The sequence below is a fragment of the Psychrobacter sp. UBA3962 genome (assembly GCF_002385225.1).
In the GTDB taxonomy this organism is placed as follows: Bacteria; Pseudomonadota; Gammaproteobacteria; order Pseudomonadales; family Moraxellaceae; genus Psychrobacter.
Genome location: NZ_DGDC01000011.1, coordinates 1 through 50,782, shown reverse-complemented (window position 1 = coordinate 50,782; position 50,782 = coordinate 1). Strand labels below are relative to the sequence as shown.

41 protein-coding genes and 4 tRNA genes are annotated in these 50,782 nt (G+C 43.2%); 27 read left to right on the top strand and 18 right to left on the bottom strand.

Going from position 1 to position 50,782, the window contains the following annotated elements:
- Nucleotides 1–119: 119 nt before the first annotated feature.
- Complete coding sequence (locus tag B3S92_RS03315) at nucleotides 120–2,435, bottom strand: cation:proton antiporter (RefSeq protein WP_296202718.1); 2,316 nt, start codon at nucleotides 2,433–2,435, stop codon at nucleotides 120–122.
- Between the two features lie 603 nt (nucleotides 2,436–3,038).
- On the opposite strand from B3S92_RS03315, the gene B3S92_RS03310 reads away from it, so the two are divergent.
- Nucleotides 3,039–4,613 carry a Do family serine endopeptidase gene (locus B3S92_RS03310; protein WP_077451097.1) on the top strand — a complete coding sequence of 525 codons (1,575 nt, stop codon included), beginning with the start codon at nucleotides 3,039–3,041 and terminating at the stop codon, nucleotides 4,611–4,613.
- A 240-nt stretch (nucleotides 4,614–4,853) separates the two neighbouring features.
- On the opposite strand, the gene B3S92_RS03305 is transcribed toward B3S92_RS03310, so the two are convergent.
- From B3S92_RS03305 to B3S92_RS03295, 3 genes are all read right to left on the bottom strand, one after another.
- Nucleotides 4,854–4,929 (bottom strand) — tRNA-Glu (locus B3S92_RS03305).
- Nucleotides 4,930–5,059: 130 nt separating this feature from the next.
- A tRNA-Ala gene (locus tag B3S92_RS03300) sits at nucleotides 5,060–5,135 on the bottom strand.
- Nucleotides 5,136–5,524: 389 nt separating this feature from the next.
- Nucleotides 5,525–6,409: a pirin family protein gene (locus tag B3S92_RS03295; RefSeq protein ID WP_077451096.1), complete on the bottom strand. Its 885-nt coding sequence runs from the start codon at nucleotides 6,407–6,409 to the stop codon at nucleotides 5,525–5,527.
- Nucleotides 6,410–6,598: 189 nt separating this feature from the next.
- Here B3S92_RS03295 and B3S92_RS03290 point away from each other — a divergent pair, with 189 nt between their 5' ends.
- Complete coding sequence (locus B3S92_RS03290) at nucleotides 6,599–7,096, top strand: M48 family metallopeptidase (RefSeq protein WP_341864625.1); 498 nt, start codon at nucleotides 6,599–6,601, stop codon at nucleotides 7,094–7,096.
- 78 nt (nucleotides 7,097–7,174) lie between these two features.
- On the opposite strand, the gene B3S92_RS03285 is transcribed toward B3S92_RS03290, so the two are convergent.
- The 3 genes from B3S92_RS03285 to B3S92_RS03275 form a co-directional block, all read right to left on the bottom strand.
- A complete protein-coding gene (locus B3S92_RS03285; protein WP_077451094.1) occupies nucleotides 7,175–7,549 on the bottom strand; it encodes a DsrE family protein in 375 nt (124 codons plus the stop codon).
- Between the two features lie 281 nt (nucleotides 7,550–7,830).
- Nucleotides 7,831–8,343 (bottom strand): hypothetical protein, encoded by a 513-nt coding sequence (locus B3S92_RS03280; RefSeq protein WP_296202710.1) that lies wholly within the window; start codon nucleotides 8,341–8,343, stop codon nucleotides 7,831–7,833.
- Nucleotides 8,344–8,542: 199 nt separating this feature from the next.
- Entirely contained in the window at nucleotides 8,543–10,372 is a 1,830-nt protein-coding gene (locus B3S92_RS03275) for a PhoX family protein (RefSeq protein WP_296202708.1), read from the bottom strand.
- A gap of 735 nt (nucleotides 10,373–11,107) precedes the next feature.
- Between B3S92_RS03275 and drt2 the strand changes: the two genes are divergently transcribed.
- Nucleotides 11,108–12,562 (top strand): antiviral reverse transcriptase Drt2, encoded by a 1,455-nt coding sequence (gene drt2 / locus B3S92_RS03270; RefSeq protein ID WP_296202706.1) that lies wholly within the window; start codon nucleotides 11,108–11,110, stop codon nucleotides 12,560–12,562.
- A gap of 72 nt (nucleotides 12,563–12,634) precedes the next feature.
- Here the strand turns inward: drt2 and gltX are convergent, their stop codons facing one another.
- Nucleotides 12,635–14,152, bottom strand: a complete 1,518-nt coding sequence (gene gltX, locus B3S92_RS03265; protein WP_077450226.1) for a glutamate--tRNA ligase — start codon at nucleotides 14,150–14,152, stop codon at nucleotides 12,635–12,637.
- Nucleotides 14,153–14,604: 452 nt separating this feature from the next.
- On the opposite strand from gltX, the gene rsmH reads away from it, so the two are divergent.
- From rsmH to B3S92_RS03225, 8 genes are all read left to right on the top strand, one after another.
- Entirely contained in the window at nucleotides 14,605–15,651 is a 1,047-nt protein-coding gene (gene rsmH, locus B3S92_RS03260; RefSeq protein ID WP_077450227.1) for a 16S rRNA (cytosine(1402)-N(4))-methyltransferase RsmH, read from the top strand.
- A gap of 106 nt (nucleotides 15,652–15,757) precedes the next feature.
- The gene (gene ftsL / locus B3S92_RS03255; RefSeq protein WP_077450228.1) at nucleotides 15,758–16,210 is read left to right on the top strand and encodes a cell division protein FtsL; all 453 of its coding nucleotides are present in this window, start codon (nucleotides 15,758–15,760) and stop codon (nucleotides 16,208–16,210) included.
- 169 nt (nucleotides 16,211–16,379) lie between these two features.
- Complete coding sequence (locus B3S92_RS03250) at nucleotides 16,380–18,317, top strand: peptidoglycan D,D-transpeptidase FtsI family protein (protein ID WP_414706987.1); 1,938 nt, start codon at nucleotides 16,380–16,382, stop codon at nucleotides 18,315–18,317.
- A 58-nt stretch (nucleotides 18,318–18,375) separates the two neighbouring features.
- On the top strand, nucleotides 18,376–20,097 hold the full coding sequence (locus B3S92_RS03245) for a UDP-N-acetylmuramoyl-L-alanyl-D-glutamate--2,6-diaminopimelate ligase (RefSeq protein ID WP_296202700.1): 1,722 nt from the start codon (nucleotides 18,376–18,378) through the stop codon (nucleotides 20,095–20,097).
- Between the two features lie 71 nt (nucleotides 20,098–20,168).
- Complete coding sequence (locus B3S92_RS03240) at nucleotides 20,169–21,668, top strand: UDP-N-acetylmuramoyl-tripeptide--D-alanyl-D-alanine ligase (protein ID WP_296202697.1); 1,500 nt, start codon at nucleotides 20,169–20,171, stop codon at nucleotides 21,666–21,668.
- A gap of 338 nt (nucleotides 21,669–22,006) precedes the next feature.
- Nucleotides 22,007–23,128 (top strand): phospho-N-acetylmuramoyl-pentapeptide-transferase, encoded by a 1,122-nt coding sequence (gene mraY / locus B3S92_RS03235; RefSeq protein WP_296202695.1) that lies wholly within the window; start codon nucleotides 22,007–22,009, stop codon nucleotides 23,126–23,128.
- Nucleotides 23,129–23,266: 138 nt separating this feature from the next.
- Complete coding sequence (locus tag B3S92_RS03230) at nucleotides 23,267–24,256, top strand: putative RNA methyltransferase (protein WP_296202693.1); 990 nt, start codon at nucleotides 23,267–23,269, stop codon at nucleotides 24,254–24,256.
- Complete coding sequence (locus B3S92_RS03225; protein ID WP_296202691.1) at nucleotides 24,257–25,216, top strand: hypothetical protein; 960 nt, start codon at nucleotides 24,257–24,259, stop codon at nucleotides 25,214–25,216. It begins immediately after the preceding gene.
- A 1-nt stretch (nucleotide 25,217) separates the two neighbouring features.
- Here the strand turns inward: B3S92_RS03225 and xerD are convergent, their stop codons facing one another.
- From xerD to recN, 6 genes are all read right to left on the bottom strand, one after another.
- On the bottom strand, nucleotides 25,218–26,156 hold the full coding sequence (gene xerD / locus B3S92_RS03220; protein ID WP_296202688.1) for a site-specific tyrosine recombinase XerD: 939 nt from the start codon (nucleotides 26,154–26,156) through the stop codon (nucleotides 25,218–25,220).
- A gap of 193 nt (nucleotides 26,157–26,349) precedes the next feature.
- Nucleotides 26,350–26,643 carry a sulfurtransferase TusA gene (gene tusA / locus B3S92_RS03215; protein WP_077450136.1) on the bottom strand — a complete coding sequence of 98 codons (294 nt, stop codon included), beginning with the start codon at nucleotides 26,641–26,643 and terminating at the stop codon, nucleotides 26,350–26,352.
- Between the two features lie 68 nt (nucleotides 26,644–26,711).
- On the bottom strand, nucleotides 26,712–27,200 hold the full coding sequence (locus B3S92_RS03210; RefSeq protein WP_296202683.1) for a hypothetical protein: 489 nt from the start codon (nucleotides 27,198–27,200) through the stop codon (nucleotides 26,712–26,714).
- Between the two features lie 75 nt (nucleotides 27,201–27,275).
- The gene (gene ruvX / locus B3S92_RS03205) at nucleotides 27,276–27,797 is read right to left on the bottom strand and encodes a Holliday junction resolvase RuvX (protein ID WP_296202681.1); all 522 of its coding nucleotides are present in this window, start codon (nucleotides 27,795–27,797) and stop codon (nucleotides 27,276–27,278) included.
- Nucleotides 27,798–27,933: 136 nt separating this feature from the next.
- The gene (locus B3S92_RS03200; RefSeq protein ID WP_296202679.1) at nucleotides 27,934–28,497 is read right to left on the bottom strand and encodes a YqgE/AlgH family protein; all 564 of its coding nucleotides are present in this window, start codon (nucleotides 28,495–28,497) and stop codon (nucleotides 27,934–27,936) included.
- A gap of 163 nt (nucleotides 28,498–28,660) precedes the next feature.
- Complete coding sequence (recN, locus tag B3S92_RS03195; protein ID WP_296202678.1) at nucleotides 28,661–30,421, bottom strand: DNA repair protein RecN; 1,761 nt, start codon at nucleotides 30,419–30,421, stop codon at nucleotides 28,661–28,663.
- Nucleotides 30,422–30,951: 530 nt separating this feature from the next.
- Here recN and B3S92_RS03190 point away from each other — a divergent pair.
- Nucleotides 30,952–31,284, top strand: a complete 333-nt coding sequence (locus tag B3S92_RS03190; RefSeq protein ID WP_296202676.1) for a pyrimidine/purine nucleoside phosphorylase — start codon at nucleotides 30,952–30,954, stop codon at nucleotides 31,282–31,284.
- Between the two features lie 328 nt (nucleotides 31,285–31,612).
- Nucleotides 31,613–32,404 carry a 23S rRNA (guanosine(2251)-2'-O)-methyltransferase RlmB gene (gene rlmB, locus B3S92_RS03185; RefSeq protein ID WP_296202675.1) on the top strand — a complete coding sequence of 264 codons (792 nt, stop codon included), beginning with the start codon at nucleotides 31,613–31,615 and terminating at the stop codon, nucleotides 32,402–32,404.
- A gap of 123 nt (nucleotides 32,405–32,527) precedes the next feature.
- Here the strand turns inward: rlmB and coaE are convergent, their stop codons facing one another.
- From coaE to B3S92_RS03165, 4 genes are all read right to left on the bottom strand, one after another.
- A complete protein-coding gene (gene coaE, locus B3S92_RS03180; RefSeq protein ID WP_296202672.1) occupies nucleotides 32,528–33,244 on the bottom strand; it encodes a dephospho-CoA kinase in 717 nt (238 codons plus the stop codon).
- A 268-nt stretch (nucleotides 33,245–33,512) separates the two neighbouring features.
- Nucleotides 33,513–34,412: a prepilin peptidase gene (locus B3S92_RS03175; RefSeq protein ID WP_296202669.1), complete on the bottom strand. Its 900-nt coding sequence runs from the start codon at nucleotides 34,410–34,412 to the stop codon at nucleotides 33,513–33,515.
- Between the two features lie 65 nt (nucleotides 34,413–34,477).
- On the bottom strand, nucleotides 34,478–35,701 hold the full coding sequence (locus B3S92_RS03170; RefSeq protein ID WP_296202667.1) for a type II secretion system F family protein: 1,224 nt from the start codon (nucleotides 35,699–35,701) through the stop codon (nucleotides 34,478–34,480).
- Nucleotides 35,702–35,783: 82 nt separating this feature from the next.
- On the bottom strand, nucleotides 35,784–37,082 hold the full coding sequence (locus B3S92_RS03165) for an ATPase, T2SS/T4P/T4SS family (RefSeq protein WP_296202665.1): 1,299 nt from the start codon (nucleotides 37,080–37,082) through the stop codon (nucleotides 35,784–35,786).
- Nucleotides 37,083–37,420: 338 nt separating this feature from the next.
- On the opposite strand from B3S92_RS03165, the gene tpiA reads away from it, so the two are divergent.
- The 14 genes from tpiA (at nucleotide 37,421) to pnp (ending at nucleotide 50,704) form a co-directional block, all read left to right on the top strand.
- Nucleotides 37,421–38,218, top strand: a complete 798-nt coding sequence (gene tpiA, locus B3S92_RS03160; RefSeq protein ID WP_296202663.1) for a triose-phosphate isomerase — start codon at nucleotides 37,421–37,423, stop codon at nucleotides 38,216–38,218.
- Nucleotides 38,219–38,507: 289 nt separating this feature from the next.
- Entirely contained in the window at nucleotides 38,508–38,825 is a 318-nt protein-coding gene (gene secG, locus B3S92_RS03155; RefSeq protein ID WP_077450778.1) for a preprotein translocase subunit SecG, read from the top strand.
- A gap of 211 nt (nucleotides 38,826–39,036) precedes the next feature.
- A tRNA-Leu gene (locus tag B3S92_RS03150) sits at nucleotides 39,037–39,121 on the top strand.
- 212 nt (nucleotides 39,122–39,333) lie between these two features.
- Nucleotides 39,334–39,410 (top strand) — tRNA-Met (locus B3S92_RS03145).
- A 139-nt stretch (nucleotides 39,411–39,549) separates the two neighbouring features.
- Nucleotides 39,550–40,050: a ribosome maturation factor RimP gene (gene rimP, locus B3S92_RS03140; protein ID WP_077448307.1), complete on the top strand. Its 501-nt coding sequence runs from the start codon at nucleotides 39,550–39,552 to the stop codon at nucleotides 40,048–40,050.
- 227 nt (nucleotides 40,051–40,277) lie between these two features.
- Entirely contained in the window at nucleotides 40,278–41,765 is a 1,488-nt protein-coding gene (gene nusA / locus B3S92_RS03135) for a transcription termination factor NusA (RefSeq protein ID WP_077450777.1), read from the top strand.
- Nucleotides 41,766–41,782: 17 nt separating this feature from the next.
- Nucleotides 41,783–44,500 carry a translation initiation factor IF-2 gene (gene infB, locus B3S92_RS03130; protein WP_296202658.1) on the top strand — a complete coding sequence of 906 codons (2,718 nt, stop codon included), beginning with the start codon at nucleotides 41,783–41,785 and terminating at the stop codon, nucleotides 44,498–44,500.
- Nucleotides 44,501–44,672: 172 nt separating this feature from the next.
- Complete coding sequence (locus B3S92_RS03125) at nucleotides 44,673–45,095, top strand: ribosome-binding factor A (RefSeq protein ID WP_296202656.1); 423 nt, start codon at nucleotides 44,673–44,675, stop codon at nucleotides 45,093–45,095.
- 66 nt (nucleotides 45,096–45,161) lie between these two features.
- Complete coding sequence (gene truB / locus B3S92_RS03120; RefSeq protein WP_296202654.1) at nucleotides 45,162–46,193, top strand: tRNA pseudouridine(55) synthase TruB; 1,032 nt, start codon at nucleotides 45,162–45,164, stop codon at nucleotides 46,191–46,193.
- Between the two features lie 558 nt (nucleotides 46,194–46,751).
- Nucleotides 46,752–47,285 carry a type 1 glutamine amidotransferase domain-containing protein gene (locus tag B3S92_RS03115; RefSeq protein ID WP_296202652.1) on the top strand — a complete coding sequence of 178 codons (534 nt, stop codon included), beginning with the start codon at nucleotides 46,752–46,754 and terminating at the stop codon, nucleotides 47,283–47,285.
- Between the two features lie 90 nt (nucleotides 47,286–47,375).
- Nucleotides 47,376–47,534 (top strand): hypothetical protein, encoded by a 159-nt coding sequence (locus tag B3S92_RS03110; protein WP_296202650.1) that lies wholly within the window; start codon nucleotides 47,376–47,378, stop codon nucleotides 47,532–47,534.
- Between the two features lie 21 nt (nucleotides 47,535–47,555).
- Complete coding sequence (locus B3S92_RS03105; protein WP_296202649.1) at nucleotides 47,556–47,714, top strand: hypothetical protein; 159 nt, start codon at nucleotides 47,556–47,558, stop codon at nucleotides 47,712–47,714.
- A 193-nt stretch (nucleotides 47,715–47,907) separates the two neighbouring features.
- Nucleotides 47,908–48,174 (top strand): 30S ribosomal protein S15, encoded by a 267-nt coding sequence (gene rpsO, locus B3S92_RS03100; protein ID WP_028858412.1) that lies wholly within the window; start codon nucleotides 47,908–47,910, stop codon nucleotides 48,172–48,174.
- Nucleotides 48,175–48,595: 421 nt separating this feature from the next.
- On the top strand, nucleotides 48,596–50,704 hold the full coding sequence (gene pnp, locus B3S92_RS03095) for a polyribonucleotide nucleotidyltransferase (protein WP_077451864.1): 2,109 nt from the start codon (nucleotides 48,596–48,598) through the stop codon (nucleotides 50,702–50,704).
- Nucleotides 50,705–50,782 lie beyond the last annotated feature (78 nt).

Here is a 50,782-nt window from a genome sequence, read left to right as displayed (position 1 = left end):
TTATTTCAGGACGGGACAGTAGATAAAAAAAGAGCAGCTTCTATATGAGCTGCTCTTTTTTTTGGATAGTTTTTAGACGCTTGTTGACTGTTTTTGGATTAACAATAACTCATGGCGTTCTAAGACGATTTATCCGAATTAATTTTTGCTTCAGTGTCGGGCAAACGCTGAGGGTCTAATGAGCCATCAGCCTGCCTCGGGGCTTGAGAGTTACCATTGTCTTGTGACTGCAGGTTTTTGACCGAAGCGGGTCTACTGCCTTTATTGCCAGAAGCTTTGTTGGTATGGCCATTAACGCCACTACTGCCATTACTAGCATTGTTATCAGAGTGCTTTTGTAAGCTCTGCTCAAGCTTGGTTGCCAGCTCAGCCTCTAACTGCGTAGTAGGCAAAATTGTTGAAGCAGTCGTTGAAGGCTTGGCTTCACTGTTGTTGCTTGTAACATCTTGGCTAGGTTGAGTATCAGCTGCTTTAGCGGGTGGATCAACTGGCATTGAATCAGCTTTACTGATATCCAAACCATGGCTTGGATCCTCTACCCCTTCGGTGATGGTTTTCTCTTTACGTTTATCAGGGGGCTTTGAGGTGGCTTCAAACTGTGAGTTGGCTAAGGCGCGGGCTTGGTTTTGTTTCTCCGTGACATCAACTTCTTTTGGCTGCACTTCATCTTCAATGACCAGTGCCACCAGCTTATGGTCACGAGGAATCTCATTGTCAAAGCTGTCACTGATTACCTGTAAACGACCTTCTTTATCAATAGTGAATAAAGGCACAAATTGCTTATTGTCGGCCCGATACTGACTGTAGCTATAACTGTCAGTGATGTTGGTGATCTTTACCCGAGCCTTCTTCGACAGCATACTGGCCATCTTAGTATAGGTCACGTCCTTACCAAACAACCAACGTGAATTGAAGCCTGAGCGCTTCGTTTCTCTTTCAGTCTTTGATTTGTCTTCAGTGAACTTTAAGCGATAGATTTTTTGTTCGCCAAATTCATGGCGATAATGTAGCTCCGATAGGGTGTTCATCTCTTTATCAGTGCTCATAGCAAACAAGTGACCAATCCCGATTAAGTCCAAGTGACGTTCAGCATGATCAGAGATGGGATTGCCAAAATAGGTGCGTAATCCAGACATACGAGCTTTGGCAATATTGGTGTAGTTATTATGGGCCACCACAACATCGAAGCCTTGGTCTTGTAAAGCCGTGGCAACGGTAAGCGCTACAGGGTTTGAGCCAACAATAAGCACCCCGTTGCTGGCAGGCTCACGTACCCCAAGCAGGTTACCTACCATCTTTGCGCCCATGCCTTGAATGAGGACGGTGCCAATGATGACCATAAATACCAGCGGTACTAACAGCTCTACCCCTTGGATATCATACTCTTGCAGCCGAATAGCAAATAGAGAAGAGATGGCAGCAGCCACGATACCTCGAGGCCCAATCCAACTGATCATCATTTTTTCAGAAGTTTTTAAGTTAGAGCCCATAGAGGAAACCCACACCGACAAAGGGCGCGCCACAAACATAACAATGACTAATAATACTAAGCCTTGGAAGCCGACGCTTAACAGACTGTCTAATTCAACCCGAGCCGCCAATACAATAAACAAGACTGAGATTAATAGCAGAGTTAACGACTCATTAAATTCTAGGATCTGCTCACGGGGGAAGTCTTTCCAGTTGGCTAAAGCCACGCCCATCACCGTCACTGCCAATAGGCCTGACTCATGCTCTAGATGATTGGATACAGAGAATAGAAGCAGCACGAAAGCTAGAGTGAAAACGTTGTGTAAGAACTCAGGAATCATGTGACGTTTGATTAAGTTTGCCAGTACAAACGCCCCAAACATACCAATGGCAGTGGCAATAATCACAATCTCAGCAAATAAGAAGATGCTGTTGGCCTCACCGCCTGAGATGATGTATTCGTACACCAAAACCACAGCGATAGCGCCCACGGGATCAATAATGATCCCCTCCCATTTTAAGATATTGGAGATGGTCTTGTTAGGGCGCACACTGCGTAGCAGCGGCATAATCACCGTAGGACCGGTAACACAGACTAAGGAGCCAAATAGCAACGCAATTAGCGGATCGACATCGAATAATAGATAAGTAGATAGGGCGACCACAGCAATGGTAATTAATACCCCCACTGAGACCAACATTTGCACCACAGTGCCGTGTTGCTTAATTTCTTCGAATTCTAAGGTGAGTGAGCCTTCAAATAAAATGATGGCCACGCCCAAAGAGATAAAAGGGAACAGTAAATCCCCAATGACCGCATCGGGTTTAAAATAGCCCATTATCGGGCCAATAAAAATACCAATCAGTAATAAAAATAAAATTGACGGCTGTTTTAAATACCAAGCTAGCCATTGCGCAGCAATGCCTAGCCCAACCACGCCAGATAATAATAAGGCGGTATCCATAAAAAATCCTTGTGTATGCAGTGCCCTTTCCCAGTTACGCAGTCAGCATTTATTAAATCCAGCGGATATAAATATGCGGTTATGAAAAATAGTAAACAGGAATCGGTAAGTAGGCACTGTAAAAAAGCCCAGTGGTCTATGACTAGGCTTTACTAATGCAGGGCTTACCATAAAGTCATGTACTTAAATTTAGCCATGATTTGTAGCAGCTGATCTTTATTAGCGCTATTGTTTTGATAGTCCTATAACCCAGTGAGATTGGCAGATGATTGGCCATACATTGGGCGACTGTTGACACCCTGAGTAAAAAAAACTAGGGTTAAGTGAATTTATGATATCACGAAATAAAGTAACAGATGCGGTACAATTACCCAAGGATGCTGTAGTTTTTGACCCAGTTACTAAATTAGAAAGCAACTGCAATTCAAGCGATGCTTGCTCGTGCTATAAGTGGCTAGCGTATGCTATAAAAACGCCTTATCATGAATTACAGATTTTATAAATGATTATAATTAACGGCTGTGGCTGTAAAGTTGACATGACCCACGAATGGACTGAGGTCAACCTATTGTTTAACACAGACCCTCCAGGAGAATTACTATAATGAATAGTGCTTCACAGACAGACAATCCTCGTACCACTGCAGTGAACGCTGTAACAGAAGATCGGGCAGACGATGCCTTAGTCTTCCCTAATATTTTGAGCCAAAAGCTCACCAAAATTCAGCAAGCCCTAAAAGCGGTAAGTGTGGGTTCAGTGCTGGCAGCCAGTAGCTTAGGGCTAGGAGCAGTGAGTACGGCCTTAACTACCGGCGCTTTGGTGGCGGCCACTGCGACCCCCTCAGTGGCTCAAGCGGCTTTGGTGGCCTCCGACTTCTCAGATCTGGTGGAACAGGTAAGTCCAGGTGTGGCCCGAGTTAACGTGGTCACTAAAGTGAGTGAAGAAGAGTTGGCTAAGGCTCAAACCGTTGAGCTACTGCGTCAGTTCTTTGGTGATAGAATTCGCATTCCAGGCGCTCAGCCTCCAGCTATTGAGTATAACTATGGTACTGGGTTCTTTGTGAGTACCGATGGTTATATGTTAACCAACCACCACGTGATTGCCGGTGCAGATAAAATTACCGTCACCCTAAATGACCGAACTGAATTGGATGCCACATTAGTAGGCAGTGATGAGCGCTCCGATGTGGCGGTGCTCAAAGTAAAAGCGTCGCCTGGTAAGTCCTATCCCGCCTTGCCCACAGGAGACTCAAATGCGGTAAGAGTGGGGGAGCCGGTATTGGCCATTGGCTCTCCTTTTGGTTTCGACTACTCAGCTTCTGCGGGTATCGTTAGTGCCAAATCTCGTAACTTTTCACGTGATATCAGCGTGCCTTTTATTCAGTCAGACGTGGCGCTAAACCCTGGTAACTCTGGCGGCCCTTTGTTTAACCGCAATGGACAAGTGATTGGTATTAACTCGCGAATTTTTAGTGGCACCGGTGGTTACATGGGGCTGTCCTTCTCAATCCCCATTAACGAAGCCTTAGACATCTACCAGCAGCTCAAACAAACTGGGGTAGTGTCGCGTGCTTATATGGGTATCTTCCCGCAAGATATAGATCGCAACTTAGCAGAAGCTTATGGTCTAAGTAAGCCACAAGGGGCTTTATTGATTAAAGTGACGCCAAACTCTCCGGCAGAAGCATCAGGACTGAAAGCTGGTGATATTATCACTCAATACAACAATAAGATGATTTTAGAGTCGTCAGATTTATTAAACATCATTAACCGCAGTAAGCCAGGTGATGCCTTTAACGCTGTGGTGTTACGTCAAGGCAAGCAGCTAAATATCAGAGGTAAACTATCAGCAGCGCCTGATGAGGTTTCCCCTGATGCCGTGGTCACCAAAGCCAATAACAGTCAGATTCGTCTAGGATTACGTATACAAGCCTTACCGCGTGAGAGCTTGGCTAAGCTAGGCGGAGAAGGGGTGTTGATCACAGAAGTTGATCCTACTGGGCTCGCCGCTCGTGCTGGGCTAAGACCAGGGGATGTGATTACCAACTTACACCAGAAGTCGATCAGCAGTATCGATGACTTCCAACGCGCCCTACGTCAGCTTCCAGAAGAGGGGGTGGTAACCATTGAGGTTATTCGTCAGGGTATCCCAGCCATTATCGGTCTGCGTTTGGATTAAGAACGAACTGTTAATTTTTAACTTTCTATTTCAGAAAGCAAAAAGCGACGCTACTTTTTTTTGAGTGCGTCGCTTTTTTATTGTCGGTTTCTATTAATACAGATTAAAGAGATAAGAGGGATAGAATAAAAAAAATAACAGAATAAATATAGCAGACATAAAAAAACCTCCAATCGTTCTGATTGGAGGTTTAGTGCTTATCTATTAACAAATATAACGCTAAGGATAAGCTCGAATAGGTGGTATCCCGTAGGGGATTCGAACCCCTGTTACCGCCGTGAAAGGGCGGGGTCCTAGGCCTCTAGACGAACGGGACACAAAATCATGTAAACATGAAATAGTTTTACAACGTAAGGTGCTATAAATAGCTTTGCCTAGGTGCTTACGTTGGTGCCGCTGACAATCATTATATACTAAATATTCTGAGTATCAACTAATCTTAAATGTGGTGGAGCTAAACGGAGTCGAACCGTTGACCCCTTGCATGCCATGCAAGTGCTCTACCAACTGAGCTATAGCCCCTCTCTAAGAGTGGGCGTATTATATGCGGGTAATGAAATGTTGTCAACACTTTTTTTCAACTATTTTAAAAATATTTCAAAAAAGAGGCTTTTTACAGCAAAAACAGCGTTTATACCTACCATCCCATAAGATGTGGCGGGCATTATAGGTCAAAATGATCGCTATGAAAAGCCCAATAATCAAAAATAGTGCTATTTTTTTAATCCTTTTTAAAACTTAGTCGAATTGGCCACTAATTTGCGGCTTTAAAAGGGGTGTGGTTCCAGTAAGCGAGTAATAAAAAAGGGGGTCAAATTAAATTTGACCCCTTTATTTCAAAACCAGGCTTGGACTAGGGGCTAGCCCTCGATTATCTATTAAGCTATCTTGGTATGAGTCTAACTTTTGAGTTAAGCGCCCTCACCAAAGCGACCTTGTTGAAAGTCATTTATAGCTTGAATAATCTCCTGCTCACTGTTCATCACAAAGGGGCCATATTGCACGATAGGCTCCTTCAAGGGGCGACCGGTGACCAAGATAACTTTGGTAGCCTCGCTACCGGCTTGGATGGTGATGCCATCCGCATTGGGGTCATTTTTTAGGATGGCCATGTTTTTAAGGGGTACTTGCTTGCCTTCAATACTGGCATTGCCACGGTACACAAACACAAAAGCATTGTGATTGGGTGGAATGTTATGGCTAAAGCTGGCACCTGCTGGTAAATGAATGTCTAGATAGGTAGGTTCAGTGACTTCTCGAGTTACCGCCCCTGCTATGCCATTGGACTCACCGGCGATTACCGTTACTTCTGTGCCATTTTCGGTCACAAACTTTGGCAAGTCAGCATTTTGGAAGTCTTGGTACCAAGGATTGTTCATCTTGTCTTTGGCCGGTAAGTTTAACCAAAGCTGAAAGCCTTCCATTTCACCATCTTCTTGCTCAGGGATTTCTGAGTGAATAACTCCACTAGCAGCCGTCATCCACTGTACACCACCATTTTCGAGTAACCCTTCATTGCCAGCACTGTCTTTATGACGCATACGGCCAGTAATCATATAGGTGATGGTTTCAAAGCCACGGTGAGGATGGTTTGGAAAGCCAGCGATATAATCCTCTGGATCATCGCTTTTAAAGTTGTCTAACATCAAGTAAGGGTCAAGACGCTGCTGCAATTGATGAGTCAGCACTCGAGTTAGTTTAACGCCCGCCCCATCTTGGGTGTCTATACCAGCATAAAGCTGTTCAACTTGACGAGGTTGAGTAAGCATCACCTCGTTTTTTATAGGGCTAGTCATTATTTTTCTCCTGATGTCTGATATATCTTGTATTTGGTTTCTACTGCCATCAATATCAAGGCGTAACCATGTGTTATAGTTGTTAACTGCCTATTTTGAATATTAATTAATCATAACCCTATATTCGATTGTTAAAAGCTTACTGCTGAAATAAACAGTGCTTATTTTAGAATCCTGATTTGGAATACCATTTTGAAATATATAGCCCATTATCCTGCTCATATCCAAGATCAAGTTAAGTCCCTTATTGAGCAGGATAAACTGGGCCTGTATTTGCAACAAAAATACCCAGAGACACATCAAATTCAAAGCGATAAAGCCTTGTATCAATATGTGACCGAGATAAAAAACCGACACATGAAAAATGTGGGTACCTTATCGCAGGTCAGCTATAACAGTAAACTTAAAGTATTAAAGCAGGCTCTCGGCATACACACCCACCAGTCTCGGGTGCAGGGCAGTAAACTTAAATCGCATAACAGTATTACCGTCGCTAGTGTGTTCAAAGAAGCGCCGCTTGAGTTTTTGCAAATGATAGTGGTACACGAATTGGCCCATTTTAAAGAAAGCGAGCACAACAAAGCTTTTTATCAGCTGTGTTGTCACATGCAGCCTGATTATCATCAGGTTGAGCTGGACATGCGGTTGTGGTTGCTGTGGCGAGATTTGCAAAAGTCTCAAGGATAAAAGATTTTTTGTAAAAAGGGCTGACAATAACTGACAGCCCTTTTCTTATTTTTCTAATTTAGAAACTTACGTATGCTATTAGCTCAGTTGTAGCGAGCCTGTGGCACCCATCATTAAATCAACGACATCACCTCCATCTATAACTTCAAAACGGGGATCAATCTCTGATTCTTTAATGCCGTTATGCTGCATACAAGCGCCACATACCAGTACATTTCCACCCTGTTCAATAAATTTTTCTAGTAAGTCTTTAGCAGGTTTAAAGGGGGCGCCAATATCTATCTCATCTAGCGCATTAGGCTTAGAAAGTTTAACAGCATCTATAAATAAGATAACGCTTGCTGAATGGCCTTTCTCTAATGCTTTAACGGCCATGGTTAAGCCGACAGTAATTTTACTTGGATTGCTGGTATCATCGAATAAAGTGGTTACAAAATCTGTTACGTTGGGCATGATGTGCTCCTTGGTTTTGGGTGTCTTATTATAAGTGGATTGGATTTCTTGCTATAAGGGGAGTGGGTATCTAGTTACCTTATTATTTAGTCTCTGATTATTAGAATAACAATTATTATATTTTTTTATATAATGTTTTGTCGTAAGCCTGTTATAGGTAGGTAAGCTAAGATTTCTAAAGATTTAAAAGAGGGTAGGCTATAAGCTTTATTTTTTTAATAGGCATAAAAAAGCTGAGTATGTAACTCAGCTTTTGGGGTTTGGGAAGCTACTGCTTATAACTAGATGGCATTACCGCCGGCACTGTTCCATATTCTAGTAAATCCAATAGCTGGAAGAGATAATAAATCATTATCTAGTTTGACTGAGACTGGAGAGACAGATGTTCTAAAAAGATTAACCACGTAGCGATGTCCACGTTCTGTTTCTGGGGTATAACTATAAAAGTACTTATTTGCATCACCAAACTTTCTGCACCAGCGTGACATTTTTACAGCTTGTCCATTAAATACCAAAGTTGTACTTGTAGGATAACTAGTCTCATAGCTGCACACATTATTATCACCCAAATAAGCACTAGAAAAATAAAGTCTTTGCTCTCCTGCTTTAGAGTGAGCTACAACAGCATCGAAGATTTTTAAGTTCGAATCGTAATCTGAATTATACATTATAGATGTTCCAAACCCACCGGATGCTTCGCCCCAAGGAAGTGTTATAAGAGTAGTTGTTGCATAACTATTTAAAGAAAAAGATAAAGAGATAACTAAAGCAAAGATATACTTTATTACTTTCATAGTTTAAGTCTCAAAAGTAAGCAATTAATAAAATAATAGATTGTTCTATTAAGGTTTATTTTACAATAACTTACATTTTTTTGATAGTTATGACATAAAAAACGCAGATTCTGCGTATGCAAAAACTGCGTTATTGATCACTCAAATATTATCGCTTATTAAAGCAATACTATGCTCTTAAAAGCAATTGTAATACTGTTTAAGCACCGATTTTACGACCATCTTTTTTGCTAATCATAATGACAGAGGAGCGAGGGGTTTGTCCTTTGTGTGGGAAAGTTGAATCATTTTTCTCGCCTGGATGCTGCACATTAACAAACATAGTGCACTCATTATGGGCCCAAGCTATACCGGTAATTTCACACGAGTTTGGACCGGTTAAGAAGCGGCGGATTTCACCGGTAATAGGGTCACCACACAGCATTGAGTTGTGTCCTTGCCCTGCAAAATCACCGTCGTTACTGTATTTACCATCGGTTTGAATCCAAATACGACCACTCGAATCAAAGCCAATACCATCTGGGCTATTAAAAGAGTTTTCAGCAGTGACGTTATCACTACCAGAGCGAGGGTCGCCCTTAGGATAAACGTTAGGATTGCCTGCCATTACGTACATATCCCATTCGAAGGTTTCAGCCGTATGGTCATCCCCAGTTTCACGCCAGCGGATAATATGTCCATAAATGTTGTCTGAGCGTGGGTTTGCAGCGTTAGGCGCAAAGGTATCACCGCGTTTGCTATTATTAGTCAGGGTACAGAACACCATGCCATTTAACGGGTTAACCGCAATCCACTCAGGTCTATCCATCTGGGTGCCACCGACAAGGTCAGCTGCTTGACGGGTGTGAATAGCAATATCAGCCTGTGATTCAAAACCATTGGCTTTGGTTAAACCATTTTTGCCATGCTCTAGGGCGACCCAGCGTCCTGTTCCTTTTAATGGCTCCTTACCCCCATCAAAGATAGCAACATATAAAGTACCTTCATCTAACAGGTCTTTGTTATGAGCGATGTCCCCTTTTTTATAGGCTCGTTTACTAACGAATTTATAGATGCGTTCGCCGCGCTCATCATCGCCCATATAAGCAACTACTTTGCCATTTTTAGCCACTTGTAGTGCTACGTTCTCATGTTTGAAGCGGCCTAGGGCAGTACGTTTAACTGGGGTGCTATTTGGGTTTAAAGGATCAATTTCGACAACCCAGCCAAAGCGGTTAATTTCATTAGGATTTTTGCTTAAGTCAAAGCGATCATCAAACTTCTCCCAGCCATAGCCAGACTCCGCTTGTACCCCATAGCGTTTCATGTCTTTATTAATCACTGCGGCATTTGAAGCCCCGAACATGTCATCAAAGTTTTCTTCGCAGGTGACATAAGTATTCCAAGGCGTCTTACCACTAGAACAGTTACCAAATGTACCCAGAACATGCTTGCCATGGGGGTCAGCCTTTGTTTTTAGTAAGTCATGTCCCTTGGCAGGGCCAGACACCAGCATTGGCGTATGGGCGGTAACACGGCGGTTTAATGGCGAATTAACATCAAAGCGCATTTTGTTAGTCCCATCAGCTTTTAAGCCCAGCAGACTAAGTCCAACCACATTTTGGCTTTTTAGTACTTCGTCAGCCGTCTTTGGCATATCCTCTTTATGGGGGAAAAGGGTATTTTGGTTGGGATATTCGTTATTGACCGCTAATACACCACCGGCACGGTTAATTTCAAAAAACTCCATACCATCGTTGTTTTCACCAAACATCTTGGCATAATCTGCGCCTTTATTGCTACGGTCGTCCTTAAAACTTGGGGCATCTGGGAAAAGTTTGTCCCCAAACGAAATTAACACCTCAGCATTGTAACCCTCAGCGATACGTACAGAGTCTGTAGTGGCTGCTGGTAAAGCCTTAAAGTTTAGCAACTTTGATTTACCAGCTGCGTTAGCAAATACTGATGGACTGTAACCTCCTAAAAATGCAGCTCCTGAAAGGATACTACCTGTCTTCAAAAAACCACGGCGAGATAAGCTAATAGTCATTTTTAAACCTATAAATAAATAGATGTTTAGGGTTGGCGTAAGTAATACATAGAGTGGGTTATAGAACAGGTACTATAGTCATTGAATATTGCAATAATATGTCATTGTTAATTTGGCTAGCTGGATAGCTATCCTTTTACGGTAAAAGGATAGCCAGTATTGTGATAATGGGTGGTAACAGTAAATGCTGAAAGCTGACAATTGAAAACTGCAAAAAAACGCAAGCTTTGCTTTTGCAAAACTTGCGTTTTATATTTTTACTATCTACTGTTATTTGATTTTTATGGGATAAACTTATTATAAATATAACTATTTATGTCTTTAATTCTTTTGAAAAAAAATAAAAAGCTGAATTTTAAAAAGTAAGGTCATCTGAATCTATTTTAACTATAGACTCTTGACTTAATAGAGGTGATTATTAGAATAATAGAGGCATCTAGGATTCGCCTAGGTGGAAAAGTATGTCAACATTCGGATTGTAGACCCAAATGACCATTCTAACGTTAGAATGCTAATTTGTGTCGTTCCACAATCGCTGAGTAGATATACAACCAGTATATTTATTAAGTTGATTAATAGGTTGATCATACGGCATCTCCTAATACATGTTGGACTGTACCATTAGGAGGTCACCTTTTTTGTTTCTAAAAGGGTGGCGTAGACTTTGGAGGGGCGCTTCACTAGAAGTAAAGGATTGCAGTCGTCTGACCCTCCTCAGTTGGCAATGGAGATGATATGGTTTTAGTTGATAAAAAATTCTTCGAAGAGCGTAACAAGAAGCGTAACTATTTACATTTTGATAAAAAACGCTCTCCCTCCTTTGTATATGAATATGTTATAAACCCTTCTAACATTGTTAAGCACTCTTTTTATCCCTTTATATTTTATAACTTAGTGGATAATAAAATTAAAAGGGTAGCTAAATATTATAATAATAAATTAAAATTCCACCCTCTTTCGAAACCTCCTCTTATTATTCATCATCATCTTTATCCTTTTATATCCTATACATTAACTAATAAAGCAAATATTGAGGGATATAAATATGTTTTAAACAGCCCAAAAGTAAGAGGTATAAGCTACGCCAGTCATCTTGATAGTGATATTTATGCTTATTATTCTAGGTTACTAGAAACTCCTTATGAGAAATTTCTTGTTGATAATAATCTCGAAGACTGTTCTTTAGCCTATAGGAAAGTCGAGCGAGTTATTGACGGTAAGTTAGTTTCTAAATGTAATATTCACTTCAGTAAAGACGTTTTCGATATTATTCGTACTAAAAAAGACTGTATAGTGCTTTGCTATGATGTTGAGAATTTTTTTGATCGTTTTGATCACCAGATTTTAAAGAAAAATTGGTGTGATTTATTACAAAATACTCAATTACCACCTGATCATTATAAAGTTTATAAGTCCCTTACAAGGTTTGCTTCTGTTGATAAAGAAGAGCTTTATAAAGAGTTAGGATTATCGCTCAATTCCAAAACGCTTCACAAGCGTTATGAGGTGCTCTGTAGCTCTAAAGATTTTAGAGATAGAATAAGAGGGAAGAGGCTAATTAACGTCAATAAGTCTGGTAAAGGCATCCCACAAGGCTCTCCAATTAGCGGTCTACTTTCTAATGTTTATATGATTGAGTTTGATAAAGAAGTAAATAGCTACTTGGCTCAGCTGGGTGGTAAGTACTTCAGATATAGCGATGATATGATTTTCATCATAGATAAAGAACAAGAACAGCAGGCTATAAGCTTTATTAAGTGTGCTATACAAAAAATTAAACTTAATATTAATAATAAGAAAACTCAAAGAGTTGAGTTCAAAGATGGCTTCATAAATCATGATATAAACAATAGAAGCTTCAACAATCCAGATAAACTTCAATACTTAGGATTATTATTTGATGGTAAGCAGGTTTTTCTCAGAGAAACTGGTCAGACTAGATATAGGCGTAAGTTACGAAAAGCAGTAAGAATGCGTACGGCACATTATAGGAGGCTTAAGGAGAAAGACAATCTAAATAGCCCTAATATGTATATGCGTACATTGCATACAAGATTTACTTATATAGGTCAAAGAAATTATGTAAGTTATGCTTTTAGGGCATCTAGGATTCATGAGTCAAAAAATATCAAAAGACAGGTAAAAGGGCATTACAATTTATTTAATGACTATTTAAATAAAAAAAAGTGAGCCTTAACTAGGTAAGACTCACGTTCTATTCATACTCAACTAAAGTTTTGGCTTATTATGCCTATTAATTAGCTATTCAGCAGCCAAAAAGTCTGGCATATCGGCAGCGGTTTTCTCAATTTTCTTCAGCTTCTTCTTACCCAGTCCGCCCAATACTTCTACCGCATGACGCAGGCGAGCCATGGTCATATCAGCACCGATGATGTACATAGAGTTCATCACAGGCGTAGAGGAGGTGCTACCGGCAATAGCCACAAAGAAGGGGGCCATCATGTCACGCAGTTTGATGTCCATGGCTGCGCTTAAGCCTTTTAGGGTCTTAAAGATGTTGTCTTCGGTCCACTCTGGAAGTGTTTCTAGCTTCCAAGTGGCGATTTGTAAGATTTCCACGATTTGCTCAGCGCTTAGTGACTTATGCTCGAAGTCCTCAGCTTTAATATCCGGTAAGTTTTGGAAATAAAATCCGCCCCAGTTTACCGCGTCTGATAATAGATGAATACGAGGCTGAATGGCCGCTGCAATGGCAGTCAGTTTATCTGAGTCATTAGCCCAAGCTAAAATTCTTTCTTTTAGCTGCTCTGGCGATAATTGACGTAAATACTCAGCGTTTAACCAGTGCAATTTTTCGATATCGAAGATAGGCCCGCCTAATGACACACGAGTGATATCAAAGCTTTCAATCATCTCATCTAGTGTGAACTGCTCTTCTTCATTTGGCATCGAGTAGCCCATACGCCCTAAATAGTTCAATAACGCTTCAGGCAACACGCCGGCATCACGATAATAGGTGATAGAGGTTGGGTTTTTACGCTTAGACAGCTTCGATTTGTCTGGGTTACGCAGCAGCGGCATATGGCACAGTACTGGCATTTCCCAACCAAAGTATTCGTATAATAACTGATGCTTAGGCGCCGAGTTTAACCACTCTTCACCACGAATCACGTGAGTGATTTGCATTAAGTGATCATCCACCACGTTGGCCAAATGGTAGGTTGGCAGGCCATCGGTTTTTAGCAGCACTTGCATGTCCACTTGTTCCCAAGGAATCTCGACCTCACCGCGTAGCATGTCTTGAACCTTACACACGCCTTCGGTAGGCACTTTCATACGGATAACGAAAGGCTTGCCTTCAGCGGCTAATTTGTCAGATTCCTCGCGAGATAAATTGGCATAACGGCCGTCATAATGAGGGTTCTCGCCACGTGCGATTTGCTCTTTACGCATCTCATCCAGTTCCTCGCTGGTAGCGAAACAGCGGAATGCATGGCCTTTGTCCAATAATTCTTGGGCGTGCTTTTTATAAATGTCGCTACGCTCACTTTGACGGTAAGGGGCATGTGGACCGCCCACATCAGGACCTTCTGCCCAATCAAGACCGACCCAGCGCAGGGCATCCAAAATCATTTTTTCAGACTGTTCAGTAGAGCGGCTCTGGTCAGTGTCTTCGATACGCAAGATAAATTCACCGCCGTTGGCTTTAGCAAAGGCTAAGTTGAATAGAGCGATATAGGCAGTACCCACGTGTGGAAAGCCCGTTGGAGAAGGGGCAATACGGGTACGAACAGGACGATTTTCAGTAGTCTGTGTCATAAGGTTTCTCTTATAATCTGTTTATATTAAAAATGGGCGAAAAAATCGATAGTAATTACAATAAAAGGGATAATAATAAGAATTAAAAGGCAATGATAATTTAAAAGACATTATAACAGGTTTGGGCTACAGCTCATAAAACACAGATAGAGGGCCAACAAAGTTTTTAAATCCCAAAAAAAACTGTCAAAATTTTTGTCAAAACAAAGCTAGATAACAAAAAAAGCATATAATAGCGCTTTGTTGGTGTGGCTACCTTGACAAGCAGGTGTGACTTGCGATAATGAGGTCGAGGCTATTTAAACTTAGGTATTAACAGCTACTGATGTATTAATAGCTACTGTATTTACAGATTTTGTTTGGATGGCTTTTAGGGCTAGCCATTATTTTTATCACTGCTTATTGTATTTTTTACTCCATATTGCTTACTCCATTAAGGGAGCCTATTTATTGTGACCGATGCTCAATCCTCAGCTACACAGACCACCCCTTTAGCAAAATCCGATTTTAGCCACGAAACCGTGCTATTGTACGAGACGGTCGATGCTGTTTTAGGTAAAACGCCCACCAAAAAACAGAGTAAAAAAGTCACTGGGTCACAAGACAAGGTTTCCGGCATATTTGTTGATGCTACTTTTGGTCGAGGCGGGCACAGTAAGCTGCTTCTTGAGTCATTAAGTGATGATGGTCAGCTATTTGTCTTCGATAAAGACCCTGAAGCCATCGCGGTGGCAGAAGAAATAGCAAAAAGTGACAATCGTGTGACAGTTGTGCATGATAGTTTTGCCAATATAACCCACTGCTTACATCAGCATGGGGTTTTGCAAGTTAATGGCATTATGGCGGATTTAGGAGTCTCTTCTCCGCAGTTGGATGATGGCAGTCGTGGCTTTAGTTTTATGCGCGATGGAGCGATTGATATGCGCATGGACACCAGCCGCGGTCAGTCGGTAGGAGAGTGGCTGCAAACGGTTGAGGAAGAAGATCTGGCCAATGTGCTATTTGACTTCGGTGAAGAGCGCCACAGTCGCCGTATTGCCCGAGCGATTAAACAAATGGACAGCTATACTTCAACCTTAGAGTTGGCAGAAGTAATTAAGCAAGCCCACCCCAAGTGGCAAAAAGGCAAGCATCCAGCGACTCAAAGCTTTCAAGCGATGCGTATTTTTATTAATAATGAGCTTGGAGATATTGATAACTTCTTACAGCAAAGCCTGTCGCTACTGGCACCCGGTGGGCACTTGGCAGTGATTAGCTTTCATTCTTTAGAAGACCGCCGTATCAAGCAGTTTTTACAGCGTCACAGCCGTGGGCAGTACCCAGAAGATGAAAATCTGCCTATGCCGCCAGTGCGCCCTCGCTATTTTAGTAAGCCCATTCGTATCGCTCCGAGCAAGGCAGAAGTCAGTGTCAATAATCGCTCTAGAAGTGCTTGGTTAAGAGTGGCAACGCGTACCGATACCCCATATAATACCGACCCTGACGAGCTTCATAGTTAGCTTGAAAAAATAAGTAACACAATTTAGTCCTGATAAATAAAGCCACTCTATAATTGAGTCCTTTTTTACCCTTAAAGACCGCTCCGGTCATAACATCAGTCACCATATGGCAAATAACAAATCCCAAAGCTCGAACCAAATAGATAGAAACTCGCTGGAGATCAGTGAGTTTTTAACCAAGCGTTATCGTGGTGTTAGCGTCTACGGTGCTGTCATGATTTTGCTCGCAATAGGCATTATCTGGACGGCTATATTGACCGCAGAACAGGTGCAACAGTACCATGAAGACTATATGGCTTTGCAAAAAATGAAAGTTGAACATCGTAATTTACAAATTGAGAATCAGCGCTTGGTTATCGAACAACAGACCTTTAGCGCCACGCCGCAAATTGCCAGCCGTGCGGTGACTCAGCTAGGCATGTATTCTCCCTCAACCAAAGACAAACTGATATTGCAGCCCATGGCCGCCAAGCCTGGTGATAGACTAAATATTGAACAACCGACTGAATCTGACGAAGCAGAATTGACCATCCAGCAGCAAGGAGGCGAACATGACTAAGAAGCCTTCTACCCCCAGAAAAAAACCCAACACTCAAAAGACCAATGCTAGCAAAAATAGCGCTAGTAATAAGCCCATGCACGGTAAAGTCACCGAGCCTTTGGTGAAGCCCAAAAAAGCCTCTGCTGCAAAGTCAGGTAAAGCAAAAGGGGGCAGTGATCCAGAGGGCATGGCTAAGCTGAAATTCTGGAAAAAACCAAAGGAAAGCAGCGGCGCTTATACCAGTGTCAAACACCGTGGCGGCAAGATATTTAAGCCAGCAACGGTGGGGGCTTCAAATCGCGGCGGCGCAGAAAGTGACTTAATACGGTTTAAGCTTGTTTGGTGGGCGGCTATTGGTATCTTAGCGCTCTTGGTACTTCGTGCGTTTTATCTGCAGGTGTTTAATGCCGAAAAGTTCATCGAAATAGGTAATCAAATCATTACCAGTGAGCGTACTCAGCACTCTTATCGCGGTATGATTACCGATCGTAACCATCAACCTTTGGCGGTGAGTGCGCCGTTGTCTAGTGTGTCGTTTAGTCCTTACGACTATGCGCAGTGGTATTACGATATCCAAAAACGCATTAAAAGAAACGCCGATAACCCAGAAGCACAGCAAAGATTGCTACAAAAATTAAAAGAGATGGATTTGGCTCAGCTCGCTAGCGTGTCGGGGGTATCTGTTGATCGTTTGCAGCAAGCTGTGGCTCTTGATCATACGGTAGATGTTAGTAACGATGAAGCGGTAAAAGCAGTCCTGCCCAAAGGTTCAGGCTCGCATTATTTACCGTTATTGAACAAAGTGACGCCAGAGATTGCCGACGCGGTTATGGTGCTCAACTTCCCAGGCGTGTATGAAAAACAAGAGTTTCGCCGCTATTACCCACAGCCTCAGCCTAATGCGCAGTTGCTAGGGTTTATGGGGCATAATGCCAGCGATCCGAACAGTGGTTATGAAGGCCGTGCCGGTATTGAGCGTCAGTTTGAGGCGAAGCTGGCGGGAGAGGACGGCAAGGTTCGGGTATTAAAAGACCGTTATCAAAACAGCATTGAAGAGCTTGAGCAAATCAAGCCGGTGGTGCCTGGAGAGGACGTTACCCTATCTATTGATTCAAGACTGCAGTATTTATTATACAAAGAGCTTGAGCATGTTGGCCGAGTGCAAGAAGCCCGCTGGTCGACAGGGATAGTGGTCGATGTACACACCGGTGAGGTGTTAGCACTGTCTACTTGGCCTTCGTTTAATAACAACAATTTAAATGAAATGACGGGTAACAACCAACGTAACCGAGCAGTCTTAGACGTCTTTGAGCCTGGGTCAGTAATGAAGCCCTTTACTGTGGCTGCGGCCTTACAGTCTGGGAAATATACTGAAAACTCGTTAATTAATACCAGCCCCGGATCGATTAGAGTCCGAGGTTATACCATTCGAGATCACAATAACTTAGGCTCGATCAACATGTCTACCTTGATTCAAAAATCAAGTAACGTGGCCTCGACTAAGATTGCTTTATCTTTACCACCAGATGGTATTACCAATGTGCAAAAAGAGTTTGGGTTTGGCAAAAAGACCGCGCTGAATTTCCCAGGGGAGCAAGCCGGTATTATTCCGACGCCCAAAGAGATTGAAACCTCTCGCCGAGCCACGGTAAGTTATGGTTATGGCTTGCAGGTGACTTTAGCACAGATTGCACAAGCCTACGCTGCCTTAGGCTCAGGGGGTGTGTTGCATCCGCTCACTTTAGAGAAGCAAGAGCAGAAGCCTGTCGGCAAACGAGTGCTGGATGAGAAGCATGCGATGTCTGTGGTGAAGATGATGGAGACCGTTACTCAGCCCGGAGGTACCGCAACGGCTGCAGCCATTGATGGCTATCGCATTGCTGGTAAAACCGGGACTTCACGCCGTGTTAACCCTAAAGGCGGCTACTATACTGATCAGTACCGTACGGTCTTTGCAGGTATCGCGCCGGCATCAAACCCACGTTTGGCAACGGTTATCTTAGTAGAAGACCCACGTAAGACTTATTATGCAGGGGTTGTGGCTGCGCCGGTATTCAAGAGTGTGATGCAAGAAGCTTTACGTCTATATAACGTGCCACTCGATAAACCATTAAAAGCTGAATAGTAGCCAAGCAATACTTAGCTGAGTACAAAGTTGAATACAACCGAAGAAGGCCAATAGGATGACAGCGAACCAAACAACAGCCATAGACAGTGAGGCTTCAGTATTAACCTTACGCCAAGTTGCTGAAGTGGCAGTAAAAATTTTACCGCAGCAGACGCAAACCTTACAGCAGCTATTGTCTCAGCCGCAAGGGCTTGATTCAAAGTTTTCGAGGTTTGTGTTGGACAGTCGTCAACTGGCAAATGCAAATGAGGCAGAGTCGACTGCACCTGCCGCTTTTGTGTTGTTAAAAAGTCATACCCAGCCTATCGAAAAGAGCCAACAGTACGCCAAAGCAGCTTCCAAGCAAGCCGCTTTTATTTTAACTGAGATTGAGCCTGAAGCATTGGGATATAATGCACAAAACGTAGACTATGCTTGTCCTGTGCTTTATATTGCCAATTTACGTGACATTCTAGGTAGCCTGATTCAGATTAGCCTGTTGCCTACCAACTCCTTATCTACTATAAACTCTGCTGATGACATGCTGTCTTTACTACCCCAAGTCATTGCGGTGACCGGCACCAATGGTAAGACCACCATTAGCCAGTTAATTGCACAGCTGTGTCAATTCTCTAACCTATCTCAATTACAAAATAGCGCGGTAATGGGGACAGCTGGTAATGGTCGCCTAGACAGCTTGGTTCAAGCCAGTCATACCACAGGCGATGCGTTAGCGGTGCAGAGCTTCTTGCGTCAAATGCACGATGAAAAAGTGGACGTGTTGGCCCTAGAAGCCAGCTCTCATGGACTGGATCAGCAGCGTTTACAAGGGGTGCCCGTCACCGTTGCAGTTTATAGCAACCTAAGTCGTGATCATCTGGATTACCACCCAGATATGCAAGACTATGCCCGAGCTAAAGCGCGTCTATTTGATAAAGCCTATTTCCCGCAATTAACTCACGCAGTCATCAATGCCGATGATGAATTTGCGCCATTGATGATAGAAACCGCAAAAAACTCTGGTGTTAAGGTGTGGCTATATAGCTTACAAGCTGATTTTTTGGAAAACAGCAGTATGGCCAGTGAGGCCTATTTCGTTGCTAAAGCGATTGAGCCTAGTTTAGAAGGGGTGAAAATTGAGATAGAGACCAGTTTTGGCCCGTTAACTCTGCATAGCCCACTGTTAGGACGCTTTAATGTGGCCAACCTATTGGCCGCTGTAGCTGGAGCTATGGCATTGGGTATAGAGCTTGAGACGGTGCCAGCGTTGGTTGGTCAATTACACGGCGCCAGTGGCCGTATGCAACGCGTGGCTTTAGATGAGCAAGGTTCACAGCCTGAGCAAGGGGTGTTTATTGTCGATTATGCGCATACCCCTGATGCGCTGACTCAGGTGTTAACCAGTTTAAAATCGCATTGTAGCGGGAGTCTATGGGCCATCTTCGGCTGTGGTGGCGATCGAGACAAGGGCAAGCGTCCGCTTATGGCACAGGCCGGCTTGGCTATGGCCGATAAAGTGGTGCTCACGGCTGATAATCCACGCAGTGAAGATCCAGAAATGATTTTGCAGGACATGCAGCAGGGCATGACTGAGCAGCAACATGCCAAGACCACAGTTATCGCCGATCGCAAACAAGCCATTCAATATGCGGTTGAGCAGGCTGCCGCAGACGATATCGTGGTCATTGCGGGTAAAGGTCATGAGACATACCAAGAGATTAAAGGCGTGCGCTACGACTTTGATGATCGCTTGGTATTACAGCAAGCCTTGATTGAGGCGAGTCAGAATAAAGCTTAAAAAAGCCCTAGCTGATAATCCTCCCTTATTTTTTTATTTTTATAATCCTACATTCAGATGAGACCCAACCGATGAGCCAACCAACAGTAGAGACAGCCCAAAGCAGCGGATTATTTATTTGGACAGCTGAGCATCTCAAAGCGGCAACCGCCCAGCTTAAAGGTCAGTGGATTGGGTTAGAGACTACAGATAATGAGTCTCTTACTGCTACACGCATCATTACTGATACCCGAAAAATTGAAGCGGGTGACATCTACTTGGCCATTGTTGGTGAAAAGTTTGATGGGCACAGTTTCGTTGAGGCCGCAGTAGATAAGGGCGCTGTTGCCGCCATTGTCAGTCAGCCTGTCGCGGATTTAGGCGTACCCCAATTACAAGTAGAAGACACCCGTTTGGCTTTTGGTCAAATTGCAGCCTATCGTCGTCAACAGAATCCCAACCTAAAAGTGATTGCCCTTACTGGCTCAAGTGGTAAGACCACAGTGAAAGAAATGCTGCGTCATATCTTTACCCAAGTAGAAGGGGCTCACTCAGCTGAACAAAGCACAACTCTAGTTACCCGCGGTAATCTAAATAACGACTTTGGGGTGCCGATGATGTTGCTTGAATTAGAGCAGCAGCACCGTTATGCAGTGCTTGAGCTGGGCGCCAACCATGTGGGCGAGATCGCTTATACTGCCGCAATGGTTAAGCCAGATGTGGCTTGTATCCTAAATATTGGCACTGCGCATTTGGGCGAGTTCGGCGGCCGTGACAATATTGCCAAGACCAAAGCTGAGATTTATCAGCCACTAACCGAAGCAAGCACCGCAGTTGTCCCTTTCAATGATGACTATACCCAGCAGTTAACGAATGCTGCCAAAAAATATACCTCAAAGGTGAGTCATTTTGGTTGGCAGCAGCTTGAGGGCGCTAAACTACCCGAAGTTTATGCGACTGAAGTTGAAACCACGGCGCTACAAAGCCGCTTCAAGCTACATTTTGGTAAAGAAGCAGCAGAGGTGGAAGTTACGCTGCCAATGTCTGGCGGACATAATGTGAGTAATGCCTTAGCAGCGGCTGCTTGTGCTTACGCGGCAGGTATTGCTCCTGAGGTTATTGCCTCAGGCTTGAATCAAGCCACCTCGAGCAAAGGCCGCTTGGGAAGACAAACCTTAGGTATACATCAAATTATTGATGACACTTACAATGCCAACCCCAACTCTATGCGTGCTGCGGCTGATGTGTTGGCGGCTCAGGCAGGCTATAAAATCTTAGTGCTGGGTGACATTGGTGAGTTGGGTGAAGCGTCGCGTGACGAGCATAATAAATTGGGTCAGGCTATTGCCAAGAAGTCAGTAGATTTGCTGCTGTGCGCTGGCGAATTTGCCAAAGACACGGTAGTAGGGGCGAAGAGTCAGGGTATGCAGCAGGCGTATGACTTTGACACTAAGGCAGAGCTGTTACCCAAACTGCAAGCTGTTTTAGCGGAGCATAATGAACAGCAGCAGCCCTGTACTTTGTTATTTAAAGGATCACGTAGTACCACGATGGAGACTTTAATTGACGACTTGCTAAGTGCTGAAGGCTAAATCTAAGCCAGGCATTTTTGAAGCGGGCAATTTACAGAGCAATTTTTAGGTCGGATGATTTTAAGGTAAGCCATACAGCTTTTTAGGGCGGTTAAGGTAGCTTATTATTTTGAGCGAAATGGTTTAAATGACTTCTGCAATGTGCGTTTTTGGTGAAAATTTGCATTAATCCTGTTTTTAGCTGTCATTTTTGCGATAATTCGACCCGCTAAGCTTATTTTGGGCTTAAAAAGAATTCATAGTAGCCGTCACAGTGTGAGCTGTGGCTAGGCTATTTTATTTTTATTGCTATTTAATATTTTTAAATAAATTTTCAGAAAGTTCATGAGGAGTAGGCGGTGTTATATTGGTTATTTGACAGTTGGTTGAGTCAATTCTACTCACCGTTTTCGGCGGTATCATCACTCACTCTAAGGGCACTGCTCACTGTCATAACCTCCCTCGCTTTTAGTATCCTGCTCGGCCCTCGTACCATAGCTTATCTGCGCAGTGTCAAATATGACCAAGCAGTCCGTGATGATGGCCCAAAAACTCACTTAGCAAAAACAGGTACTCCGACCATGGGTGGGGTGCTTATTTTGACTTCCATTGGTTTTTCAACTTTGTGTTGGGCTGACTTGACCAACCCTTATGTCTGGATCTTAATGGTAGTTATGGTTATCTTTGGTGCTGTGGGCTGGGCAGATGACTGGCTAAAAATTAAGTACAAAAATCCAAAAGGACTGATTGCCCGTAAGAAGTATTTTTGGTTGTCTGTGGGCGCTTTATTCGTGGGTAGCTCGTTATATTATATTGCTAGCCAGCAGCCTGACCCTATGCAAACCAAAGCCATGGTAGACTTATTAATCCCACTATTTAAAAACTGGGTCATTCCTTTCTCCGCCGTTCCTTTTGGCTTAGCGTTTATTATCTTTACCTACTTTGTGATTAATGGTTCCTCTAACGCCGTGAACCTGACCGATGGCTTAGACGGTCTAGCCATCTTGCCGGTGGTCTTCGTCGCAGCAGGTCTAGGGGTGTTTGCCTATGTATCAGGCGACGTACGTTTTTCTGAATATTTGCATGTGCCCTACATTGCTTATAACTCTGAAGTAACCATTGTTTGTGCGGCCATGATTGGCGCAGGCTTGGGTTTCTTGTGGTATAACGCTCACCCAGCACAAGTATTTATGGGTGATGTCGGTGCCTTGGCGCTAGGTGCGATGTTGGGTACCATCGCGGTAATGACCCGTCAAGAGATTGCCTTTGCTATTATGGGCGGTCTGTTTGTGGCTGAAGCGGTATCGGTGATCTTACAAGTAGGGTCGTTTAAGCTACGTGGAAAGCGGGTGTTATTGATGGCACCACTGCATCACCATTTTGAAGAGCTGGGCTGGAAAGAAACCCAAGTTGTGGTGCGCTTTTGGATTATTGCTATTTTGCTTGTGGTACTGGGCTTGATGACTTTAAAATTACGTTAATAGCGAATCGGCATTACAGCAACTCAGCGAAAATTATGATAAAAGGGTGTCTTTAGGCACCCTTTTTACGTTTACCAGATTTAGGTTTTAGTTATTTATTTGCTAGTAATTCATTATAGCCAGTTACAGGATTTACCAATGTCAAGCTCTGAGCAAATCAATATTCAAGCACCAAAATTGTTATGTCCCTACTGCCAATCACCATTGTTGCCAGATGCCAAGACCTGGCTGTGTGATGGCAGTCTAAACGCTAAGGGAACGCGTCATCCCTTTGATGTAGCACGCCAAGGCTATGTCAACTTATTGCCAGTACAAAACAAAAAGTCAAAAGATCCTGGTGATAGCCAACAGTCTATCGATGCCCGCCATCGTTTTTTAAGCCAAGATTTTTATCAGCCCCTGCAACAGCTGATTGCCCGTTTGGTTAACCAAAATTCAGAGCAATCAGTAGAGTCATTTCACTCTCCATTAAATACCCAGGCTTGGCTCGATGTGGGCTGCGGGGAGGGCTATTACACCAGTGCTATTGCTGAGGCTCTAGCGATAGCAGAGATTAATAATCCTTGTTTAATCGCTTTGGATATCAGCAAGCCGGCAGTCGCTACCACAGCAAGAGTGGCCAAACAGAACCAACAACTTTGGTATCAGGTTAAAGAAGATAAATCGAATACCAAAGCCACCGCTATTTATCCTATGGTGGCCAGCGCTTCACATTTACCGCTTGTTGATAATAGTCTAGATGCTATTAGCACGATTTTTAGCCCGATATTGCCGGAAGAGTTTGCGCGAGTTTTAAAGTCAGGAGGGCGACTGCTTATTGCCAAGCCGGATTCTGGGCATTTACAAAGTATGCGTGAGGCATTGTTTGATGAGGTGCGTCCGCACGATTCCGATAAGTTTTTGGAGGAGCTAGCCCCTTACTTTAAGGAGGTGGCAACGCATAAGATATCGGCAGATTTGGTGCTTGATAGACAATCTTTAGCGGATTTATTGACCATGACCCCGTACTCTTATCGTGCTCGTGCTGAGAAGCGTGAGGCCTTATTGGCTTCTGCTGAGCGTCAGCCGTTTGAGACTACCGCTCGCTTTGTGGTTTATGAGTTGGTTAAGCAAAAAGGAGAGGCTTAAGTGCTTAAGTTTGATGTACAAAACAAGAGGTTTGAACGTTTAACGCAAGGTAATTTTAAGCAAGAACATATACTAGAGCGTTATGACTTTCAATCTGCAATAGTTAGGTCGTGGGAGCAAATTAAACACAGTTTGAACATTCCTGATGCTTATTTGGTCGGGCAGGAGATAACGCCTCATCACTCTGTACAAAACTCTATCGACTTACTCGCTTTTGATAGTGATGACAGCTCCATCATTGTTATCGAGCTGAAGCGTGACAAGGATAAGCTACAGCTTTTGCAGTCACTGAGCTATGCGGCAATGGTAGCTACATGGGATAGAGAAAAGTTAATCAGTCAAATTCAGCACTCTACTGTTTCTGACTCAGAAGAATTAGTGGATTTGATAAACAATAACCCGCTAAGTAATACCGTTAAAATTATTCTAATTTCCGAGCGTTATGATCCTGAGGTTATTATTACAGCAGATTGGTTAGCGAATCAGTATGGGTTGGATATTACGGCATTTTCTGTTTCTCTTTACAAATTAGAAGATGATACCTTCGTAAACTTTGAGCAAAGATTACCTCTCAAGGAGCTGGAAGATGTCTATGAGAAACGAGGTTTAAAAGCTTTAAAGAGTGATAAATCCTTAATAACCTGGGATGACGTGCTACCTAAGCTGGCGTATCCTTTTGCCGCGGAAGCACTGCAATACTGTTTAGAGACAAAAGAAGGGGACCCTTCTAGAAGACGATTCGTTGGATTCCGAAGAAACATCGATGGTTTTGATAAAGTAGCTATTTTAGTGCGTGAAAAGTACTTAAATATATATTTAGAAGGTAAACCCGATAATGCAGAAGAATTATTGCATCATATTTTTGGCAATATTGAGGTTTTAGAATGGGCTAGGGGTTATAGCTTTAAAGTTGATAACTCAAAGCAGTTTCAAATACTAAAAACATGGTTAGGTGATTAAATTAACCTCTAGGATGATGAGCCTCATGAAGCTGTTGCAAACGAGCAGTGGCAACATGGGTATAAATCTGAGTGGTAGATAAGTCACTATGACCTAATAGTAGCTGCACACTACGTAAGTCAGCCCCGTGATTCAGCAAATGGGTAGCAAAAGCGTGGCGTAGGGTGTGCGGTGATAAGTCACTTTCAATACCGGCTTGTTTGGCGTATTTTTTTAGCATATACCAAAAGTTTTGACGGGTCATGTAACCGCCTTGAGTGGTTAGAAATACCGCTTGGCAGTTGCCTGACTTTAAGTGCGCCACTAGCTCACCACGGGCATGGCTTAGGTAATCATCCAAAGCTTCACTGGCATATTCTCCCAACGGTACCAGTCGGGTTTTATTACCCTTACCAGTGATTTGTAGCCAACCTGCGTTCAAGTTGACCTGTTCAAGCGATAAATTCATCAGCTCACTGACCCGTAAGCCGCAAGCGTAAAGCACCTCTAGCATCGCTTTATCGCGTAGCCCCAGAGCCGTACTGGTATCCGGTGCTGATAGTAAGTTTTCCACATCGCTTTCAGACAAGTCTTTGGGCAAGGAGCGACCAATCTTAGGTGTTTTAATACGCTCACAAGGATTATCTTCACGGCGCTCATTACCCACCATCCACAAGTAGAACTGACGAAGGCTAGAGAGCATTCTTGCTTGGGTGCGAGGGGTTTTGCCTTGCTTATTAAGCGCTGTCAGGCACTGCATGACATCGGTATCTTCCCATAAAGTCAGCGCCTTGGTATTGGTGGTTTCGCAGTGCTTTAAGTCACGCACATAAGCATTACGAGTCCGAGTAGACAAACCGCGTGCTAGCATTGCCTGACGAAACTCAGTGATATAGGCTGGCTCGTCATCCACAGCGAGGGCTTTAGGTTGTCTGGGTTGTACGGCGCGATCACGACTCATGGGGGACTCTCAAAACACTCAATGGATAAAAGTATAAAAGTAACAACAGCTTGGCCATAGAATATAGCATAAAAGCCAGCCACAGTTATGGCACACGCTATCGCCATAGAATCTAGGCTATGAAAAAGAGGTCAAATTAATAAGATGACCTCTTTTTTTTATAGCGAGTTAGGATCTTATTGTGCCGAATAAACTAGCCTTGCTTTTTTTGTACCACATAACGATAAAGCTTATCGGTATGTATCTCAGGGTCACCAGCAGGATTGTCTGCTTCTGACTGTGAAATTAAGGTATGACCTAGGTGACGACAGAAATTGGGAATGTCACGAGTGGTGGCAGGGTCAGTAGCCAGAATCTCAATATAGTCACCGCCTTCTGCTTTACGAACGGTACGGTGTAATAACATCACCGGCTCTGGGCAAATCAGGCCTTGGGTATCTAGGTGATGCTCGATAGGGTGTTCTGGAGTGGTATCAGCAGTGCTCATAATGGGTAACTCTTTATAGGTGTATGGTCTATAAGTATAAGGTTAAATAGGGGCAATAGGGACGTAATCTAATTCCCTTGTCTGTCTTCAATAAAGTTAAAAAAGCGCTTAAAGGTGGCCTGGAACCAGTACGCTACGCCAATCCAAGCCGCCATCGCTAGCCATAACCAGTCTGAAAGTGAAAATAACAGACAAATAATGAGCAGCAAACTTGCGCCACCGACACTGGTTACTAGCATCGAGGGCTGACTCAAACGATAGCGGTAAACCAAAAAGGCTTGGTACAGGGTAAAAGGGATGGTTAAGCCCACTAAAATATAAGGTAGGTAGTGAAATAACCAATACATTTGGCCGCTAGCATGGAACATCTTTAGGCTGGCTAAGGTACCAAATACCACAAAGGCAAAGATGGCCAAAACAATAACCAAAATAGACAGTTTGTTTATCTTTTGCGCATCGCGTAATAGCTTAATGGCCGCGGCCGGAAACCCAGCAATACTTCCCTTGGAAGAAGCGGTAGTTGAAGGGTTAGGGCGGTTTTCAGTCTCTGTACTCATGGCTTTAGGCTTATAGGTTATTGAGCAATAAAAAAGGGCTAGCGGTTTGGTCTTAGTGTGTTGGTTGTAAAATACTTAGTCTGCTTTATAAGTGGCAATGTCTTCAGCATGATCAGGATTGGCCAAATAGCTTTGTAATAATAGGCAAGCAGAAATATCATCAATGGGGTCCCGTTCATTTTTTATTAGGCCAAGCTCCCAGGCCATCTCACGTGCTTCTACTGAGGTCAGACGTTCATCAAATAATTGTACCGGAACATGAATGCGCTGTTCCATCAGGCGGTGCGCCAAACGGCGAGCAAACTTGTGTGCCCGTTTGGCAATCATCGAGCTGCTGCCATCCATATTTAGCGGCAGACCTACCACCACCCGGCCAATTTTCCAGGTATCGATTATGCCCAGTAGATTGTCCCAATCAGCGGGCTGACCGTTATTCATTGCTAGGATATCGAAGGGGCGCGCGTCTTGGGTAACGGTATTGCCCAAAGCCATGCCCATTTTCTTAACGCCATAATCTAGGCCTAAAAGTACGGTTTGCTCAGGGCGGACAACTTCAATATTAACTGCTTCAGAGTTTAAATTCTCATTATTTGGCATAGATACAATTATCGCTTAATCGGCAAATTTATTACTAGTGAGGATTAAATGACCTCAACTTAATTAGCGGGCAGACTTGCTTAGAGAGAGGGCTAATAAAAAGGGAGCTTGTAACCCTGTCACAGACAACACAATACTAGGCATGACCTATATCATCACTTAAAAAATCCAAATCCACCCCAATTTTCTGAGCGGCATGGCGCCAGCGCTCTTCAAAAGGTATCTCAAACAACAAAGACAGGTCACCCGGGCTAACCAACCAATCGCCTTGATTGATTTCTTTTTCTAATTGCCCTTTAAACCAGCTGGCATGACCTAGACACAAGTGATAATGACCCACGCCTTCTCCGGCGGCAATTCTTTCTAAGATGTCCTTACTGGTGGTAATGCACACATTCTCAGAAATGGCGAAAGAGGAGGCCCACGTGGGTTGACCGGTGTGAAGCACAAACCCCACCTCGGGATAAACGGGACCACCATCTAAGGCCAAATCCTGCATGACAGACTTGTCACTAACGTCAATGTCTAAGTTTTCAAGCAGCTGACCCACGCGTGCCTCTAAGATAGGACGATTGACAACCAATCCCAAAACGCCATGTTTGTCGTGACGACAGATATAGACCAGCGTCTGCGTAAAGCGCTCATCTGGCATATTGGGAGAAGCTATTAGGAAATGATGGGTCAAATTATCAAGGGTCATAGGTTTGGCAAACTTACTAGTAAATAAAGGGGGATAAGAGAACTATTAACATGGGGGCACGGCACAATTAAAGCAACGCTTACTATAGGTGGCCCCTCTACCTTAGTGGTCACCGAGTTAGCAGTCAATATGATTTTAAGCAGCAAGTGCTACCGAAAGTCAGCTATTTATTGACATCCGCAAGTAGACTGCGGGCATGCTCTCGAGTCACCTCAGTGATATTTACTCCGCCAGACATACGGGCTAACTCATCAACCTGAGCCTCGTCTTCAATAACATTGATTTGGCTAGTGGTTTGACCTTCATCGGTATCATGATGCTTTTGCACTAAAATGTGCTGATGCGCTTGAGCCGCTACTTGAGCTTGGTGGGTGATCGCCAATAATTGGCGATGTGCCCCTAGTTGGCGTAGCAATTCACCCACGACTTGTGCTGTGCCGCCACTAATGCCAACATCCACTTCATCAAATACTAGCATGGGCTCCGACAGGTCAATGGCTACGTCTGTGTCAGTAGACTCATTCTGGTTAGAGGGCTGATTGTGTGTGGCCAATAGCACTTGCATCACCAGCGCCATACGGGACAACTCACCGCCGGAAGCAATTTTGTACAAAGGTTGCATCGGCATACCAACGTTGGCACTGAACATCAGCTCAATGTCATGCTTGCCTTGGGCGTTATAATTTTCAGCGGCTTTTTCGGTAAATACAAACTCACAGCGAGCGTTTGGTAAGGCCAGAGGCTGTAGCTGAGTCACTAACTTTTCACTGATACTGGGCGCCACTTGTTGACGTGCTTCTCCAAGCTCAGTGGCTAAAGCAGTAAAGTGCTGCCAAGCCTCGTTAATTTGAGCTTCCAACACTTCAGAGGTGGGCTGATTCACTAGATTATCCAGCTCCTCTTGCCAAACTTGTGCTTCTTCGACTAAGTTAATGGCAGGCAAGCCATGTTTACGCGACAGGCGATGCCCTAAGCTGATTAAAGTATTGAGCTCTTCAAGACGCTCAGGGTCGGGTAGCTGCTGTTCGGCATAATCTGCAAGCAAACCTACTGCTTCACTGACATGCTGCTGGGCTAAATATAAAGACTCACTGGCTTGACTGAAGGTGGCACTCACCTCAGATTGATTTTCACAAAGGCGAATGGCCTTACCGAGCAAATCCATTGTATCTGGATCGTCTGAATCATTGTCTAACAGCTGAACGGCATGACTGGCCTCGAGCATTAACGCTTCTAAGTTTGACAGCTCGTCATGTTCGGCCTCAATTTGCTCGTAATCAACGGCCAGTAAAGGAGAGATGTCTGCTAATTGGCTGTTTAGTAACTCGATGCGGTCATTACGATGCGCTTCTTTGGCAGCGATTTCTTCAGCTTGGCGTTTAAGCTTCTGATAAGTTCTATAAGCCTGCTCAGTCTGATTTGCCAAGGGTTGTAGACCGGCAATGCTGTCTAGCCACTCTATCACGAAGGAGGGCTTTAATAAGGCTTGTTGAGCGTGCTGGCTGTGAATATTGACCAGCATCGAGCCTAATTCTTTTAGCTCAGTTAAACTAACAGGAGCGCCGTTAAGCCAAGCTTTGGAGCGGCCATTACTGCTTAATTGGCGACGAATTAATACTTCACCGTCGAACTCTCGGTCATGACTTTCGAACCATTGGCGTACTGCTACCGCGGTGTTGGCATTGTGAGAAGATACACCACTAGCCTCTACAGCAAATTCAAACTGAGCATAGATATCTGCATGATCCTTACCATGACGAACCATACTGGTATCGGCACGCCCGCCTATACATAAGGACAAGGCATCTAGCAGTAACGATTTACCGGCACCGGTCTCTCCAGTAATGACGTTGAAACCGTCGTAAAATGACAGCTCATGATGGTTAATTAAGGCGAAATTTTGCAGGGTCAGAGAAGTTAGCATCAGCAATCTCAGTAGGGGTGTTTATTAGAAAAAAACACTAAAAAACGGACAAAAATAGTATCAGTATCCTATCGCTATGACCGCCTAAAAGCAAATAAGACAATAGGGGTGTTGCGATAAATTTTTTAGTTGATAACCGCTATAAAATGGCATAGTAATCAAAGTTTAGCTGAATATATAAAGCCATTTTAATATTAATACAAGCATTATTATAGAAAACTAAAGTGATAACCCTTGATTATAAAGTGATTTATTTTTGTCACAGAAATCAATTCTCTGAGTGCTTAAAAAGTATGTGAATTAAAAAGTAAGTCACTGATATAATGCTAAAAGGCTTATATCAAAGGCTATTGAAGATTTGGAATAGCTGGTATCTAAAAAAACATCTCCCCTGTCACAATCATTCTAGTAATATTGTGGTAGCATTGAATAACAAAAAAGTAGCATCCAAAAGCAGGGCTGTAAGTTTAGCGTTAACTGAATTCTAGCCCATGACTATTATTAAGTAGACTAAGATTGAGGAAGTCATCATGACGACGACTTATGACCAGGTTTCTGTCGTAAAAAATGCCACCACCTCTTATGATGGCAGGTGTAGTAGCCATACCGTATTATTTGAAGATGGCAGCAAAAAAATGCTTGGTGTTATCTTACCTTGTGACGAGCACGTCCGTGAATATGAGTTTGCTACTCACACTTCAGAAAGAATGCAAATCACCAGTGGTGAATGTGAAGTGAAGATTACCGGTGAAGACGATTTTACCTATTATCGTGCTGGCCAAGCTTTTGTGGTGGCAGGAGACAGCAGTTTTACTCTGCGTACTGATCAAATCGTACAGTATATCTGTCATCTTGAAGGCTAACCAAAAGATAGATCAGAGCGGTTAAATCTATTCGATAATTGCCAGTAACAAAAAGCTTAACTGGGTTAGTCAGTTCAGATTTTGGTTAAATTTTCTTATGATATTTACAGCACCCACAGTGTATACTTTGGGTGCTTTTGTGTCTTAGGGTTAGCTATAAGTATTGGCTCATCTCAATGGCACCATCTTCATATTCACTGCAAAGTAAACTTAAGCGTAGTAAACTAAACGCAGCTCTATTCCTCTTATTTATCTATAATTTCACGTATACCCATACTTCAGTTATCTAAAAACTTCACTGATATAAAAACAGCTAAAAGGTTATTTTATGGCAAAGCCAGTTCATTTTTATGGAATTCATGCTATCCATGCTTTATTGACTCATCGTCCTACCGATGCCATGGCGCTATTTGTGCAACAAGGTCGCAGTGCTAAAGAGGGGAGTCAACATGGATCAGATGAGATTGACTCTACTTTTGAAGAAATTTTACAGCTTGCTGAACAAATGGGGGTCAGTATTCAACAAGCCAACCGAGACAAACTAACGGCTCTATGTGGCAGCCCCCAACATCAGGGTGTGGTACTTAATGCCCGTCCGCTAGCGATGGCGGATGAAGGCGAGATTGCAACTATTGCAAAATCAGACGATGCTTTATTTTTGGTGCTGGATCAAATTACCGATGCGCATAACTTAGGCGCTTGTCTGCGTACAGCGGCGGCTATGGGGGTAGATGCGGTTATCTGTCCTAAGCATCATTCAGCGAGCCTTACGCCCACAGTAGCCAAGGTCTCGGTTGGGGCGATGGAAATTATGCCAGTGATTGCGGTCACTAACTTGGCCCGCTGTATTGAAAACTTAAAGCAAGCAGGGGTGTTTGTTTATGGCACGGCATTAGATGAAACGGCCAAAGCCTTACCTGAGGTGGACTTAAAAGGCAAAGTAGCGATTATTATGGGGTCAGAGGGTGAAGGTATGCGCCGTTTGACCACAGAGCGCTGTGATGAGCTGGTTTATATTCCTATGACTGGCAATAAACATGGCTCATTACAGAGCCTGAATGTGAGCGTGGCCACAGGCATGGTATTGTATGAGGTGAGCCGTCAGCGTCAGCAGGCCTAGATTAGATAAAAGAAGATAAGCAGTTTCAGATAACTGGCTTTAACTAACTTATTTTAAAGAGTCAAAAAAAGAGTGATAATCAATCGCTCTTTTTTTTATGGACTCTTTTTTGGCTCTTATTTATCAGTAGCGCGGCAGTTTTCTAAACGCTAAATAGTTCTCGTGTAACGGTTCAAGTTGCTCATGTAGTTGGGCTAAATCACCATTATTACACACCACATCATCGGCCTGTTCAACTCTGGCTTTACGGGACAGCTGATTGGCCATAATCGCTTTAATTTTTTCGACACTTTGAGTGTCACGGCTACTAGCACGTTTTAACTGGGTCTCCTCACTGGCATCTACCACTAAGACTCTGTCACACAAGGACACCAGTCCGGCTTCATAGCTTTCAAACAGTAAAGGGGCTGATAAAATAGCATAGGCAGACTTCACTTTACTGAGCTGATTTTTAATTTCTTGACGAATGGCAGGATGGGTAATCGATTCTAAGGTCAATAAGGCTTTGTCATTTTCAAAAACATGATCTCGGACAGCGCGGCGATCCATTTCCCCAGCTTCATCTAGCACCCAGTCTCCAAAGGCTTCGACCAGCTTTTGTAACGCGGGACTGCCTTTTTTCATGATCTGATGCCCCACCACATCTGCATCCACTACATCTATCCCTTTTGCCGCGAACCAATCTGATACAGCGGTCTTACCACTACCAATACCCCCAGTTAAGCCGATAATCGGGGTGTCTACATAAAAAGTTTGGAACTTTTGTGGCGGGTCAATCTCATGCTCATCTTGTTGGCTATCAGGGTGTGACGGTGAGTGGATGTGATTGTCGTATGTCATATCAATACCTTAAAACACGTGCTCTAGAAGATTAAACGGGGAAGGTAAGAGTGGCTAGCCGAAACTCCTACGCCCATATTGGGTGTTGTGCTCAAAATCAGGCTATAAACTCGCTCAAAGTTAGGCTATAAAAACATATAACCGCTAAAGTTAGCATGTTCTGACAATTGTTTTGTATTAATTGCTGTGCTTAATCTAAACCCGCTAGTAACCAAAGCGCAGGCAGCCTAATTAAATGGCAGAACGGTCAGCTAGCTATTGGGTTTATTTAATGAAGGTACCACTGTATAAGCGAGTGTCCATAGAGTAGAGCCACCATGCCAGCAATGGCCAGATAGGGACCAAAGGCAAAAGGACGACTTTCGGCTCGCTTACGCATTAAGATGATACCAATAATAGAACCGAGAAGCGAAGATAGCAAGATGATAAAAGGCAGTAGCACAGGGCCCAACCAAGCCCCTAGTGCTGCCAATAACTTAAAATCTCCTTCGCCCATGCCTTGCTTTTTAGTAAAAAGATAAAAGATTTTCACCACAATCCATAGGCTAAAATAGCCCAGCAGCAGACCCCATATTGATTCCGAGGCGGTGACAAATACCGAGTAGCTATTGACTGCTAGGCCCAAAGCCATCAAGGGAAAAGTCAGCTTATCAGGCAAATACTGACTGATAAGATCAATACCAGTTAGGGCAATGAGGCTCCAGACGAAAAGCAAAGCAAATAGCCCTTGTGATGTTACCCCGAGTCGATAGATCACCAGCACAGACAGCAGTGCCGTGCTTATTTCAACCAAGGGGTAGCGCCAGTGAATTTTGTGGCCACAGCCATGACACTTACCCCCCAGAGCTATCCAGCTCAATACAGGAATATTGTGATACCAACGCAGTGGCTGATTACAGCAGGGACAATGCGAGGCAGGGCTAGCTAACGACAATGGGGTATCTTGCATCACAATTTTTGCCACAGGCTGTAATAAGTTTGGCGCAATGTCTGATTGAGACTGGAGGAGTTGAACCGAGCCCACACGCCACTGCTGCATCATAATTTTGGGGGTGCGATAAATAAGCACATTCAAAAAACTGCCAACACATAACCCCAATACCCCAAAGAGGAGCAGTGCTGTTGCTAAGCTGTGTTGGAGGGTTTCAATAAATTGCCAAAGCTGCATGAGATAGCCTGTAAAAAGTAATCCAAAAAACATGTATAGCAATAAATTAAAATTGCCTCAATCCACTAGCCAATAACGGACCCAAGCTGAAAGATAGGCAGGTACATAGCAATGACCAAACCGCCTATGAGCAATCCTAAAACCACCATGATGACCGGCTCCATCAAGCTGGTGAGTCCTTCAACCGCATTATCCACTTCATTTTCATAGTATACGGCGACTTTATCTAACATTTCATCCAAGCAGCCCGAGTGCTCGCCAATACTAACCATTTGAATCGCCAATGTGGGAAATAACTGGCTACTGAGCATGGCAGAGTTTAAAGGCTGACCAGTGGCAACGTCTTGTCTAATCTGCTGAGTGGCTTGGAAAAACAGTTGGTTGTCAGTGGCTGCTGCCGTGGACTCTAGAGCTTGTAGTAAAGGAACGCCAGCTGCATAGGTGGTGGCTAAGGTACGAGAAAACCTAGCAATAATTGCTTGGTAAGTAATAGGCCCTACTATCGGTAGCTTTAACAAGGTTCGATCGAGAAAGCCCACAAATTGGGTGCTGCTATTTTTGGCATGGAAAAAACCAAAAACGGCTAATATGATGAGTGCTAGCATCAGCGCCCACCAACGTTGCACAGCATTAGAAATAGAAACCACAAATTGGGTAAAAGGGGGTAACTCAGAACCAAAAGCGGCAAATAAGTCACTAAATACCGGCACTACCTTTAATAATAAAATGAGACTGACTGTCATTGCTACTAGAATTACCGCAATAGGGTATTTGATGGCCTTTTTTATTTTGCTTTTTAGGTGTTCACTTTTTTCTTTATAAGTGGCGATGCGCTCTAACATGATGTCCAGCGAGCCTGAGTACTCACCGGCTTCAATTAAAGCGCAAAATAAACTGTCAAATTGCTTGGGGTGTTGGCTTAAAGCACTAGCAAGCGGCGTGCCTGACTCGACACTGAGTTTAACGCTGGTGACCAACTCAATCATATTAGCTTTGGTTAGGGACTCGATGACAATGGTCAGCGCTTGTAATAAGGGAACACCAGCTTTTGTCATAGTGGCCAGCTGGCGGGCAAATAGAGCGATATCTAGGGGCTTTATCTTGCTAGTCCAGCCAATCACAGGTTTGGATTTGCGCCGAATTCGATTGAGCACGATACCTTGTTTGCGTAGCTGTGCCTTGGCAATCGGTAGACTGCTGCTGCTGAGCTCCCCGGTGATACTTTGTCCATGACGATCAGTGCCGTGGTATACAAAATGAAATAAGGTGTCTTTTTTTACCTGCTTCACCGCTTGTCCTTAAGGGTTAGGGGTCTTGAGCTTAGGATAATTGAACTTCGACTGTCTACTATCGGTTAGCTTTAGGGGATCGCTAAGGCTGACTTATGATCACCCGCTGCATTTCTTCAATGCTGATAATGCCTCGTAGCACTTTTAATACAGCCGATCGTTTTAGATCATAAAAGCCCTGCTGCTCAGCCAGTGCTTTAACCTGTAACGCATTGCCTCCTTGCATAATCAGCTCGGCCAGTTTGTCTGTTAAAGGCAATATTTCAAAGATACCTACTCGGCCTTTATAGCCGTCTGTACAGTGCTCACAGCCCACCGCTTCAAAGATAGCAGAGTGAGTCGAATCACAATCTGATATTTGCTTTAGGTCGCTGTCTAGAAACCCCATTTGCAATAGACTATGAGTTGGCACATCAACGCGCTTTTTACAATGGATACATAAACGTCTGGCTAGGCGTTGAGCCACCACCAAGCTAATGGTAGTGGCAATATTAAAGTCGGCAACTCCCATATGATGTAAGCGGGCTAGGGTTTCTGTGGCTGAGTTGGTATGTAAAGTAGAGAGTACCAAATGCCCAGTTTGGGCAGCTCGAATAGCGCTATCAGCGGTCTCTAAATCTCGAATCTCGCCAATCACAATCACATCTGGGTCTTGACGCAAAAAAGACTTAAGTGCCGTATGAAAGCTTAGGCCTATCTTAGGGTTAATGCTAACTTGGTTCACTCCGGACAGGTTTATTTCCACTGGGTCTTCAACAGTAGAGATATTGGTGGTTTCGGTATTTAATAGCTTCAGACCAGCGTATAACGATAAGGTTTTCCCAGAGCCGGTGGGGCCTGTAATGAGCACGATACCTTGTGGTTGGTGTAAAGCTTGTAAAAAAAATTGCTGTTGATCTTGCTCAAGCCCCAGCTCACTAATGTTTACTAAGGAATCCGCTGAATCAATGACCCGGAGTACTATTTTTTCGCCAAATAAGGTGGGTATGGCACTGACTCTATAATCGAGAGTGTGGTTGTCGGCGGTGAGCAGTTTGATGCGGCCATCTTGTGGCAATCTGCGTTCTGAGATGTCCATTTGAGCCATGATTTTTAAGCGAGCAGAAACTTTGGCAATTAAAGACGGTAATAGGGTTGTCATTTGCTTTAGCAGGCCATCGATACGGAAGCGAACCCGATACAGCTGCTCATAAGGCTCAAAGTGTAAGTCTGAGGCCCCAAGCTGTACAGCCTGCATCAGCAATGAATTGACCAGTTTAACCACGGGATCATTGTCAAAGGCGGTCAGCTGCACCGCTGTGGCCAACGACTTTGAGGTGCCAAGGGGTTTAGGAGGTTTGGGTGCGGCTGAGGGATGCACAGAAACGCTAGCGTCGGGCATGGAGGCTTCTTATATAAGTAGGGTGCCTGCCTGACAAAAAAAGAGGATAAAACTTCAGACAAAAAATAGATTTTTTAGTAAACCTTATTTTTGCCCCTTTCACAAGCATTAAATAGAATTAGCTAAGCTTAATTGTGTGTGAAATTTTATAAACTGCATCCTATAAACAATATTCGAAACAATAAAGGCTAAATCAGTTGTATGAGACTATGATATAATATAGGGCTATCATATTTTTACGCTGACCACTATCCGTTACTATTAGGCTGTATTTTATTAAGCGCTTAATAGGTAAACCATTGGTTAATAAGTTGAATTTCTTTGATTGAGAGTGTTTTATGAAGTCTTGGATTGTCGGTAATTGGAAGCTAAATCCTGCCTCAGTTAATGCAGTGCAAGCCTTAGTGGATGATTTAGTAGAGGGTGTAGATGCTCAAGGCACCGCCCTACAAAACTGCCATATTATGGTGGCGCCAAGCTTATTGCATTTGTCTCAGGTTGAAGATATTCTGCGTACGAAATCGGCTGCTATCAAGCTGGCCTGTCAAGATGTGTCAGCTTTGTCTGCTGAAACGGGTGCCTATACCGGTGATGTTTCTGCGCAGCAGTTACAAGACTTAGGCGTACAATGGGCCATCATTGGTCACTCTGAGCGTCGTCAGTATTTTAATGAAGACAACGACACTTTATTAAATAAGATGAAACACTGTGCGGCTCAAGGCTTAGGTGTTATCTTCTGTATTGGTGAATCAGAGGCTGACTTTGAAGCAGGCAAGACTACCCAAGTATTGGCAGAACAACTGACTATTATTGCTAATTTTTTACAGCAGTCAGAGGCTGTCGATGCTGATTATATTGCCAATAAGTTGATTATTGCTTATGAGCCAGTTTGGGCCATTGGTACGGGTAAAGTGCCGAGTGTTGAAGAAGTCACAGAGGTTCACAAATTTATTCGTGAACGTTTACAGTCTTTTGAGGCCACATTAGGCAAGACTCCTGTTTTATATGGAGGCAGTGTGAAGCCTGAAAATGCTCAAGATTTTGCAGCCTCAGAGCAAATTAATGGGGTGTTGGTTGGGGGCGCTGCCTTAAAAGCGGGCAGTTTCCTTGACATTGCCAAAGCATTTTCTAAATAATTACGCTGCGGAGCAATAGCGACTCTTTGTCTCTGATTTAAATTGTCTTCGATTTAAATTAAAGCAGAGAGGTTAAGGGTTACTATTGGCACCAAGATATTGCTCCAGTTATCAAAAATTTAATGATTGAAGCTTTAACTGTTCAAACCTTAATGATTAAAGCTTCTTTATTAAAAGCTTTGTTATTAAAAGCTTTGTTATTAAAAGTTTCGTTATTAAAAATACAGTAAAATACAGTCACATAGAAATTTTCTCGTCTTTTAACTCTTAAGATTAAGTAAGGCAAAGCATGTTTAACATTATTCTAGCCATTCATATTATTGTTGCTATTGCCATGATTGGGTTGATTTTAATTCAACACGGTAAAGGGGCGGATGCCGGAGCTTCTTTTGGAGCGGGTGCCTCAGGTACGGTTTTTGGGGCTGCAGGTAGCGCCAACTTTTTAACCCGAGCCACTGCAGTATTGGCGGTTATCTTCTTTAGCACCAGTTTGACGTTGGCGGTTCATGCCCGCAAGCAAGCGGAAGGTCAGTATCAACTAGATGTACCAGCGGCCTCTCAAGTACCGGTAACAAATTCGCAGCCAGCACCTGCACCAGCAGAGTAAGGCAAAGCGCGGTATCTGTACTGATACTGGGGTCTCTACTTTTTAAATGGGTTGCACCCTAAGTTAAAGACGAGTAGAATGTGCCACCTAATTTAGAATAATTAGTGACCACTGAAGGCAAAGATTTAAGTTAATCTTCTTTTTCCTCAATAAAGATTTGATTAACGTTAATAAATGATCTGGCCTTGTGGGATATGACAAGTTACAAAATGCGATTGTGGTGGAATTGGTAGACACGCCATCTTGAGGGGGTGGTGGCGCAAGCTGTGAGGGTTCAAGTCCCTCCAATCGCACCAATATGATTGTGTTGACTCTGCTATCAGATATGTATAGTATGGTCATTCAGTTTGGCACTTAGGCAGCAGTTATTAGCTAGCCAAGGGGCAAAGTAGTAAAGGTAAGACTATAAGTTCAGTGATTTATAGGGTGATCGTAAGTTTTTAAATTTAAATTAGTTTATTGCTTGACAACCCTTTTAACTTTACATATAATAGTCAGCCTAGATTGATGCGGGGTGGAGCAGTCTGGTAGCTCGTCGGGCTCATAACCCGAAGGTCGTTGGTTCAAATCCAGCCCCCGCTACCATTTTTATTTCAATCTTACTTTTTATTTAACCCACCATATTGTTTGTGGGTTTTTTTGTATCTGTTATTTTTAATATTGCCTAATAGTCATAATATGCATTTATAATAGATACTTCTATTTATGGACTAAAAAACGAGTCATGAAGTTATCTAATAAAGTCACTCAGTTAACCGACATTATTGCCCCAGCTGTGGCTGCTTGTGATGTAGCGCTGTGGGGAGTGGAATTCTTACCGCAAGGTGGGCGTTCACTATTACGCATATATATTGAGTCATTGCCAGAAGACAAAGCCGCTGATAAACAAGTTACTATTGAAGACTGTGCAGCGGTCACTCACCAAGTTAGTGGTGTGCTTGAAGTGCATGATCCTATTGCAGGCGAATATGTCCTTGAAGTTTCCTCTCCAGGTCTTGATAGACCTTTCTTTGCCCCTGAGCAGATGTCGGATTATTTGGGTCAAACGCTTAATTTGCGTCTGATTCAAGCAGTTGGCGTGGGAAGCTCGAAACGCCGTAAAGTGACAGGTAAGCTTGAGCAATTAGGCGATAAACAATTATCTGTAGTCACACCCGAAGGCGAACAGTTCGATATTGCCCTTGATAACATTGATAAAGCAAATTTAATCTATCAAGATTTGTAATCTTGGCATATAAGTGAATCTAAAGCTTACTATTTATTTGATTTGATTCGGACATTTACTGTTAACTTTTTAACCTACCTTATATATTAATTTAGGTTGGCATAAGAGATAATAGTAATTAGCGTTTTGAATGAACTTAAACCTCACAGCTTTTAGGCCCGAGATAAAAAATAAATTTAATAATTTTTTGCTACTTTAAATGATAAGTAGGCGAGGATAGGTGTGTAATGAGTCGAGAAATTTTAACGGTAGTAGAGACCGTCAGTAACGAGAAAGGCCTAAATCCAGAAGACATCTTCGAAGCAATCGAAGAGGCTTTGGTGGTTTCTACTAAAAAAAGAGTCTATACCGAGCAGCCTGAAGTTGCTGTGCGTGTTGAAATTGACCGTGATACCGGTGACTATGATACGTATCGCTATTGGACCGTTGTCGCTGATGAAGACCACGAGATGCCTGCTTGTCAGTTAGCCATCAGTGATCTTGATGAAAACGAATGGTCAATTGGTGATATTAAAGAAGAACAAATCGAGTCTATCGAGTTTGGTCGCATTGCCGCCACACAAGCCAAGCAAGTTATTATCCAAAAGATACGTGAAGCTGAACGTGCTTTAACTGCGGATGCCTTCGAGCCAAGAATTGGTGAGATGATGTATGGCGAAGTTAAAAAGCAAACTCGTGATGGCTATATCATTGATCTAGGCGATAATGCTGAAGGCTATTTATCACGCGATCAAATGTTGCCTCGTGAACAATTACGCGTAAAGTCTCGTATTAATGCTATCCTATATCATGTAAATCGCGATAACCGCGGTGCGCAATTATTATTATCACGTACCAGCCCAGATATGCTGATTGCGTTGATGAATAAAGAAGTACCAGAAATTAACGAACAAATCATAGAAATTCGTGATGTGGCCCGTCAGCCTGGTGTTCGTGCTAAAATATCAGTGAAGACCAATGATCATCGTATCGATCCTGTGGGTGCCTGTATTGGTATGCGTGGGACTCGTATCCAAGCCGTGCAATCAGAGCTTGATGGAGAGCGTATTGATGTTATCGTATGGTCTGATGATCCGGCACAGTACATTATCAGTGCTTTAGAGCCAGCAGACGTAAGCAGTATTATTCTAGATGAAGATGCCAAAACAGCAGACATCATCTTTACTGCTAATGATCAGTTAGCGCGCGCCATTGGTGCCCAAGGTCAAAACGTACGTTTGGCTTCAGAGTTAACCGGTTATAAACTAAATATGATGCTTGAGGCGGAATACCTAGAGCGTCAACAGAATGAAACAAAAGCTTATATTGAGCTGTTCTATAATCGTCTAGAAGTAGACGAAGACTTAGCTCAAGCGTTAGTAGACGTAGGCTTTACCAGTATTGAAGAAGTGGCTTATGTGCCTGCTGAGACTTTCTATGACATCGAAGGTCTTGACGACGACGCGATTGAAATGATTCAAGAGCGTGCAAAAGAAGTAGTCATTGCTGATGAACTGGTTAAACAGCAAAATATGAAAGAGCCAAGCGAAGAGTTGCTCACAATGGACGGCATGACGACCGACTGGGCGTATAAGCTGGCTCAACGTGACATCATCACGTTAGATGATTTAGCAGAGCAAGCAGTATTTGATCTTGAAGACATTGAAGGTCTTGATGAGAAAATTGCAGGTGAGCTGATCATGAAGGCACGTGAATCTTGGTTTAATGAAGAATAATAAATAGGTGACTATAAATGGCAGATAAGACCGTCAAAGAATTAGCAGACATGGTAAGCAAATCAGTCAGTGCAGTACAGAAGCAACTGACTGACGCTGGGCTGCCTGCTCGTGGCGAGGATGACCTGGTCACCGAGCTTGAGCAAGAACAGCTGGTAGCTTTCCTGAAGCAAACACACGGACAAAAAGAAAAACGTCGTATTAGCTTGAAATCTAAAACGACCAGTACCGCTCGCGTGACTGGCTCTTCAGGCAAGTCAAAAAGCGTTAATGTTGAAGTTCGTAAGAAAAAAGTATTTGAAAAGCCCGATCCCAACAAATTGGCTGAAGAAATTGCTGCGCGTGAAAAAGCGGCTTTAGAAGCGAGGCAACGCGCTGAAGAAGAAGCGAAGAAACGCGAACAAGCCAAAAAAGAAGCCGAAGAGCGTCAAGCAGCCACACTGGCGGCGATGCGTGCTAACTTGGGTGGCGGTAGCTCCTCTGATGACAAAAAAGACGAAGTCTCTACGGTTGTCGTGAAAAAAGGCAGTAAAGCTGCAGCAGAAGCAAAACAAGCTCCGAAAAAGAAAGCAGCACCGACTAAGCCAAAAGTGGAAACAGCAGCAGAACGCAAAGCGCGTGAAGCCCGTGAAGCTGAAGAAGAACGTCTACGCAAAATCGAAGCAGAAACTCGCCGTAAGCAAGCAGAAGAAGCTCAGAAGAAAACTCTTGAGCAAATGCGCAAAATGGCCGGTAAATACAGTGATAAAGAGCCTGTGGCTGAAGTTCGCAAAGATGAGCCATTGGCTGAAGGTTTAGTGGGCGAAGCATTAGAAGAGTCTTTTGAAAAAGAACGTCGTGAAATCAAACGCGGTTCTTCTAGCACAGCTACTCGTGGCCGTCGCCGTAAAGGTCAAGAAGAGCGTGAAATTCGCAACCGTAAACACGGCTTAAAATCTTCACAAGCCTCTCAGCATAAATTTGAGAAGCCCGTTGAGAAGATTGTTCATAATGTTGAAATTCCGGAACAAATCGTTGTTTCTGATTTGGCTCAGCGCATGGCAGTTAAAGCTCGTGAAGTCACTAAGTTACTTATGAAGATGGGCGAGATTGTTGCTGCGGATGAAGCTATTGATCAAGCCACAGCCAGCTTAATCGTTGAAGAAATGGGTCATAACCCAGTTCCAGTTAGTGATACTAAAGTTGAAGACGACTTACAAGAAGCGGTGGAAGAGCGCAGCAGTAACGTTCAAACTCGTCCGCCAGTAGTAACTATTATGGGTCACGTTGACCATGGTAAGACCTCTTTATTAGATAAGATCCGTGAAACGAAAGTAGCGCCAGGTGAAGCCGGCGGTATTACGCAACATATCGGTGCTTATCATGTTAAGACTGAGCGTGGTGTCATTACTTTCCTAGATACTCCAGGTCACGCGGCGTTTACCGCTATGCGTTCACGTGGTGCACAAGCGACGGATATCGTAATCCTAGTTGTGGCTGCTGATGATGGTATGATGCCACAAACTGAAGAAGCCATTGATCACGCTCGTGCTTCTGGTACGCCAATCATCGTTGCTATTAACAAGATGGATAAGAGCACCGCTGATCCTGATCGCGTACTAAACGAGTTAACCACCAAAGAAGTGGTAACAGAAGAGTGGGGCGGTGATGTTCCATTAGCGAAGATTTCTGCTAAAACGGGCGAAGGTATCGATGAGCTGTTAGAGCTGGTAAACCTACAAGCTGAGCTTATGGAACTTGAGGCACCTACTGAAGGTGCTGCACAGGGTGTGGTCATTGAATCACGTCTTGAAAAAGGCCGTGGTGCCGTTGCCAGTGTTCTAGTTAAGAAAGGGACCTTAAACCAAGGGGATCTAGTCTTAGCCGGTGAATTCTACGGTAAAGTTCGTGCGATGACTGATGAGACAGGCCAACGTGTTAAATCAGCCGGTCCGTCAATCCCAGTAGAGATTCTAGGTCTACCAGACACACCAGCAGCGGGTAGCGAATTCTTAGTTGTATCTGATGAGAAGAAAGCCCGTGAAGTGGCGGAATTCCGTGCCAACCGTGAGCGTGAGCAACTGCTTGAGCGTCAGAACAAGATGCGTCTTGAAAGTATGTTTGAGCAGATGGGTCAAGACGACTTGTCTTTCTTAAATATTATCTTGAAGACAGACGTACGCGGTACGCTAGAAGCCCTACTTGCAGCCTTAAACGAGTTATCTACTGACGAAGTTAAAGTGAAAGTGATTAGCTCAGGTGTGGGCCCAATCGCAGAGTCTGATGTAACGCTTGCTGAATCAAGTGAAGCGGTATTATTAGGCTTTAACGTTCGTGCTGACAATGCTGCTAAGCGTAAAGCGGATGAAGCGGGTATTGATATTCGTTACTACAGCGTAATCTATGGTCTAATTGATGATGTGAAGGCGGCGATGAGTGGTATGCTGTCTCCTGAACATCGCGAGAAAATCTTGGGTATCGCTGAAGTACGTGACGTATTCCGTTCAAGTAAGTTTGGTGCAGCCGCTGGTTGTATGGTGGTTGAAGGCACTATCTATCGCAACAAGTCTATCCGCGTATTACGTGATGACAAAGTGGTCTTTACTGGCCAACTTCAGTCTCTACGTCGCTACAAAGATGACGTGAACGAAGTGCGCTCTGGTATGGAGTGTGGTCTTGCGGTTCGCGGCTATGACGTTGAAGTGGGTGATAAGATTGAAGTGTTTGAAATCCAAGAGATTCAGCGTACTATCTAAGTATTAAAAGTAGTTATCAAAGACCTATCAGGTCATCCTGTTAGGTCTTTTTTTGTTTTTTATAGCCATTATATTATGAGTTATTATCAGTCATAACCACTCAAAGTCACACCAAGTAGTGCTGATAATGAGGGTCAGGCTGTTACTAATAACTGCATTAAAAGGAAGAACCATGAGCCAACGTTTACAACGTGTGGGTGATCAAATTCAGCGTGAACTTGCTGTTCTTATTCGTGATGAGATTAATGATCCCCGTTTAACAGGTTTTGTTACTATCTCAAGCGTCAAAGTAAGCTCAGATTTGGGTTATGCAGACGTTTATGTGACGGTAATGGAACCCGAGCTAAATGATGCGATGAGTAAGCACAGTCACGAGGCCAGCATAGAAGTGCTTAATAAAGCGGCAGGCTTCTTGCGTACTGAATTAAGTCATAGCCTTAAAACACGCACTACACCTCGCTTAAGATTCCATTACGATGAAGTGACTGCTCGCGGTAACTACATGATGGAGCTGATCAATAAAGCCGTGACCAAGACTGAGCAAACCGAAGCCAATAGCGATGAAGATGGCGACGACAATAACTCAGCACTCTAATAGCTAGCCTACTTTGGGTTTTGAGTTTAATTTGCCTTTGAGTTTCACTGAATTGAGTAGATATCAATGACGACAAATAATACAGCCAGCTCCGCTCAATCCTCAAATAAAGCCCAAAAGAGTAAAGTGTCAGGCGTTATTTTGATTGATAAACCGAAGGGAATGACCTCGCAGCAGGTGGTCTCTAAGGTGAAGTATTTGCTTAAATCTCCTGTCCATGACAGTAAAAAGGCCGGTCATACCGGCACCCTTGATCCTATGGCCACGGGGTTATTGCCTGTATGTTTGGGTGAAGCAACTAAGTTTAGCCATTATCAACTTGACGCGGATAAATCTTATCAGGCCGTTATCAAATTAGGGGTTCAAACCGATACCGGTGACGCAGAGGGGCAAACCATTGCCGAAAAAGACATCCCTGAAATTTCTGCAGTAGACTTAGCGCAGGTAACCGCTCAGTTTTCTGGTGATATCAAACAAATTCCGCCCATGTATTCTGCCTTAAAAAAAGAGGGCAAAAAGCTGTATGAGTATGCCCGTGCAGGTATCGAGATTGAACGGGAAGCTCGTCCTATCAGCATTAAACAGCTGGTTTTAGAGCAGGGTGAAGCAAAAGACGAGTTATTATTAACAGTGACTTGCTCTAAAGGCACCTATGTGCGAGTGTTGGGAGAGGATATCGCTCAAGCTTTGGGCACTTTGGGGCATCTTACGGCTTTGCGTCGGACACAAGTGGGTCATTTCGATATTGAGCAAGCCATCAGCCTTGACGAGCTAGAAGAGCAAACACATGAACAGCGTTTGGCTCAATTGCAAAGTATAGATGCTTGTATCAGCGGGCTAAGCTCGCTTGTGGTGACCGATGAGCAGTGTCAACGTTTGTTAATGGGTCAACGTCTCAATGTTAAGTCGCAGCTTGATGAAGCGTTAACCGCTTATTTAATCAAGGAGCTGGGTGATAATCAGGACTCAGATAAGGAAACCGCCCAGGCTGAAAGAAGTTGTGATATTAAGTTATTTAATGAGGAAGGCGACTTTTTGGGGTTAGGTGAGTTACAACTAAATGGCCGTTTACAGCCGAAGAAAATGATTCAGAGATGAGCATTGCAGTTATCTGGTTAGCTTATCAGTCAGTAAAACAGTTAGTAAAATAAATTGGAAAAAGCCCATATCTTATTGAATGATATGGGCTTTTTTTATGGGTTTATGGAAAGTGGTTTTTCTAGATTACGTTTAGTTATACAAGTTACTTAGCAGCCACACATTTCACAAATACATACATTTCCTTGCAACTGGTATCTTTTATGGGCGCTATTAAGCTTGTAGTGTAGATAGTGAGCCTAAGGAAAGGATTACATTAAAAAGAAAAAGTTAAACTGCAAATCTAAAGAAAAAAATAAATAAGAATAAAATAAAAAATTAAATAATAAAAATAAGTAAGCCAATAATTAAAAAGCATAACGCATAAAAAGAACAATAAGAGACAAGAATAATAAGTGAAGAAAGGGTTGAGTAAAGTTTAGCCTCAAAATAATAATGAATAGGCCCATACTCTTAAACCTTACTAGAACAATAAATAATAATAACCATCGATCCAACTAGAACAGAAGTCTAGATACAGCAGTATTTAAAGTCTCAATAATAACGGAGTGTTTAATAATGAGTACTAAAATCGCATTTTTATTAAGTTCATATTTTGAACAATCAGAATATGAAGAAGTGGACCGCTTGTTACGAGACAAAGGCCATGAAACGGTATTAATTACCACTAATGATAAAAAAGAAGTACAAGGTATGAAAGGAGATGTGGATAAAGCAGACACCTTTACTGCCGATCTCTTTCTCAGCGAAGCCAATGCTGAAGATTATGCTGCCCTTGTATTACCAGGCGGTACAGTAAATGCTGATACTATCCGCGTAGACAAAGTCGCTCAACATTTTGTCAAAAGTTTTTATGACAAAAATAAAACAGTAGCCGCTATTTGCCATGCCCCTTGGCTGCTTATTAACTCAGGATTAGCAAAAGGTAAGACTTTAACCGCTTATCACACCCTACAAACAGACATTGAAAATGCGGGCGGTACTTTTGTAGACAAACGAGTACAACAAGAGGGAAATCTAATTACATCACGTAATCCTGATGATATTGAAGCCTTTGCTGAGGCTATTGATAAATCTCTCAGTCAGTCGTAATCCCTGTTAGAAACATAAAATACAGCATTGAATAAAAGCAATTTACAACTTTATCCATCAATAATTTTTATAACAGTTAAGGAAAATATTATGTCTAATGATAATAAATTTGCACAACAACAATCAGAAGCCGAACTTGCGGGTTTAAAAAACCAAGTTGAAGGTAATTTAGGTAACAATAAAGACAAGGATCAAGACGAAGCGGCAGAAGGCATCGCTGAAAATCTTGAAAAGACACAATCTAAGTAGTTCCCTAAACCGGAGATTATCATGAGTGACAAGAAACTAAACCAGGATGCAGATAGCTTAGAAGAAGCTTTAGACGATAAGCAGGAGCCTGATACTTTAGCAGAAGCGACTACTGCTCCTTTAGAGGATGAAACATTAGGTCGTAACGCAACTGAAGCAGACAGACCTAAAAATAAATAAGACAAATCCTGATTCAAAGAAGAGTTGAGATTTAAGGCTCTGCTGAATCTATTTAAAAAAACTACTCACCTAAGAGTAGTTTTTTGTTATAATGATAGGCTTACTTAGTCATTTTTTTAGGTCATCTCTAGTAATGCAGGGATGTCCTCAATAAAACTGACTTTATATTATCAATGCATTGCAGGAGAAAGTTATGCTAACTAAAACCGATCGCGAACAAATTATTGCTCAATATCAGCGCGCCCCTGGCGATACTGGTTCACCTGAAGTACAAATCGCACTACTAAGTGCCCGTATCAATGATCTACAAGATCACTTCAAAGAGCATAAAGGCGATCACCATAGCCGTCGTGGTTTAATCCGTATGGTTAACCAACGCCGTAAGCTACTAGATTACTTAAAAGGTAAAGATTTAGCTCGCTACGCAGCACTAATCAGCGAACTAGGTCTGCGTCGTTAATTTTAACGGTGGCTTTAAGTTCATTCTCCCTAATTGGAGCTATGAGTTTATGTCAAAAGTTAAATTAAAGCGCTCATGCCTTAGATAAAAAAAGACGGTGTGAATATTTCACGCCGTTTTTTATATCTCATTCTTTATCCTCACTTTCTTCAAAGCTGGTCATTGTCTAGTGAGATAATCCAGTCAGGGTGTCAAGTGACTTTTATTGGTCAACTATGGCAAATCCCTGTAAAATAAGAGGCCATCTATTTGATGATAATGGGCTTCTAACGTTTGCCGTGTTTGGTTGAAACCGTCTGCGTCTGTATTACAGGCAGGGGTTTGATTCTTTAAAAAGCAGTCAAACGTTAGAGGCTAAAGTAAGTCTCAATAGATGTGTTACCCCTTTATATTTGCTAATTTATAAAAATAGGAAAAATTAATGTCAATGTTCAATACCATTTCTCGAGAGTTCCAATATGGCAACCAGCAAGTAATCATTGAAACCGGTCGTATCGCTAGACAAGCGAACTCAGTGCTTGTGCATATGGGCGGAGTATCCGTATTGGTGGCAGCTGTGGTTAAAAGTGATGCCAAAGAAGGTCAAAACTTCTTCCCACTAACGGTTAACTATCAAGAGAAAATGTACGCAGCAGGTAAAATCCCTGGTGCTTACGGCAAGCGTGAAGGCCGTCCAACTGAATTTGAAACGCTAACTTCTCGTCTAATTGACCGTCCAATTCGTCCTTTATTCCCAGAAGGCTATGTCAACGAAATTCAAATCACAGCCACTGTGGTATCAAGTGATAAAAAACACTATGCTGATATCGCTGCTATGATTGGTGCTTCTGCGGCACTGGCTATCTCAGATGCGCCTTTCAACGGCCCTGTTGGTGGTGCTCGTGTTGGTTTTATCAATGGTGAATACGTTCTTAACCCTTCTATTGAAGAGTTAGAGACCAGTGATCTTGATCTGGTGGTTGCGGGTACTAAATCTGCGGTATTAATGGTTGAATCAGAAGCCGCTGAGCTGTCTGAAGATCAAATGTTAGGCGCGGTATTATATGGTCATGAGCAGCAACAGATTGTTATCGATAACATCGTTGAGCTGGCCAAAGCAGTTGGTACTGAAAAACAACAGTTTGTTGCTCCAGAGCTAAACGCTGAGTTAAAAGAAAAATTAACCACTCAGTTTGGTAGCCAAGTAGCTGATGCTTATTCAATCAGCGATAAGCAAGACCGTTATACCAAGCTTGATGAAATCAAAGCTGCTGCTATCGAAGCTCTTGCAGGGGATCCTGAAAGCGAAGAATTTGGCGAGAAAGAAGCGCAAATCAAAGAAATCTATGAAGATCTTAAGTACCGCACCGTTCGTGACGCCATTCTTTCTGGTAAGCCACGTATTGATGGTCGTGACTTAGACACAGTTCGTGCTTTAGATATCCAAGTAGGCGTATTACCTTATACTCATGGTTCTGCTCTATTTACCCGTGGTGAGACTCAGGCCTTAGTTACTACCACTTTAGGTAACTCACGTGATGTTAACCTAATTGATTCACTAGCCGGTACTATCCAAGATCACTTCATGCTGCATTATAACTTCCCACACTTCTCAGTAGGTGAGACAGGTCGTGAAGGGGTGCCAAAGCGTCGTGAAATCGGTCATGGTCGTCTAGCTCGTCGTGGTGTTCAAGCCATGCTTCCAGACAGTGACCGCTTCCCATACGTAATCCGTGTGGTGTCTGAAATTACTGAATCTAACGGTTCTTCTTCTATGGCTTCAGTTTGTGGCGCTAGCCTTGCCTTAATGGATGCTGGTGTGCCAATGAAAGCTCCTGTGGCCGGCATTGCCATGGGTTTAGTTAAAGAAGGCGATCGTTTTGCGGTGTTATCAGACATCTTAGGTGACGAAGATCACTTAGGCGATATGGATTTTAAAGTGGCCGGTACAAAAGACGGTATCACTGCATTGCAGATGGATATTAAGATTGAAGGTATCACTCCTGATATTATGGAAAAAGCACTTGAGCAAGCTCACGCCGGTCGTATCCATATCCTAAATGCAATGAATGAAGTATTGCCAGCCAGCCGTACTGAAATTAATGCCCATGCGCCTAACTATGCGGTTATGGAAATTAACTCAGACAAGATCCGTGATGTAATCGGTAAAGGCGGTGCAACTATCCGTCAGTTAACTGAAGACACAGGTGCGGTTATCGATATCGACGACAATGGTACCATTCGTATCTTTGGTGAAAACAAGGCAGCTACTAAAGAAGCGATTCGTCAGATTGAAGCGCTAACTGCAGAAGTTGAAGTGGGTAAGGTCTATAAAGGTACTGTAGCTCGTGTTGTGGATTTTGGTGCATTCGTAACTGTACTACCAGGTACTGATGGCTTAGTCCATATCTCACAGATCTCAGATGAGCGTGTAGAAAACGTTTCTGACTATCTAAGTGAAGGCCAAGAAATCAATGTATTGGTTCAAGACGTTGATAACCGTGGCCGTATTAAGCTAACCATGAAAGGCGTTGAGCAAGAGCAAGCTTAATTTGCTTATGACCTAACTTGGTCTAATACAAAAAAAGCCGCTTCTTTAAGAAGCGGCTTTTTTAATACAAAATGTCCC

Coding starts and splice junctions, on each gene's coding strand:
- B3S92_RS03315 (WP_296202718.1), bottom strand. CDS start 2,435: ATGGATACCGCCTTATTATTATCTGGCGTGGTTGGGCTAGGCATTGCT.
- B3S92_RS03310 (WP_077451097.1), top strand. CDS start 3,039: ATGAATAGTGCTTCACAGACAGACAATCCTCGTACCACTGCAGTGAAC.
- B3S92_RS03295 (WP_077451096.1), bottom strand. CDS start 6,409: ATGACTAGCCCTATAAAAAACGAGGTGATGCTTACTCAACCTCGTCAA.
- B3S92_RS03285 (WP_077451094.1), bottom strand. CDS start 7,549: ATGCCCAACGTAACAGATTTTGTAACCACTTTATTCGATGATACCAGC.
- B3S92_RS03280 (WP_296202710.1), bottom strand. CDS start 8,343: ATGAAAGTAATAAAGTATATCTTTGCTTTAGTTATCTCTTTATCTTTT.
- B3S92_RS03275 (WP_296202708.1), bottom strand. CDS start 10,372: ATGACTATTAGCTTATCTCGCCGTGGTTTTTTGAAGACAGGTAGTATC.
- drt2 (WP_296202706.1), top strand. CDS start 11,108: ATGGTTTTAGTTGATAAAAAATTCTTCGAAGAGCGTAACAAGAAGCGT.
- gltX (WP_077450226.1), bottom strand. CDS start 14,152: ATGACACAGACTACTGAAAATCGTCCTGTTCGTACCCGTATTGCCCCT.
- ftsL (WP_077450228.1), top strand. CDS start 15,758: ATGGCAAATAACAAATCCCAAAGCTCGAACCAAATAGATAGAAACTCG.
- B3S92_RS03250 (WP_414706987.1), top strand. CDS start 16,380: ATGGCTAAGCTGAAATTCTGGAAAAAACCAAAGGAAAGCAGCGGCGCT.
- B3S92_RS03245 (WP_296202700.1), top strand. CDS start 18,376: ATGACAGCGAACCAAACAACAGCCATAGACAGTGAGGCTTCAGTATTA.
- B3S92_RS03240 (WP_296202697.1), top strand. CDS start 20,169: ATGAGCCAACCAACAGTAGAGACAGCCCAAAGCAGCGGATTATTTATT.
- B3S92_RS03230 (WP_296202693.1), top strand. CDS start 23,267: ATGTCAAGCTCTGAGCAAATCAATATTCAAGCACCAAAATTGTTATGT.
- xerD (WP_296202688.1), bottom strand. CDS start 26,156: ATGAGTCGTGATCGCGCCGTACAACCCAGACAACCTAAAGCCCTCGCT.
- tusA (WP_077450136.1), bottom strand. CDS start 26,643: ATGAGCACTGCTGATACCACTCCAGAACACCCTATCGAGCATCACCTA.
- B3S92_RS03210 (WP_296202683.1), bottom strand. CDS start 27,200: ATGAGTACAGAGACTGAAAACCGCCCTAACCCTTCAACTACCGCTTCT.
- ruvX (WP_296202681.1), bottom strand. CDS start 27,797: ATGCCAAATAATGAGAATTTAAACTCTGAAGCAGTTAATATTGAAGTT.
- B3S92_RS03200 (WP_296202679.1), bottom strand. CDS start 28,497: ATGACCCTTGATAATTTGACCCATCATTTCCTAATAGCTTCTCCCAAT.
- recN (WP_296202678.1), bottom strand. CDS start 30,421: ATGCTAACTTCTCTGACCCTGCAAAATTTCGCCTTAATTAACCATCAT.
- B3S92_RS03190 (WP_296202676.1), top strand. CDS start 30,952: ATGACGACGACTTATGACCAGGTTTCTGTCGTAAAAAATGCCACCACC.
- rlmB (WP_296202675.1), top strand. CDS start 31,613: ATGGCAAAGCCAGTTCATTTTTATGGAATTCATGCTATCCATGCTTTA.
- coaE (WP_296202672.1), bottom strand. CDS start 33,244: ATGACATACGACAATCACATCCACTCACCGTCACACCCTGATAGCCAA.
- B3S92_RS03175 (WP_296202669.1), bottom strand. CDS start 34,412: ATGCAGCTTTGGCAATTTATTGAAACCCTCCAACACAGCTTAGCAACA.
- B3S92_RS03165 (WP_296202665.1), bottom strand. CDS start 37,082: ATGCCCGACGCTAGCGTTTCTGTGCATCCCTCAGCCGCACCCAAACCT.
- tpiA (WP_296202663.1), top strand. CDS start 37,421: ATGAAGTCTTGGATTGTCGGTAATTGGAAGCTAAATCCTGCCTCAGTT.
- secG (WP_077450778.1), top strand. CDS start 38,508: ATGTTTAACATTATTCTAGCCATTCATATTATTGTTGCTATTGCCATG.
- rimP (WP_077448307.1), top strand. CDS start 39,550: ATGAAGTTATCTAATAAAGTCACTCAGTTAACCGACATTATTGCCCCA.
- nusA (WP_077450777.1), top strand. CDS start 40,278: ATGAGTCGAGAAATTTTAACGGTAGTAGAGACCGTCAGTAACGAGAAA.
- infB (WP_296202658.1), top strand. CDS start 41,783: ATGGCAGATAAGACCGTCAAAGAATTAGCAGACATGGTAAGCAAATCA.
- B3S92_RS03125 (WP_296202656.1), top strand. CDS start 44,673: ATGAGCCAACGTTTACAACGTGTGGGTGATCAAATTCAGCGTGAACTT.
- truB (WP_296202654.1), top strand. CDS start 45,162: ATGACGACAAATAATACAGCCAGCTCCGCTCAATCCTCAAATAAAGCC.
- B3S92_RS03115 (WP_296202652.1), top strand. CDS start 46,752: ATGAGTACTAAAATCGCATTTTTATTAAGTTCATATTTTGAACAATCA.
- B3S92_RS03110 (WP_296202650.1), top strand. CDS start 47,376: ATGTCTAATGATAATAAATTTGCACAACAACAATCAGAAGCCGAACTT.
- B3S92_RS03105 (WP_296202649.1), top strand. CDS start 47,556: ATGAGTGACAAGAAACTAAACCAGGATGCAGATAGCTTAGAAGAAGCT.
- rpsO (WP_028858412.1), top strand. CDS start 47,908: ATGCTAACTAAAACCGATCGCGAACAAATTATTGCTCAATATCAGCGC.
- pnp (WP_077451864.1), top strand. CDS start 48,596: ATGTCAATGTTCAATACCATTTCTCGAGAGTTCCAATATGGCAACCAG.